The following is a 55,348-nucleotide window of genomic DNA, read 5'->3' on the forward strand; positions in this document are numbered from 1 at the left end:
AAAATATGCAAAAAGTGTATAAATATACTTGAATTAATGATTAAAACGGTATATGTTAATTACAAGAAAATTCATAGGAGAGGTATCATGATTATAAATAGTTATTCTTTATTCACAACTACAATGATGTCTCGTATTATGATGCCCAATCGGGCATAATTATCTATATCTACATAAATTCAAAAAATATATTATAATCAAATTAAATAGAACGAATATAGGATAAGTATATCCAAAAAATAATAAGGAAAAGAAAATGAAAAAATCAATTGCAACATTATTAATTGTATTGGTAACAGCTTCAGCATTATTTGCTGGTGGGGCAAAAGAAGAAGCGTCTTCAAACAAGATTGTCGTAGGAGCAACTCCAGAACCTCATGCTGCAATGTTAACTTTAATTCAAGAAGATTTAGAATCTCAAGGTTATGAACTTGAGATTATTGAATTCACTGATTATGTAACACCAAACGAAGCATTAGAAAGTGGCGAAATTGATGCAAACTTCTTTCAACATTTACCATACTTAGAAACATTTAATACTGAACATAATACACATTTAGTATCAGCTGGTGGAATTCATGTAGAGCCAATTGCATTATATTCTTCAAAAGTTGATTCTTTAGAAGATTTACAAAATGGTGCAACTATTGCAATTCCAAATGATCCAACTAATGAAGGAAGAGCTTTATTATTATTAGAAAGTGCTGGTTTAATTAAGTTAAATGAAAATGCTGGTTTAGAAGCAACTCCTTTTGATATTGCAGAAAATTCTAAAAACTATAAGTTTAAAGAGATAGAAGCTGCAACATTACCTAGAATTATTGGAGATGTTGATGCTGCAGTAATTAATGGTAACTATGCAATACCTGCTGGATTAATTGCAACAAAAGATGGTTTATTAATTGAAGGTGCTCAGTCTCCATATGTTAATGTAATTGCAATTAAAGAAGGGTCTGAGTCTGCAAAAATTGATGCCTTAGTAGCTGCTTTAAAGAGTGATAAAGTCGCAGCTTGGGTAGCAGAGAAATATCCAAATGGTGAAGTAGTACTTGTAAAGTAAAGTTTAAAAGGAATGCAAATTTATTTGCATTCCTTTTTATTTATTAAAGTTAATGTTATCCTATATATAATGAACATAAATGTAATTATTTTAATAATAAATCTTATTTTGATTTTATTAGTCATTGTTTTACTTTTTAAAAGTAAAAATTCTAAAGCATCAACAGATGAATCAACTTTAAATGTACTTTTAAATCAAAATAATGAAACTAGAAAAGAACTCTTACAAATACTAGAAAATCAAAGAAAAGGTTTATTTGACCAAATACAAAGTTTTGATCAAAGGCTTATTTCTTCTTTAAATAATGTAGAAAAAAGAAATGATAAGCTAACACAAGACGTTAATAATCAATTAGAAAAGATACAAAAAGATAATGAGTTAAGGTTAGAATCAATTAGAGAGACTGTTGATAAAAAGTTAACAAATACTCTTAATGAAAGATTGGGAGAATCATTTAAGGTTGTAAGTTCTCAATTAGAAGTAGTTCATAGTTCTTTAGGAGAAATGAAAAAACTAGCTAATGATGTTGGTGATTTATCTAGAATATTAATGAATGTAAAAGTTAGAGGAACTTGGGGTGAATATCAACTTGAAAATATTTTAGAACAGATTTTGATTCCATCTCAATGGGAAAAAAATGTAGCGACGAAGAAGTTATCAAATAATCGAGTTGAATTTGCAATAATTTTACCTGGAAAAGGGGAAAATAAAATATATTTACCTATTGATGCTAAATTCCCTAAAGAAGACTATGAAAGGCTTCAAGAGTATCAAATAAATGGAGATAAGGAAAAAATATCTTTAGCAAAGAAAGCTATAAAAAATAGAATCATTAGTGAAGCTAAAGACATAAATAATAAATATATTGATCCTCCTAATACTACAGATTTTGCGATTCTTTTTATTCCTATTGAAGGCTTATTTGCAGAAATTTTAAGTATAAATGGGTTAATTGATAATATTCAAAAAGATTATAAAGTAGTAGTTAGTGGTCCAACTACATTTGCTGCACTAGTTAACAGCTTACAGATGGGTTTTAAGACTTTAGTTATTGAGAAAAGAAGTGAAGAAGTATGGAATATTTTATCAAGTGTAAAAACTGAGTTTAAAAGATTTTCTTTACAAATAGAAAAAGTTCAGCAAAAATTAAATCAAGCTAGTTCATCAATAGATCAATTAGGAACGAGAACACGTGTTATGAATAAAAAGTTAAGTTTAGCAGAAGATTTAGATGAAAGTGATCAAGAAGAAGATAATAATATATAAATAATTGAATAAAAAATAAATACTATATTTAATGAGGTAAATATATGAGTGAAAAAGTAAATTTAAAAGGACGTAGTTTCTTATCATTATTAGATTATTCTAAAGATGAAATTTTGTATTTAATTGAATTATCAAAGCAATTAAAAAACAAAAAAAAGAATAAAGAATATGATAAAGCATTATCAGGTAAATTATTAGATAATAAAAATCTTGTACTAATTTTTGACAAGACTTCAACAAGAACACGCTGTTCATTTGAAGTTGCAGCTAATGATGAAGGTTGTGGTGTTACTTTTTTAACAAATAGTCAGATGGGTAAAAAAGAATCTATTGAGGATACTGCAAATGTTCTAGGACGTATGTACGATGGAATTCAATATAGAGGATATAGTATGGATTTAGTAAAAGATATTGCTAAATTCAGTGGCGTTCCTGTTTTTAATGGACTAACTGATGATGATCATCCAACACAAGTTTTAGCAGATTTTTTAACAGTACAAGAACATAGTGGCAAAGCTTTAGAGGACATTAAGTTTACATATGTTGGAGATGGGAGAAATAATGTTGCAAATGCATTAATGATAGGTGCTGCAAAAGTTGGGATGACTTTCTGTGTTGCAACTCCAAAAGAATTAATTCCAGATGCAAAATTGATGGAAAAAATTCAAGCTGCTGCTAAAATAAGTGGAGCTAAAATTTCAGTTATTCAGGATCCAAAAGAAGCAGTTAAAGATGCTGATGTTATATATACAGATATTTGGGTTTCAATGGGTGAAGAAGATATGATGGAAGATAGAATAAAATTATTAAAAGCTTATCAAGTAGATATGGACTTAGTAAAAGCATCTAATAACGAGAATGTGTTATTTGAACACTGCCTTCCTTCTTTCCATGATTTAGAAACTTCTGTTGGTAAAATGGTTTTTGAAAAATATGGCCTAAAAGAAATGGAAGTAACTGATGAAGTATTTAGGTCAAAACATTCTGTTGTTTTTGATGAAGCTGAAAATAGAATGCATACTATTAAGGCTGTAATTGTAGCAACAATGAGTGAAAAACTATAAATTATTAAAGTCCTAAGCTAATATTAATAGCTTGGGATTCTTTTTTATATTAAAATGTTATTTATCTAATAATTATTTTTTTAAATTATATGCATTTTTCTTTATTTTTGAAGTTTTTTTTAATAAACAATGTTGAGTTGTATAATATTATGATGCATAATAATACATAAAGTAATAAAAATGTCAAAATAAAAAAATAAAGGAAATATAGAAATGCCAAAGAAAATTGATCATGAATCTAGAAAAATAAAAATATTGCAAACTGCTTTAGTTGTTTTTGCTAAGGAAGGATACAAAGATTCAAATTTATCATTGATTGCTCAAGAATGTGGTATTTCTAGACCTACTATTTATCAATATTTTAAAGATAAAGATGAAATTTACTATTATGCAGTTAAGTTAGTTACAAATGCTATGTTTGAAAAATATGGAAAATTTGCTTGGGATTCTGATGAAAATGTTTTAGATAGAATAATTGCTATTTGTTCAGATATAATTGATTCTGGTGTTGAGCACATTGGAGAATTAACTTCTCTAGTAGATGTAATGTTTGTAATGCGTAAAGAAGGTACTGATTTTAATCAAGTAATATTAAGAAGGACTGCGAAGTTAAATATTTTATTTAAACGGTTATTAAGGTTAGGAATTGATAATGGTGATATAAAAGAGGGAACTTCTATTGAATTAGTAACAGAACATCTTTCATTATTATTAGAGTCTTTTTGTATTGAGTTAGCTTTTTTAGAATTAAAAGATGCAAATAAAAATAAAGAGTTAATTTCTACTTATCTAAATTTTTTAAGAAATCCAAATAAATAAGATTCCGAAAATCAAAGTTGTCGTTTTATAAATTTATTATTATTTTTTTATTTACTAGGGGCGAGTAAAAAGGAAAAAGAAATGAATATTGAAACAATGACAATTAAAATGCGAGAAGCACTTCAGTCTGCATATTCAATAGCTAATGAAAACGGTAATCCTCAAATAACTACAGAGCATATTATATTAGCATTATTAAATGCAGAAGAAGGCTTGTTATCTCCTCTCTTTGAAAAAATTGGAGTACCACCAAGATCTGTTATCGATATAGTTACTAATCGAATTAATAATTTGCCAAAAGCATATGGTGGAAATACTAGTCAGAATTTATCTCAAGAAGCATCTAATATATTAATGGATGCAGAAAAAGAAAGTCATAAATTTAAAGATGAGTATGTTAGTACAGAACATTTTCTTTTAGCTTTATTAAATTCTAATTCACCATTAAAAGATGATTTTACTAAATTAGGCTTAAACAGAAATAATGTTATGGAAGCTTTAAAAGATATTAGAGGTAGTCAAAGAATAACTTCTAATGATCCAGAATCCCGATATAAAAGTTTAGAAAAATATTGTAAAGATATAACAAAATTAGCAAGAAATGGTAAACTTGATCCTGTAATTGGAAGAGATGAAGAAATAAGAAGAATCATGCAAGTTCTTTCAAGAAGGACTAAAAATAATCCTGTACTTATTGGAGAGCCTGGAGTAGGTAAAACTGCTATTGTAGAAGGATTAGCTAATAGAATAGTTTCAAATGACGTTCCAGATTCATTAAGAAATAAAAGAATACTTGCATTAGATATGGGTGCTTTATTAGCAGGTGCGAAGTATCGTGGTGAGTTTGAAGAAAGGTTTAAGGCTATTATTACAGATATTACTAACAGTGATGGTAGCATTATATTGTTTATTGACGAACTTCATACAATAGTTGGTGCAGGCGCTGCTGAGGGATCTACTGATGCTTCTAATATGATAAAACCCGCCTTAGCTAGAGGTGAATTACATACAATTGGAGCAACTACATTAGATGAATATAGGAAATATATTGAAAGTGATAAAGCTCTTGAGAGACGTTTTCAACCTGTTTTTACTAAAGAACCTAGTGTAGAAGATACAATTGCAATTCTTAGAGGGTTAAAAGAAAAATATGAAGTCCATCATGGTGTTCGAATAAAAGATGAGGCTTTAGTTGCTGCTGCCGTATTAAGCAATAGATATATTACAAATAGATTTTTACCAGATAAAGCAATTGATTTAGTAGATGAGGCTGCTAGCCAATTGAAAATTGAAATAGAAAGTCAACCTGAAGAGTTAGATAAACTTCAACACAAAGCTTTACAGTTAAATATTGAGAAACAAGCTTTATCCAAAGAAAAAGATACCTTAAGCAAAGATCGACTAAAAAAAATTGAACAAGAGTTAGCTGACATACAATCTAAAATAGATGCTATGAGTGCTCAATGGTTAAATGAAAAAAAATCTATAGATGAATTAAGGGCTAAAAAGGTAAAAGTAGAAGAATTAAAAACTAAAGAACAATCTGCTGAAAGAGATGGAGATTTAGCAACTGCTGCACAAATAAAACATGGAGAACTTCCAAATTTATTAATGGAAATAGATTTATTATCTAAGAAAATTGAGGATTTAAAGAAAAATGGAAAAACACTATTAAGAGAAGAAGTTTCTGAAGAAGATTTAGAAAGAATAGTAAGTAATTGGACTGGTATACCTATAAATAAAATGGAACAAAGCGAAATGGAGAAATATATCAATCTTGAAGATACTATATCTAAAGAAGTTGTTGGTCAAAAGAATGCAATTAATGCAATTAGTGATGCTATTAGAAGGAATAAAACAGGAATCTCTGATGAACATAAACCATTAGGAAGTTTCTTATTTGCAGGGCCTACAGGGGTAGGGAAAACTCTTCTTGCAAAAGTTTTAGCAAGACTATTATTTGATAGTGAAAAAGCTCTTGAGAGAATTGATATGAGCGAATATATGGAGAAGCATTCAGTTAGTAGATTAATTGGTGCCCCTCCTGGATATGTTGGTTATGATCAAGGTGGACAATTAACAGAAGTTGTAAGAAGGCGTCCTTATTCAGTTATTCTATTTGATGAAATTGAGAAAGCTCATCCTGAGGTTTTTAATGTCTTATTACAAGTACTTGATGATGGCAGACTAACTGATGGTCAAGGTAGAGTCGTTGATTTTACAAATACTATAATTATTATGACAAGTAATTTGGGATCTCAATTTCTTTTAAGTGACATAAATGAAGATGAATCTATCCTAAAAGTTAATCAAGCAATTCAAAGTGCATTTAAACCAGAATTTATAAATAGAATTGATGAAATAGTAGTCTTTAATAAACTTGGAGAAGCACAAGTTAAAAAAATAGTTTCTTTACAATTAGAAGAATTAAAAAATAGATTAGAAACTAAACAGCTACATTTAAGTTGGGATGATACATTGTTAGATAAACTATTTGAAGAAGGATATAATCCTAATTTTGGAGCAAGACCGATAAAAAGAGCTATTCAGAGAATAGTTGAAAATCCTTTGGCTAAAGAATTGTTAAAAGGGAAATTTAAAGAAGGTTCTTACATACATTTAACTTATTCTAATGATGTACTAGAAATAAGTCTTTCATAAGTTTCTTTAGTATCAATATCTTGAATATAAGCAATATTATTAGAATTGAAGGCTATAGTATCTTTCTTTTTTAAGAAAGATCTTAGGCCTTCATTTTTATTTTTAAAATCTAAAGCTATAATTTCTTTGCTAATGTTGTTATTTATTAATACCGGATGTCCAAAGGTTCCATTTACAAAAGGTCTTAATGCATCATGATTATTTAAATGTGGAATAAGATTTAAAAAGTCATCTTTTTTTAAAAAAGGTATATCTCCAACACTGATAAAATATGGAGAATCGTTTTTTAATTCTAGTGTTTTTTTAACTCCAACAATCAAAGATGATAGTTGTCCATAATTGTAATTTTCATTATGAGCTACATAAATATTAGTTTTATATTTCTTTTTTAATTTTATAATTTCTTTTTCTATTTCATCCTTAAAACAACCTGTAACAACAATAACATCTAGTTTAGCTTCAAAAGATGCCTTTATTTGATGTTCAATTAAACTTTTATTATTATATTTTAATAAAAGTTTATTATATCCCATTCTCGATGATAGACCTGCTGCTAAAATAATATTAAACACTTTAATTCCTCTTGAAACTGTGATTATTATACTATAGTTTAATAATTATGATTGCAACAATAATTAACTGTATAACTGTCTTAATTGGGTCTATAATTGGCTTATTTATAAGAAATCATATAAATAAAGAATTTAAGCATATAGTAGAAACATCTGCGGGATTAGTAACTTTATTAATTGGTTTTTCAATGGGGCTTGGTACTGATTCTTATGTAGTACTGCTTTTCTCTATAATAATTGGGGGAATGATTGGTTTTTATTTACATATCCATGAAGGAATATATAATTTAGGAACTAAAATAGAAAAAATGACAGTGAAAAAGGGTGAAGGGGATTCTTTTGCTAGAGGCTTTTTAAATGCTTCTGTTTTATTTTGTGCTGGCGCAATGACTATTTTAGGTTCAATTCAAGCCGGAACAACCCATGACTATGAATTACTATTAGTAAAAAGCTTTTTAGATGGTAGTATGAGTATTATTTTTTCAGCAACATATGGAATTGGTGTTATGTTTAGCATCATTGTTATTTTTATAGTACAAGGTTTTTTTACTTTATTAGGGTCTGCAATTGCTCCCATATTAGGTGATGCTGGTATAACAGAGTTAGCAGCAGCCGGAGGGGTTATGATTATAATGATTGGATTTAATTTGTTAGAAATTAAAAAAATTAAAACCGCAAATTTTTTACCAAGCTTAATTTTAGCTCCAATTTTAATAAAGTTTATCCCACCAATAATTGATTGGTTTATTAATATTCTTAATTAATTATTCATCGATAATATCTAATTCTTCCTTTTCAATTACTTCTATTTTTAAACGTTTTTTACGTTTTTTTACGCATTCGTTTAGGATATACTCAATTTGGCCGTTAACAGATCTAAAATCTTGTTCAGCCCATTGTGCTATATCGTCATATAACGATGAAGATAATCTAAGTGGTATTTGTTTTCTTTGGGGTTTCTTTTTTTCATTCATAATATTTATTAGTTTACTCCATCACTTAGGATGGAGTAATTTCTCTTAATCTAATATAAAGTTCCTGAATTTACAATTGGTTGAGCATCCTTATTTCCACAAAGTACAACTAATAAGTTGCTAACCATTGCAGCTTTTCTTTCTTCATCAAGTTCTAGGACTTCATTTTCTTTTAATTGTTCGATAGCCATTTGTACCATAGATACAGCCCCATCAACAATCATTTTTCTAGCATCAATAATTGCAGCAGCTTGTTGTCTTTGAAGCATAGCGGCTGCAATCTCTTGAGAATAAGCTAAATGAGTAATTTTAGCTTCAATGATTTCAAGCCCGGCAACATTAACCTTGTCTTGTATTTCGTTTTTTAAGCTCTCAGATATTTCTTGTGAATCTCCTCTTAATGATAATTTAGTTTCATCTTCAGGTGAATCATAAGGATACTTTCTTACAATGGTTCTTAAAGCACTATCACTTTGAATTGATAAAAATTCAAAATAATTTTCAACAGAGAAAGCAGCTTTTGCACAGTCAACAACTTTCCAAATTACTACAATTCCAATTTCTATTGGATTCCCCATTGAATCATTAATTTTTTGTTTTTGATTATTTAAAGTTAATGTTTTTAAAGACATTTTTTTAATTGGACTATCATAACTGACAGAATTCCCTTTAGAATCTTTTCTTTCGGCTTTTTTTAATCCTACAGTTGCACTTGTGTAAAAAGGATTTACATAGAAAAATCCTGGTCCTTTTAATGTTCCAACATATTTACCAAAATAGGTAAGAACTCTAGCAGAATTTGGTTTTAATACTTTTAAACCAGTAAATAAAAATATAATAAATGGTTCTAATAATGAGCAAAAAATAAGTGGAATAATAGATCCTAAGCCAATTGAACTAAATGTGATAATTATAATAAAAATTTGTAATAAAATAAGTAAAAATAGACCTAATCCGCCTTTCATTGATTTTGCCTTTTTGTCTTTTATATTTTCCATAATATCCTCCATATGATATCAATTTGATATCATATAAGTATTATGGATATTTTATTTACAAAAGTCAATGATAAATATTTAAATGTTATATTATTAATAAGGTTTGATAAAAATTAAAGAAAAAATTAATTATTAAAATTTAGTATAAAAAATAAAAAACCAAATGTAAAATATTACATTTGGTTTTATAATAATTTGTTTGTATAAAACAATTTAAATAAATTTAAAATAGTTTATAAATAATGAAATATAATTTACTTATTTTTATAATTATATCTCAAAATTAATCAAAATAGAATTTAGAATTTTTTAGCATTATCAACAGCTGTTTCTTTTTGAGCTGCTTTTTTAACTGGGCAAGGTTTAACATTCCAGATATCTTTTGCATATTCATTAATAGTTCTATCAGAAGAAAATTTAGCTGAAGCTGCAATATTTAAGATAGCTTTTTGATTCCATTCTTTTCGATTGTTTTTATATAAAGTTCTAGCCTTTGTGTGAGCGACATTATACATATCTAAATCAGCAAATAGGAAATATCTATCACCTTCTTCTAATAAAGATTTAGTTAATTGATCAAAAATATGAGGTTCTCCAATATTGAAATAACCACTTGTGACTAAATCAACAATATTTTTAATAGAATCATTATTTAAAATAAAATCATAAGGATTGTATGTAGGAGCTAAAGCCGCAATCTCTTTTTCTGTATTACCAAAAATAAACATATTTTCTTTGCCAACTTCTTCTGCCATTTCTACATTTGCACCATCTAAAGTACCTATAGTTAATGCACCATTAGCCATAAATTTCATATTACCTGTTCCTGAAGCCTCAGTACCAGCTGTTGAAATTTGTTCACTTAGGTTCGTTGCAGGAATAATTTTTTCAGCAAGAGAGACTCTGTAGTTAGGCATAAAGAATACTTTTAATACATCATTTACAGCAGGGTCATTATTAATTGTTTTTGATAAATTATTAATGAACTTAATAATTAATTTAGCGTTTACATAACCAGGAGCTGATTTACCACCAAATAAGAAAGTGATAGGTTCCATATCTTCTTTCTTTATTTCTCTATTTTTCAACTTAGTATAGATAAGTAAAATGTTCATTGCATTTAAAAGCTGTCTTTTATATTCATGAATTCTTTTTACTTGAGTATCAAACATAGTATTTGGATCAATTATGATATTAGAATCATTTTTTAAGAAATTTGCAGCACTTATTTTACAGTTCTTTTTGATTTTTGCAAAATCATCAAGGAATGCGCTATCAGTTGCAAGAGGAGCTAAATTTTTTATTTTAGAAAAATCTAAAATCCATTCATCTCCAATTGCCTCAGTAATCAATGAAGCTAATTCAGGGTTTGAATCTAATAACCATCTTCTTTGAGTAATACCATTAGTTTTATTATTAAAGCGATCTGGGAAAATTAAATTAAATTCAGGGAACATATTAGTTTTTAATAATTTGCTATGCAATTCTGCTACACCATTAGTACTATGTGAACCAATGATAGATAAATTAGCCATTCTAACCATTTTAGGAGTAGATTCTTCAATAATGCTAACTTTACTAAGCATTTGTGGTTTTAAAGGGAAGAATGAAGCAGCTTGTTGTAAAAATCTATGATTTATTTCAAAAATGATTTGAACATGTCTTGGTAATAGTTTTTCTAGCATAGGTAATGACCATTTTTCTAAAGCTTCAGGCATTAGAGTGTGGTTAGTATAACCAAAAGTATCAACACAAATTTCCCAAGCTTCATCCCAGCTAAGATTTTCTCTATCAAGTAACAATCTCATTAATTCTGGAACTGCTAAAGATGGGTGTGTGTCATTTAATTGGATAGCTGCAAGCTTAGAGAAGTCAGACCATTTATGGCTTTCTTTTTGTTTGAATCTTCTAATGATATCTTGTAATGAACAAGATACAAAGAAGTATTGTTGTTTTAATCTTAATTCTTTTCCCATATAACCTGTATCATTTGGATATAATACTTGAGAAATATTTTCTGCTGTTATTTTTGCTCTAACTGCTTCAGTGTAGTCGCCTTCATTAAATTCTTGGAAATTGAAGTCTTCTGCAGCTTTTGCGCTCCATAATCTTAAAGTGTTAATAGTTTTGCAACCATAACCTACAATAGGCATATCATAAGCCATTCCAGTTACAACTTCACCACCGTTCCAATTAAATACATCTTTTCCGTTGCTGTTTATTACATCAACTTTTCCACCAAATCTAACAGGGAATTTTAAATCATTTCTAGGTATTTCCCAAGGGTTTCCGTTTTTTAACCAACTGTCTGGAACTTCTTCTTGCCATCCGTCTTTTATTAATTGTTTAAAGATTCCGTAGTTATATCTAATACCATAACCAAATGCTGGAATTTCTAAAGTAGCTAGTGAATCTAAAAAACAAGCAGCTAATCTACCTAAACCACCATTTCCAAGCCCTGCATCAGGTTCTTGAGATTGTAGTTCTTCATAGCTTTTTCCAAGTTCAGCTAATGCTTTTTTTACTTCTTTTTCAATGCCAAGATTAACTATATTGTTGGTCATCGCTCTACCCATTAAGAATTCAAGGGAAAGATAATATACTCTTTTTGCATCTTTCTTTCTTTGGGTTTCTCTACTTTGGTGTAATTGATGAACAATTCTATCCATAATAGATAAGGCAAGGGCATAATAATGACCTTCTTTAGTGTTGTGAAAAATATCAGCATCTAATGTATATTTTAAGTGTTCAGCATAATCTTGAACAATATCATTAGAAGTTTTTCCAAAACGTGTCTTCTGTGTGTTTGTCATTTCTGTCTCCTTTAAAGGAATTTGTTATATGAATAAAATATAATAAAGATTTTATTGTTACAAGATACCTATTATATATGATTTGAGAATATAATTTAAAATAATAAAAAAAATAATAAAAAAAACAGAATTAAAACTTAAAGTCGGTTGACAAAAAGAATTGTGTTTGGTATGTTGACTTTCGCATGTATTGAGTTTTTATATGCAAAGGTAATTTATTTGCCCTTATAGCTCAGGGGTAGAGCACCACCTTGGTAAGGTGGGGGTCAGCAGTTCAAATCTGCTTGAGGGCTATAAGATAATGATTAGATATATTATGACAAGATATATATATAACTTGCTAAGGAGTTAGGATATGGCATCAAAGAAAAAGGGACCTGTTGAAAAGATTGCATTAAAGTGTACTTCTTGTAACCAAAAGAATTATACAACAGAAAAAAATCGTCGTAATACACCAGGAAAATTAGAACTTAATAAATATTGCCCATTTGAACGCAAACATACATTGCACAAAGAAGCAAAAATAAAATAGTCTAGTTCCTAAAGTTAATCGAGAAGCGAACAGGTCAGTAGCTCCAATGGCTAGAGCACTGGTCTCCAAAACCGGGTGTTGTAGGTTCGAATCCTACCTGACCTGTTGGCTTCTCGTATTGATTATTATGGGAAATCACGATAAAATCTCAGTAAAATCCTTTTGCTGGGATTTAAGCATTATTATATGGTGTGTTAAATTTCAAGTAAAATGGTGTTCTAGATGCGCCAAAATTAAGATTTTTCAAATATTAATATGTATTTATTAATATATTCTAGGGAGATAATATGAGTAAAATTAGAAAATTTTTTAAAGAATCTCGTCAAGAACTTTCAAAAGTAGTTTGGCCAACAAGAGAACAAGTTTTAATTTCAACTAGAGTTGTTTTAGTATCTGTTATTATTTTTGCAGCTGTTTTAGGTCTTGTTGATTACCTATTACTTCAAGGTTTATATTTAATTTTCTAAAGGACGGATTATGGCTAAAGGTTGGTATGTTGTTAATACTTACACTGGGTATGAACAAAAAATTGAAAGAACAATTAACAGATTAAGGGAAAATAACCCTGGTTTTGCTGAAGTTTGTTCTGAAGTAAAAGTACCTTTTGAAACTGTTATTGAAATTAAAAATGACAAAGAAAAAGAAGTAAAGAAAAAAATACTACCAGGTTATATTTTAGTAGAATTAGATCTTCCTGAAAACTCTTGGGCTAAATGGTGTGCTGAAATAAAAAGAATTCAAGGTGTAACAGGTTTTTTAACCTCTTCTGAAAGAGCTAAACCAAAACCTTTACATGCAGAAGAAGTAAAAAGAATATTTAGAAAAACCGGAGAATTACCTGCAGATAAGGTATTTAAACCTCGTCAAAACTTCTCAGTAGGTGAAACTGTTAGAATTATTGATGGCCCATTTGATACATTCTCTGGTGAAATTGAAAAAGTTAATTTAGAAAAAAATAAAATTGTTGTAAGTGTTGGAATCTTTGGTAGATCTACACCTGTTGAATTAACTTTTGAACAAGTTGAAAAATTTGTAAAATAATATTTTACAATTTTTTTAATATAATTAAACTATTGCAGTTTATAAAATTATTGATTTTTTATAAAATTAATTGTTTTGTTTACACTCCTCTTCAATTTTTATAATTGAAAAGGTGGGAGCCTGATCGTATGACAGGCGTTATAACCAGCGTAGGAGCTCGAATTATCGGTCAGCTCAGACCAAGCTCAGCTACGTAAGGAGAAAAACTATGGCAAAGAAAAAGGTTACAGCTGTAATTAAATTACAGTGTCCTGCTCAAAAGGCGACCCCTGCACCACCAATTGGTCCAGCTTTGGGTCCTCATGGCGTAAGTGCCCCACAATTTGTTCAGCAGTTTAACGATAAGACTAAGTCTTATGAACCTGGACTAATTCTTCCTGTTATCATTACTGTTTATTCTGATAGGAGTTTTACTTTTATTTTAAAGACTCCACCTGCAGCAGTACTTATTAAAAAGGCTTTAGGCCTTGCTAAAGGTAGTGGCGTTCCTCATACTGATAAAGTTGGAACAATCACTGATGCTCAGTTAACAGAAATCGCAAATGTTAAGATGCCAGATTTAAATGCAAATGACATCGAAGCAGCGAAAAAAATCGTCGCAGGTACTTGTAGAAGTATGGGCGTAGAATTGGAGAACTAATATGAAGCACGGAAAGAAATATCTTGAAGCAGCTAAAAAAGTAGATAATGAAAATCTATATACTTTTGATGAAGCTTCTAAATTAGTTAAGGAAATTGCATTCGCAAAATTTGATGAAACAGTTGAACTATCAGTTAAATTATCATTAAAGAAAAGCCAAACAGTACGTGATACATGTGTTTTACCTCATCAATTCGGTGAACAAAAACGTGTTTTAGTATTCTGTAAAGGTGATAAAGTTGACGAAGCTAAAGCAGCAGGCGCAACTTATGTTGGTGATATGGACTTAATTGATAAAATTCGTGGCGGATGGTTAGACTTTGATGTTGCAGTTGCAACTCCTGATATGATGAAAGATGTAGGTCGTTTAGGTCCTATCTTAGGTAGAAGAGGTTTAATGCCAAACCCTAAGACTCAAACAGTTACATTTGATATCAAAGGAGCTTTAGCTGAATTACAAAAAGGTCGTGTAGAATTCCGTTCTGATAAGACTGGTGTGGTTCACATGGCTGTTGGTCATGTAAGCATGGATCCTGAGAAAGTTTGTGAAAATGCTCAAACTGCTCTTAAGGAAATTGTTCGTAAGAAGCCTGCTGATGCAAAAGGCGATTTCGTTCTTTCATTAGCTTTGTCCTCCACAATGGGCCCTGGTGTTCATGTGTCGGTCAAAGACTTCATGGCAAACTAGGAGGTACTTGCAATGGATTATAAAACACGCATAACTCCAGCTAAAGAAAATGCTGTTAAAGAATTAAAAGATGAGTTTGAACAATATAGTGGTTTCATTTTTACTGACTATAGAGGAATGACTGTAGAACAAATTACAAATTTACGTAAAGAATTATTAAATAATGATGGCGCATATCGTGTTGTAAAAAACAGATTTGCAAAATTAGCTATGAAAGACTTAGGTCTTGAAATTGATGATAGCGTATTTGTAGGTCCTACTGCTATTGCTTTATCTAAAGATGATACTGCAAATGAAGTAGCTAAGGCTGTTTTCAAAGCAAAAAATGATGGTGCTCCAATGGTTGTAAAATGTGCAAAAATTGATGGCAAATTATTTGATTCTGCTGAAATCGAAGCATTTAGTAAACTACCTGGTAGACTTGAATTATTAGCTTCATTAATGGGCACAATGAAAGCTCCAGTACAAAAACTTGCTGCAACATTGCTTGCATATGTAGAAAAAAACAGTGACGGCGCTGCCGAAACTGCAGAATAATAAATAAACAACATTAGTCTTCACGTTTTTGTAACCTGCTATTGTTGTGAAGAAAAATATCATATTAAGGAGAAGATAATATGGCTACTAAAGAAGAAATTTTAGAATCAATCGCAAACATGAGTGTTCTTGAAGTATCAGAACTAATCTCAATGATGGAAGAAAAGTTTGGTGTAACAGCAGCTGCTGCTGTTGCTGCTGGTCCTGCTGCTGCAGCTGGTCCTGCTGTTGAAGAACCAACTGAATTTAACGTAGTATTAAAAGCTGCTGACGCTAAGAAGAAAATTGCTTGTATTAAAGCTGTTCGTGCTATTACAGGTCTTGGTCTTAAAGAAGCTAAAACTATGGTTGAAGAAGGTAACCAAACTGTTAAAGAAGCAGTTAGCAAAGAAGATGCAGAAGCTCTTAAGACTCAACTTGAAGAAGCTGGTGCAACTGTTGAACTTGTTCCTGCTGAATAAGAAATATCGTCAGGCCCGGCTTGCCGGGTCAGGCTTTGTTTTTTTTAGCCAAAATTTTAAATAAAGGCATTGCCACCAAATCTTGGTGGCTAAACGTGTCTTTTCATTCCCCTTAGGGGGAGATAGGTGTTATACACCGCCTAAGTTTATCTTAGATCTTTGACGTGGAGGGTAGATAATGGGTGCCGCCGGCAAATCCATAAAACGCACATACATTGGTTCTGAATTCTATGAAGTTTGTGAACTACCAAATTTAATTGGTGTACAATTAGATTCATATGAACGTTTTTTACACTATAATCAAAGTTTAAAGAACTCAGTGATGACTGATAATTCTGATTCTGGTTTAGAAGAAGTTTTCCAAAGTATTTTCCCAATTGAAAGTCCAAATGGTGAAATGCGTTTGGTTTACAACGATTATGTTATTGATTTTCAAAATCAAAAATTAACTGAATCTCAATGTAAGAAGAAAGGTCGCACATATAGTGTTCCAGTAAAAGCAACAATTAGTTTAGAATTACCTGATGGAGAAATCAGAGAAAAAGAAATTTTCTTTGGTGATATTCCTGTAATGACTGACCGTGGTACCTTTATAATCAATGGTGCAGAACGTGTTGTTGTTTCTCAAATTCACAGATCTCCAGGTGTTATTTTCTCTTATGAAAAAACCGATAAAGAAATTTACTCTTCAAGAATTATCCCATACCGTGGTGCATGGTTAGAATTTGAAATTGATGACAAAAAGAAATTGATTTATGCAAAAATAGATAGAAAAAAAAGAATTTTAGCAACATTATTCTTAAGAGCTATTGGTGTAAATACTCGTGAATCAATTATTGAAAGATTCTACAATATAAATGAAGTTGAATTAAAAGATGATCCTGAAGTTTTTGACTATCTAGATTCTAGATATCTTGCTAAGGATATTTGGGTTGATACTGTTGATGAAAATGGAAAAGATAGTAAAAAACTTTTCTTAACAGCAGGTTCTATGTTAAACCCTCATGAAATTGAAGAATTAATAAAAGTTTATAATATTACACAATTATCTATTGTTGATTTAGAAACTGAAGGTGTTTTACAAAACCCAATGATTCTAAACTGTTTAGAAAATGAACAAAACTCTAAATTTGCATTAGACGAAAATGGTGAACCAACTAAGGAAGCTGTTCTTTCAACTATTTACAATGTTTTACAACCAGGTGAAATGATTGCTGTAGAAAGAGCTGAAAAAGATCTTCCTAATATGTTTATGTCTTCTAGACGCTATGATTTAGGAGCTGTTGGTCGTTACAAATTTAACAAGAAATTTGGTACAGATGCAGCTGAAGATGAAGAAGAAGATACAAGTAATACAGTATTAACATCACAAGATATAATTAATACAATGGATTATTTAATCAAAGTATATTCTAACCAAGATGAAAAAAAATATCATATTGATGATATTGATAACCTTGGTAATAGACGTATTAGATGTGTTGGTGAGTTATTACAAAATTCTCTTAAAGCTGCATTCTCAAGAATGGAGAGAATTGCAAAAGATAGAATGAACCTTGAAAATGATAGTGTTAGACCACAAGATTTAGTTTCAATCAAGCCAATTGTTGCTGCAATTAAAGAATTCTTTGGTTCTTCACAGTTATCACAATTCATGGACCAAGTTAACCCTCTTGCAGAGTTAACCCATAAAAGAAGATTAACAGCTTTAGGTCCTGGTGGTTTATCAAGAGACCGTGCAGGTTTCCAAGTTCGTGACGTACACTACACTCACTATGGTAGAATGTGTCCTATTGAAACTCCTGAAGGTCCAAACATTGGTCTTATTCTTTCTCTTGCAAACTATACAAGAATAAATAAATATGGTTTCTTAGAAACTCCATATAGAAAAGTTATAGATGGTGTTGCATCAAAAGATTATAAATATTTAGATGCAAATGATGAAGAAAAGTTCTTCATTGCTCAGGCTTCAGCTAAAATTGATGCTGAAGGTAATTTCTTAGAAGAAGAAATTCCAGTAAGAAAGAGTGGTGATTATGCAACAAGAACTGCTGAAGAAATTAAGTATATGGACGTAAGTCCTAAACAGGTTATTTCTGTTGCTTCTTCATTAATTCCATTCTTAGAACATGACGATGCAAACAGAGCTTTAATGGGTTCAAACATGCAACGTCAAGCTGTTCCTCTATTATTCCCAGAAACACCTCGTGTTGGTACTGGTATGGAAGGAAAAGCTGCATATGATTCTGGTGTATTAATTAAATCTACTAGAGCTGGTGTTATTGATTATGTTTCTTCAACAAAAATCATTATTAAACCGGACGAAGTTGAAATTGATGGAATTGTAGATGTATATGAAGTACAAAAGTTCTCTAGAACTAACCAAGATACCTGTATGAACCAAAAACCTTTAGTAAGTGTTGGTCAACATGTAGAAAAAGGTGAAGTACTAGCTGATGGTCCTGCAACTGATAGAGGACAATTAGCATTAGGTAGAAATATATTAGTAGGTTTCGTTCCTTGGAATGGTTATAACTATGAAGATGCTGTTTTAATCAGTGAAAAAGTAGTTAGAGAAGATATTTTTACTTCAATACATATTAAAGAATATACAATTGATGTCCGTGAAACTAAATTAGGACCTGAAAAATTAACAGGTGATATTCCTAATACTAGTGAAAAGATGTTAGAACAATTAGATGAAGATGGTATTGTTAGAATTGGTACATATGTAACTCCAGGAGCTATTTTAGTAGGTAAAGTTACTCCTAAGAGTGAAGGTGATACAACTCCTGAATTTAAATTATTAAATTCAATCTTTGGTGAAAAAGCTAAAGAAGTTCGTGACTCTTCCTTGAAAGTTCCTCATGGAACTTCTGGTACTGTTATTGATGTACAACGCTTAACAAAAGCAAATAATGATGAATTACCACCTGGTGTAGAAGAATCAGTTAAAGTTCTTGTTGCAACTAAGAGAAAGTTAAGACAAGGGGATAAGATGGCTGGTCGTCACGGAAACAAGGGTGTTGTTTCAAGAATCTTGCCAGAAGAAGATATGCCATTTATGGCTGATGGTACAACATTAGATGTTTGTCTTAATCCTTTAGGTGTTCCATCTCGTATGAACATTGGGCAGTTAATGGAAACTCAACTTGGTTGGGCTGCTGTAGCTTTAGATGAATGGTTCTCAACACCAGTATTCCAAAGTGCAACAATGGATCAAATCGAACAAAAAATGATTGATGCTGGATTACCTCAAAATAGTAAACAAGTTTTATTTGATGGTAGAACAGGGGTTGAATTTGTAAACCCAGTATTCTGTGGATATATTTATTATCTTAAGTTACACCACTTAGTAGATGATAAGATGCATGCTCGTGCAACAGGACCTTATTCATTAGTAACTCAACAACCACTTGGAGGTAAAGCTCAATTTGGTGGACAAAGATTGGGAGAAATGGAAGTTTGGGCTCTTGAAGCTTATGGTGCTGCAAATACACTGCAAGAATTATTAACAATCAAGAGTGATGATATGACAGGTCGTGTTAAGATTTATGAAAGTATCGTAAAAGGAGAGCCTTCAACTGCTGCTGGTATGCCTGAAGCCTTTAATGTACTTGTTCAAGAAATTCGTGGCCTAGCATTAGATATGTCGGTCTACGACAATAATGGTAGACAAGTTCCTCTAACCGAAAGGGATGAAGAGCTAATCGCTAAGAAAGAGAAACTACCTCTAAACTAATCAGGAGTATAACGGAATGAAAGAAATTCAAGATTTCGATAGTGTTAGAATTAAATTAGCTTCACCTGACCAAATTAAAGCTTGGTCTTATGGTGAGGTTAAGAAGCCAGAAACTATCAATTACCGTACTTTGCGTCCTGAGAGGGATGGTCTGTTTTGTGAAAAAATATTCGGTACTACAAAAGAATGGGAATGCTACTGTGGTAAATTCAAATCTATACGTTATAAAGGTGTAGTTTGTGACCGTTGTGGTGTTGAAGTTACAAATGTAAAGGTTCGTCGTGAAAGAATGGGCCATATTACATTAGCTTCTCCTGTATCTCATATTTGGTACTATAGATCAGTTCCTTCTCGTATGAGTTTGTTACTTGATGTTTCAAGAGCAAATTTACAAAGTGTATTATATTATGAAAAATATATTGTAATATCTCCTGGTGAAACAGATTTAAATGAAAAACAAATCTTAAGTGAAGATGAATATTATGATGCTTTAGAACAATATGGTGAAGTTTTCCGTGCTGGTATGGGAGCTGAAGCTATTCGCGAAATTTTAACTAATTTAGATTTAGATAAATTAAGTTATGAACTTCGTGAAGAAATGCGTGCTAAAGAAGGTAAAATTGATAAGCATTTATATAAGAGAATTGAAGTATGTGAAAGTTTCAGAAATTCAGAAAATAAACCTGAATGGATGATTCTAACAGTTATTCCTGTTATTCCACCTGATTTAAGACCAATGGTTCAATTAGATGGTGGTCGTTTTGCAACTTCTGACCTTAATGATTTATATAGACGTTTAATTAACAGAAATAACCGTTTATCAAGATTAATTCAATTACATGCTCCTGATATTATTATCAGAAACGAAAAGAGAATGTTACAAGAAGCTGTTGATGCTTTATTTGACAACACAAAAAGAAAACGTGTTGTTAGAGGCGCAAATAACAGACCTCTTAAATCTCTATCAGATATGTTAAAAGGTAAACAAGGTAGATTTAGACAAAACCTACTTGGTAAACGTGTAGACTATTCTGGTCGTTCTGTTATTGTTGTTGGACCTGAATTAAGAATTCATCAATGTGGACTTCCTTCAAAAATGGCTCTTGAATTATACAAACCATTTATTATGAAAAAATTAGTTCAAAAAGGTGTTGTTTATAATATTAAAAAAGCTAAAAACTTAGTTGAACAAGAAACAGATGAAGTATGGTCAATCTTAGATGATGTTGTAAGAGAACATCCTGTAATGCTAAACCGTGCGCCAACTCTTCACAGATTAGGTATTCAAGCTTTTGAACCTGTATTAGTAGATGGCAAAGCTATTAAACTTCACCCATTAGTATGTCATGCATTTAATGCTGACTTTGATGGTGACCAAATGGCTGTTCACGTACCATTAACACAAGCTGCTCAATTAGAGTGTTGGACACTTATGTTAAGTGCAACAAACTTACTTGACCCAGCTAATGGTAAACCTATTGTATTCCCATCACAAGATATGGTTTTAGGTGTTAACTACTTAACAAGAGAAATGAATGGTGCAAAAGGTGCAGGCCATTTTTATGATAGCTTAAGCGAAATCGAATTAGCTATTGATAGTGGTGTATTATCATACAATGCATTAATTAACTATAAATTACCTAATGGTGAAAAGATTGAAACTACTGCAGGTAGAGTAATATTCAATTCAGTATTACCAAAAGGTATTGAATTCCAAAACTATTGTTTAGGTGATAAAGAGCTTAAAAAATTAATTGGTAATACTATATCAGAAAAGAAAAACTCAGTTGCTGTTCAATTGCTTGATGCTGTAAAAGACATTGGTTTTAAATATGCTACAGTATTTGGTGCAACTATTGGTTTATCAGACATGATTATTCCTGATGCAAAAGCTGATATTATGAAAGCTGCAACAGAAAAACATGCTGAAATAAAGAAGCAATATAGTGTATTAGCAAGTATCTCTTCAGAAGAAAGATATAACCGTGTAATTGAGGTTTGGACTGATGCTAATGAAAAATTAGCTGATGAATTAATGAGTGACTTAAAGATTAGCCAAAATGGATTTAACCCATTATTCTTAATGGCTGACTCTGGTGCTCGTGGTAGTAAGACTCAGATTAGACAGTTAGGTGGTATGCGTGGATTGATGGCTAAACCAACTGGTGATGTTATTGAATTCCCAATTAAATCTAACTTTAAAGAAGGGCTTTCAATCATTGAATTCTTCATTTCTACTAACGGTGCTCGTAAAGGGTTATCTGATACAGCGCTTAAAACTGCTGAAGCGGGTTACTTAACTCGTCGTCTTGTTGATATTTCTCAAGATGTTGTTGTAAATGAAGAAGATTGTCATACAATTAATGGTATTTGGATTGAAGCATTAAAAGACGGTGATGATCTAGTTGAAGCATTAAGCTCACGTATTGTTGGTCGTTGTCCAGTTGAAGCTGTTCATCATCCATTTACAGGTGAAATTATTGCTCCTGCAAATGAAGAAATTGATGAAGAAGTAGCTCTTGCTATTGAAGAAGCTGGTATTGAAAAGATCTTTATTAGAACAGTATTAACTTGTGAAGCAAAACATGGTGTTTGTAGAAAATGTTATGGAAGGAACTTAGCAACAAATAGATCTGTAGAAATTGGTGAAGCAGTTGGTACAATTGCTGCTCAATCTATTGGTCAACCTGGTACTCAATTAACTATGAGAACTTTCCACGTTGGTGGTACTGCATCAACTTCATCTGAAGATAATACTATAACATTTAAAAATTCTATCATTGTTACAAAAATTGAAGGACATTATGTAAATAGAGAAACAGATGGAATGAGAGTATTCTCAAGAAAAGGTTTCTTACATTATGAAGTAGTTGTTTCAGAAATTGAAGATGGTTCATATTCAAAACTATTAATCAGTGAAGGTGATGCTATTGCTAAAGGTACTCCTTTATATGTACCTAATGATGGTAGTGAAGAAGTAGTAATTAGTGATGTAAATGGTATTGTTAAAACTATAAATGATAGATTATTAATTGTTGGTAAAGCTCAAAAGGCTGTAATTAAAACAGGTTCTGAACTAGAAAACTATGTAAAAGAAAATGGTTTTATCCCTGCAGAAAAAACAATTGCTACATTTGACCCATTTAGTGAACCATTTATCAGTGAGTATAAAGGTTATATTAATTTTGTTGATATCACAGCTGGTTCAACAATGGTTGAAGAAAAGAATTTAGAAACTGGTAATACTCAAAGAAGAATTACTGAACATAAATTGGAACATTTACAACCAAGAATTACTATTACATCTGCTAAAAATGGTGCTGGTGAAACTTTGGCTAATTATCAATTACCTGGTGGAACATATTTAACTTGTGAAAACAATCAAGAAATAAGTGTTGGTGAAGTTATTGCTAAACTTATTAAAGGTGGTACTAAAACTGCTGATATTACTGGTGGTCTACCACGTGTTGGTGAGTTATTCGAAGCAAGAAAACCTAAAAATGCTGCTGTATTAGCACAAGTTTCAGGTGTTGTTGAAGTTGGGAATGTAACAAAAGGTAAAATTGTTGTTAGAGTTAGAGATGCCTATGATAAGAGTTACAAACATGTTATTCCTATGAATAAGCACATGTTAGTAAGGGATGGAGATAGCGTTGAAGCTGGTGAACCATTATGTGATGGTGCAATCGATCCACACGATATCTTAAATATTCAAGGTGAAAATGCTCTTCAATCATTCTTAGTTGATGAAGTTCAAGCTGTTTACAGAATGCAAGGTGTAGATATTAATGATAAACACTTAGGCGTAATTGTAAGACAGATGTTAAGAAAAGTTGAAGTTGTTTCAGCTGGTGATACAGACTTAGTTCAAGGACAACAAGTTGATAAACATCGTTTCCATAGTGAAAATAGACGTGTTGTTAATGAAGGTGGTCAACCATCTGTTGCAAAACCATTATTATTAGGTATTACACGTGCTGCATTATCTATTGAATCTTTCTTATCTGCTGCTTCTTTCCAAGAAACTACTAAGGTCTTGACAGAAAGCGCAATTGCTGGTAAAACAGACGAGTTAAGAGGCTTGAAAGAAAATGTAGTTATTGGGCATTTGATTCCTGCCGGTACAGGTATGAAGAGATATAGAAATGTTAAGCTTGACGATGAGAACTTGTTAGACAATTCTCATGAAGCTGAAAAACAACAAGTAGCTCAAAGACGTGAAAATATGGCTGCAGAAATGGGGCTAGAATAAAAAAGTAATTATTAAAAAGTGGTTGATGTAATCGCTGTTGATAAACAATAAATTGAGGATGTTATGCCTGTCGGCATGATATCCTTAAGTATGGTTTATTACTTAAAACAGAATTATATTCATGCTGGCTGCTTTTTATTGGAAATATTTTTCTATAGAAGAAGAGTATAGATCCCCAAGATGTGAGAATTGAGTGGGTCGCGAATAAAATAAGGGAGTGTATCTAGAAGATGCCTACTATTAATCAGCTAATTAGAAAAGGGAGAAAAAGTCAAATAAATAAAACTAAATCTCCTGCACTTGAAAGTTGCCCTCAAAAGCGTGGTGTTTGTACAAGAGTTATGACAGTAACTCCTAAAAAACCAAACTCAGCTTTAAGAAAGGTAGCTCGTGTTCGTTTATCAAATGGAATTGAAGTAACAGCTTACATTCCAGGTATTGGTCACAACCTACAAGAACACTCAGTAGTTTTACTACGTGGTGGTAGAGTAAAGGACCTTCCTGGTGTACGTTATCATATCGTTCGTGGTGCTAAAGATACTCTTGGTGTTACAGATCGTAAGAGAAGTCGCTCTAAGTACGGCGCTAAAAAGCCAAAGGCTTAAGGGGAGAAAGATATGTCAAGAAGAAAAGCTGCTACAAAACGTGAAATTCTACCTGATGCAAAATACGGTAGCGTAATTGTTGAAAAATTCATTCGTCACTTAATGATTGATGGAAAAAAATCAGTTAGCACAAAAATCGTTTATACTGCATTAGAAACTGTAGAACAAAAATCAAATGAAAAAGCATTAGAAGTTTTCTTAAAAGCTATTGAAAATGTAAAACCTGTAGTTGAAGTTAAATCTCGCCGTGTTGGTGGATCAACTTACCAAGTACCTGTTGAAATCAATGCTGTAAGAAGTGAAGCTTTAGCAATGAGATGGCTTATCTCTGCAGCAAGAGGTAGAAATGGTCGCTCAATGGGTGAAAAATTATCTAGTGAACTACTAGATGCTTATGCTAATACTGGTTCTGCTTTCAAAAAGAAAGAAGATACACATAGAATGGCAGAAGCAAACAAAGCTTTTACACATTTCAGATGGTAATTCCGTTTTTAAAAGATACAACAAGCAACTTTACGTTGCTTGTTTTTTGTTTGCTTAAAAAGCATTCGTTTTTTAAGTTTTCTTTAAATTAATAATTCTTTATTAATTATATATTTAAATAAATAGTAAATAGAATAAATATATATAAAATGGTGTTGACATTAATTATCGTTTTTTATATATTGACAGAGGTTCACTTTTGTGGAGACTTGTGTCCCCAATTGTGATAGCGAGCCAAGCATATTATCTCTTTTATGGTAATTGTTGGTTCCAGACTGAGTTTTTTTTCAAACTTTAGCTATGTCGTTTTTATAATTTATTATAATCATCGACCTCTGGAAACCTTCTTTTTCTGTAAAGATTTATATATTGTTTTGTCTCATAAGAAAAAACTATAAAGGCTTATCCTTTATAGATGAATATTATATTTTTGTGACCGGATTATACGGCACAAGGAGGAAAGAGATGGCTAAAGAGAAGTTTGAGAGAACTAAGCCTCACGTAAATGTTGGTACTATTGGTCACGTTGACCACGGTAAGACTACTCTAACCGCAGCAATTACAATGCACTGTGCTAGAAAGTTTGGTGACAAAGCTCTAGCTTATGATGCAATCGACAACGCTCCAGAAGAGCAAGCTCGTGGTATTACTATTAACACTCGTCACGTTGAATATCAATCTGATAACAGACACTATGCACACGTTGACTGTCCTGGTCACGCTGACTACATCAAAAACATGATTACTGGTGCAGCACAAATGGACGGAGCTATTATCGTAGTAGCAGCAACAGACGGTGCTATGGCTCAAACAAAAGAACATATCTTACTTGCTCGTCAAGTTGGTGTTCCTTCAATTATCGTTTTTGTTAACAAAACTGACCAAGTTGATGATCCAGACTTAATCGAATTAGTTGAAGAAGAAATGAGAGACTTATTAACTGAAAATGGTTTCGATGGTGAAAATTGTCCTATCATTTGTGGTTCAGCTTTTGAAGCATTAAACAATCCTGATGATCCTGAAAAAACAAAATGTATTGATGATTTATTAGCAGCAATGGACGAATATGTTCCTCTACCAGATAGAGCTGTTGACAAACCTTTCTTAATGCCTATTGAAGATATTTTCTCAATTTCAGGTCGTGGTACTGTTGTAACAGGTCGTGTTGAAAGTGGAGTTATCCATGTTAACGATCCTGTATCTATTGTTGGTATTAAAGAAACAAAAGATTCAGTATGTACTGGTGTTGAAATGTTCAATAAATTATTAGACGAAGGTCAAGCTGGTGATAACATTGGTGCTTTATTACGTGGTGTTGATAAAAAAGAAGTTGTTCGTGGACAAGTTCTTGCAGCTCCAAAAACAATTACACCTCACAAAAAATTTGTTGGTGCAGTTTACGTATTAAATAAAGACGAAGGTGGTCGTCACAAACCATTCTTCAGTGGTTACCGCCCACAATTCTATTTCAGAACAACTGATATTACAGGTTCTGTAGAATTACCAGCAGATAAGCAAATGGTATTACCTGGTGACAATACAACTTTCACAGTTGAATTAATTCACCCAGTAGCTATGGACAAAGGTCTACGCTTCGCAATTCGTGAAGGTGGTAGAACTGTTGCTTCTGGACAAGTTACAGATATCATCGAATAATTCTTATCAGCGAATGTCTTGTCAGTAGAAATAGTTACTGACAAGGCCCGTTTTTTGGAGGAATAATGGCTAAAGAAAGAATTCGAGTCAGATTGAGAGGTTTTGATGTTGAGCTAGTAGAACAAAGCTCAAAAGCAATCGTTCAGACAGTAGTTAAGGCCGGCGCAAAAGTTTCAGGTCCGGTACCTCTCCCAACTCGTATCAACAAGTACACTGTCCTGAAATCGCCCCATGTCAATAAAAAGTCCCGCGAGCAGTTCGAAATGAGAACACACAAGCGTCTAATTGACATTTTAGATCCCACATCTAAGGTTATGGATGCATTAATGAAACTTGAGCTTCCTGCAGGCGTAGATGTAGAGATTAAGCAGTAAAGAGGTGAGGTAAGAAATGTTAGGGCTTATCGGCAAAAAAGTTGGAATGACACAGGTGTTTGATGCTGAAGGCAGACTTACTCCTGTGACAGTAATAAAGTTTGAGGGCAATGTTGTCATCGATCAAAGAACTGAAGAAAAAAATGGCTATGTAGCTACAGTATTAGGTTCAGTTGACAAGAAAAAAAGCACCATTACTAAACCTTACGCAGGACAATTCAAAGATACATGTGCTCCAAAGCAAAATGTAATTGAGTTCCGCGAATATGACAAGGAAGTAAATATTGGAGACGAATTAGGCGTTGATATTTTCAATGACACTACATTCGTTGATGTAACTGGTACCTCAAAAGGTAAAGGATTCGCTGGTGGTATAAAACGCCATGGATTCTCTGGTGGACGTGCAACTCACGGTTCAAAGTTCCACAGAGATATTGGTGGTACTGCTATGTCTGCAGATCCTTCACGTACATTCAAAGGTCATCATATGGCTGGACGTATGGGTGGAGAACAGACAACAGTTCAGAATCTCAAAGTGATTCGTGTAGATGAAAACATGCAGGTACTAATGGTAAAAGGTGCAATTCCTGGTCCCGCTCAAAGCGTTGTCATCGTTAAAAAAGCGATTAAAAAGTAGGTGCGAGATAGATTATGGAATATAAAGTCTTTTCTACAAGCGGCAGTGAAGTTAAAACTATCGAATTAAATGACAGAGTCTTTAATTGCGAAGTTAGTGACGGAAGTATTTATTATGCCGTAAATAATGAGCTTGCTAATCGCCGTGTTGGTACAGCAAGTACAAAGACCCGTGCTGAGGTCAATTACAGCAATACTAAGCCTTTCAAGCAGAAGGGAACTGGTAATGCACGTTTTGGTGATAAAAAGTCTCCAGTTCATGTAGGTGGTGGTACTATTTTTGGACCTAAACCACGTGATTACAGTTATCAACTACCAAAGAAGATGAAGCGTTTAGCTATGAGAAGTCTTCTTTCTAAAGGTGTTCAAGATGAACGTTTAGTAGTAGTTGAGGACTTTACAAGTGAAAACGGCAAAACCAAAGACCTCGCTGCCATATTGAAGAATTTCAAGTGTGACGAAAAAAGAACAACAATTATTTTAAAGGATGATGACAAAATGTTGCGTAGAGCAGCAAGAAATATTCCTTATTTACATGTTCTTTCATTCAATAAACTCTCAGCTAAAGAACTTCTTTATGCTAGAAAGATTCTTGTATTAGAAACAGCCGCTTCAAACTTGAATAGCTTCTACGGCGAAAGATAAGGGGATCAGTAAAATGAGAGCAGATGAAGTAATCATTGCACCTATTTTGAGTGAGAAGTCTAACTTCGCTCGTGAAGGTGAATGTAAAAAGTATACATTTAAAGTAGATACTCGTGCTAACAAGTTCGATGTAATGTCTGCTGTAGCTGAACTTTTTAAAGTATCAGTTGAAAAATGTAATGTAATGATTGTGAAAGGCAAGCCTAAATTCACAAGAGGTAAAGGTGGAGCTATCAAAGGTAACACTGGTAACTGGAAGAAGGCTGTCGTGACTTTGGCTAAGGGTGAAAGCATCCAAGCCATCGAAGGCGTATAAGGAGAATTTGGAATATGGCTCTTAAATCTTATAAGCCCAATACTCCCGCTCTTCGTCAAAAGACTTCTTTAGTATTTGACGAATTGACCACAAATAAACCAGAAAAATCACTTACAACTAGTTTAAACAAAAAAGCTGGTCGTGATAGCAATGGTCGTATTAGTGTACGCCGTAGAGGTGGTGGGCATAAACGCGCTTATCGTGTTATCGATTTCAAGCGTAATAAAATTGGTATTCCTGGTGTAGTTAAAACCATCGAATATGACCCAAATAGAACAGCAAATATTGCTTTAGTTTACTATGCAGACGGTGAAAAACGTTACATGTTAGCTCCAAAAACTTTAAAAGTTGGTGCTAAAGTAATGAGTGGTCCAGAAGCTCCATTAACTATTGGTAATGCTCTTCCTTTGAAGAAGATACCATTAGGTGTTCAAGTATTCAATATTGAATTAACTCTTGGACGTGGTGGACAATTAGTACGTAGTGCTGGTTTAGGTGCATCAATTGTAGCTAAAACTGGTGATTATGTAACTGTTAAATTACCTTCAGGTGAAATGCGTTTAATATTCGGTGAATGTTATGCAACAATTGGTCAATTAGGTAATGAAGATCACATGAACGTTAACTTAGGTAAAGCAGGTAAATCACGTCATCTTGGCAGACGTCCAAAAGTTCGTGGTGTTGTTATGAACCCTGTTGATCACCCACATGGTGGTGGTGAAGGTAAAACAAACGGTGGTCGTCATCCAGTTACTCCTTGGGGTAAACCAACTAAGGGTGGCAAAACTCGTTCTAAGAAAAAACCTTCAAGTAAGTTCATCGTTAAGAAGCGTAAGTAGGAGTTTAAAGTGGCAAGATCAATCAAAAAAGGCCCTTTTGTTGAAAAGAAGCTTTTAAAAAGAGTTACAGAAGCTAGTAAGGCTAGTAGTAATGCGATGATCAAGACGTATTCCCGCGCTTCAACGATCATCCCTGAAATGATTGGGTTCACAATTTCCGTTTATAATGGAAAAACATGGATTCCAGTTTATGTAACAGAAAATTTAGTTGGTCACAAACTCGGTGAGTTTGCACCTACTAGATTATTCCGTGGCCATGCTGCCTCTGATAAAAAGAAGGGTAGGTAAGATATGAAAAATTATACAGGCTATAGAGCAGTTGCTAAATATCTTATGATTTCTCCAACTAAAGTTCGCCCAGTTGCAAACTTAATTAGGAGAAAACCTTATTCAGAAGCTGTTGCAATTTTAGAGGCTATGCCTCAAAAAGGTGCAAGACTTCTTCTTAAGGTTCTACAGAGTGCAGGTGCTAATGCAATGAATGTTAATTCTAAATTAGATGAAGATTCATTGTACGTTACACAACTAATGGTAGACGAAGGTCCACGTATGAAACGTGTATGGCCAAGATCCCATGGTAGACGTGATATTCTACTCAAGAGAATGTCTCACATCACAGTCGTTGTAGACGAAAAAGCAAACTTGGGGGAATAAATGGGACAAAAAGTTAATCCAATAGGTCTCCGTTTAGGAGTAAATAAAACTTGGAAGTCTAAATGGTATGTAGATTCAAAAGAATATGCAGATACATTACATGAAGATTTATTACTTCGTAAAACTTTAGTAGACTGTCCAGAAGTGCAAGGTGCAGATATTGCTGATGTTGAAATTATTCGTAAACCACAACGTGTTACTATTGTAATTACAACAAGTCGCCCTGGTATCATCATTGGTTCAAAAGGATCTAATGTTGAAAAACTAGGTGCACGTTTACAAAAACTTTCAGCTAAAAAGGTTCAAATTAAGATTAAAGAAATCAAAAAACCTGAAGGTAATGCACAAATTATTGCACAAACAGTTGCAAGACAACTAGAATCACGTGGTTCATTTAGAAGAGCTATGAAAATGGCTGTTTCTAAAGCAATGCAAAGTGGTGTACAAGGTGTAAAGATTAAATGTTCTGGTCGTCTTGGTGGTGCAGAAATTGCTAGAACTGAATGGATGAAAGATGGACGTGTTCCTCTACATACATTACGTTCTGATATTGATTATGGTGTAGCAACAGCTCGTACAACTTTTGGTGCTATCGGTATCAAAGTATGGGTTTTCAATGGTGAAATCTACGATCATGCTAAAAAGAATGACGCAGGTGGTTTAGTTAAGAAACCTGCTAAAGGAGTTAATTAATGCTTAGTCCTAAAAGAATCATTCACAGAAAAAAGCAAAGAGGTAACCGTGACGGTGTTGCTCATCGTGGTAATACTGTTGCATTTGGTGAATATGGTTTAATGGCTTTAGAGCCAAAATGGATCACTAACCGCCAAATTGAAGCTGCTCGTATTGCAATGACTCGTCATATTAAGCGTGGTGGTAAAGTATGGATCAGAATTTTTCCTGATATGCCATATACTAAGAAACCAGCTGAAACAAGACAAGGTAATGGTAAAGGTAACCCAGAAGGTTGGGTAGCCGTTGTTAAGACAGGAACTATGATGTTTGAAATGGCAGGTGTTGATGAAGCTTTAGCTCGTGAAGCATTAGCTTTAGCAGCACAAAAGTTACCAATCAAAACAAAGATTGTAGTTAGAAGAGAGGTAGAATAGTCATGAAAAATTCATTTAATGATCTTACATTAGAAGAAATGATTGCAAAACGTGATGAACTACGTAAGCAATATCTAGACATTCGTATGGATAGAGTTCTAGGTCATGTGGAAAACCCTCTTGCAATTAGAAATGTTAAGAGACAAATTGCTCGCCTTAACACTCTTATTCACGAGTATGCTTTAGGCATTCGTACGTCCGCTAATTAAGAGAGGCTAGAGGTAAATGGAAGTAAGTAAAAAAACTTTTACAGGAAAGGTTGTTAGTGATAAAATGGATAAAACTATTGTTGTAGCCATTAACACAAAAAGCCTACATCCTTTATATAAAAAGTATGTGACCAAGACTAAAAAGGTTAAGGCCCATGACGAAAGAAATGATGCTCATGTAGGTGACACTGTACGTGTTGTTGAATGTCGTCATTATAGCAAAGACAAGTGCTGGCGCTTAACTCAAGTCGTCGAGCGTGCTCGTTAAGCAAGGAGAAACGTCATGGTACAAATGCAAAGTTATTTAAATGTTGCTGATAATAGTGGTGCAAAACGTGTTCAAGTTATCAAAGTTTTAGGTGGTAGCCATAGATACGTTGCTAGTGTTGGTGATATTGTTGTAGTTGCAGTAAAGAATGCTCTTCCAAACGGTGCTATAAAAAAAGGTGCTGTTTTGAAAGCTGTTATTGTACGCACAAAGAAGGAATACCGAAGACCTGACGGTACCTATATCAGGTTCGATGATAACGCATGTGTTATCATTGATGCCAACAATAACCCTCGCGGTAAAAGAATCTTTGGACCTGTAGCTCGTGAGTTACGTAATGGTTATATGAAGATTGTTTCACTAGCACCGGAAGTGTTGTAGGAGAATAGCGATGAAGCTCAAAAAAAACGACACCGTTAAAATTCTTGCTGGTAAAGACAAAGGCTATGTCGGCAAGATAGTTAAGGTGGACCCTAATACTGATAGGGTTGTCGTCCAAGGCGCTAATATGGTTAAAAAAACTGTTAAAAAGCGTAGTCCACAGGATAAGGGCGGTATTATTGATATTGAAGCTCCGATTCATGTATCTAATGTTGCATTAGTTGTTAATGGACAAGTTAGTAAAATCGGATATAAGTTCGACGATGACGGAAAGAAAGTTCGTTATGCGAAGAAAACCGGGGAAGTGCTATAATGGAAGAAAAATTCATACCATCTTTCAAGACAAAATATCTTGAAGATGTTGCACCTGCTCTATTTAAAGAGTTTGGTTATCAATCTGTAATGCAAGTTCCTGCCTTAGAAAAGATCACATTAAGTGTTGGAGTTGGTGAAGCTCTTGTTAATAAAAAGCTATTAGATGCTGCTGTTAAAGAGTTAGAACAAATTGCTGGTCAACATGTTGTTAAGACAAAAGCAAGAAAATCTATTGCTAACTTTAAGGTTCGTGCAGGTCAAGAAATTGGCGCAATGGTTACTCTTCGTGGTGATAATATGTGGTATTTCTTAGAACGTTTAATTGGCGTTGCTTTACCACGTGTTAAAGACTTTAAAGGTGTAAAACCACATGCTTTCGATGGTCATGGTAATTATTCTTTAGGTATTACTGAACAAATTATCTTTCCAGAAATTGACTTCGATAAAATCGAACGCATCAGCGGTCTGAATATCGCAATCGTTACGACGGCCAAGACCGATGAAGAAGGTCGTGCTTTACTTGCTAAGTTAGGCATGCCATTCGCTAAGTAAGAGGGAATATAAAATGGCTAAAAAATCAATGATTGTAAAAGCTCAAAAAGAGCCAAAATTCAGTACAAGACAAGTGAACAGATGTAGAATCTGTGGAAGACCACGTGGTTATATGCGTAAGTTTGATATGTGTAGAGTTTGCTTTCGTAAATTGGCAAGTGAAGGTCAGATTCCTGGCGTAACTAAGTCAAGTTGGTAGGAGATAAATATGGCTGTAAGTGATCCAATTGCAGATATGCTGACTAAAGTAAGAAATGCTAGTCAAGCTAAACACGAAAAAGTAGATATTTCCGCATCTAAATTAAAGCTTCAAATTATCAAAATTTTGAAAAATGAAGGTTATGTAAAAAACTTTAAAAAGATTACAAAAGATGGAATGTCTTATATTCGTGTATTTTTAAGATATGATGAAAAACAGAGTCCTGTACTTCATGACATACAACGTGTTTCAACACCTGGTCGTCGTGTATATAGTGGCTATCGTAACATGCCTCGTGTATTTAACGGTTATGGTGTAGTAGTAGTTTCTACTTCAACTGGCGTTATTACAGGTAAAAAGGCCTCTGAGATGAAGGTTGGCGGTGAGCTAATCTGTACAATCTGGTAAGGTGGTGAGAAATGTCGCGTATTGGTAAAATGCCCGTTGCACTACCTGCAGGGGTTAAGGTTAATGTTAATGACGGAATTTTAAGTGTTGAAGGACCAAAAGGTAAATTAACACAAAAAGTCCGTGAAGAAGTTACATTTGATGTTCAAAAAGAACAAGTTGTTGTAACTCGCAAAGACGAATCCAAAGCAAGTCGTAGCTATCATGGTTTATATCGTCAATTATTAAATAATATGATTGAAGGTGTAACAAAAGGCTTCTCAAAGACTTTAATAGTTAATGGTGTTGGTTATCGTGCAGAAGTTAAGGGTAAATTATTAGTTCTTAACTTAGGTTACTCAAACATTATTGAATTTGTTATTCCTGAAGGTATAACAATTGCTGTTGAAGGACAAAACAAAGTTATCGTTTCAGCAATTGATAAACAATTAGTTGGTCAAACTGCTGCGGAGATTCGTTCTCTACGTAAACCAGAACCTTATAAAGGTAAAGGTGTTAAATATGAGGATGAAGTCATTCGTCGCAAGGTCGGTAAGTCCGGCAAATAATCGGTAGGTAAGAGATGAATAGAGTAATTGATAAACAAAGAAAGCTTAAAAGACGTAAGCTTCATATCAGAAAAAGCATCTCCGGTACTGCCAGCAGACCGAGGATGACTGTTTTTCGTAGTAATCACCACATGTATGTTCAAGTAATTGATGATGTAGCAGGTAAAACACTTGTTTCAGCAAATACAGTAGAAACTGAATTAAAAGGTTTAAAAAACTGTATCGCAGACGCTTCAAAGCTTGGCGAGGTGATTGGGAAGAGGATGATCGAGAAGAATATCACAACTTGTGTATTCGACAGAAATGGCTACCTCTATCATGGTATTATTAAGAGTATCGCTGATGGCGCTAGAAGTGCCGGCGTTAAGTTCTAGGAGGTTACCGTGGAAAGATCAAGAAAAAGAGAAGATAAAAACGACGCATACGTTGAAAAACTAATTAAGCTTAATCGTGTTTCCAAAGTTGTTAAAGGTGGTAGAAGATATTCTTTCTCTGCTTTAGTAGTAGTTGGAGACCAAAAAGGTAAAGTTGGTTATGGTTTTGGTAAAGCAAATGATGTAACTGATGCTATTCGTAAGGCTGTAGATCGTGCTAAAGCAGATATGATCACAGTACCACTTAAGAATGGTACAATTCCTCATGAATGTATTGGTAATTTCAAAAGTGCTAGTGTTTTAATTAAACCAGCAGTTCCTGGTACTGGTGTTATCGCTGGTGGTGCTGTTAGAGCTTTATGTGATGCTGTAGGTATTACTGATATCTTAGGTAAATCATTAGGTTCAAAAAATACTGTAAATACAGTTAAAGCTGCTTTTGATGCATTTGAGAATTTATTTGATGCTCGCCAAGTCGCAAGTAATAGAGGTAAAACTCTTAAGAACATGTGGGGTTAATGATGGCTAAAAAAGTAAAACAACTAAAAGTTACTTTAACTCGTAGTGTTGCAGGTACATTACCAAAGCAACGCAGAACTGTTAAAGCAATTGGTTTAAAAAGAATTAATAGCAGTGTAGTTATCGATGCAACTCCAGATATGCTTGGCATGGTAAACGTCATTGCTCACCTTGTAAAAGTTGAGGAGATGTAAGATGGCAAATGTAGGTCAAATTAAAGCACCTTATGGTGCAAATACAAAGAAAACTATTGTTGGACGTGGAGCTTCATCAAAAGGTCGTGCCTGTGGTAGAGGTCATGATGGACAAAACTCTCGTTCCGGTGGTGGTGTACGTGTTGGTTTTGAAGGCGGTCAAATGCCTTTATACAGACGTGTTGCACGTAGAGGTTTTTCTAACTATCCTTTCAAAAAAGAATACCAAGTAGTTTCTTTAACTGCTATAAGTGAAAAATTTGAGGATGGTGCAGTAGTTAATTTAGATTCACTAAAGAAAGCAAATCTAGTAAAAGGTCATAGCACTCAAGCTAAGGTTTTATCTAATGGTGAAATCACTAAAAAAGTAACTATTGAAGGTTTAAAGGTTTCAGCAAGTGCAGTTGAAAAAATTACTGCAGCTGGTGGCGAAATAAAATAACAAAAAGGTTGATCTAAATGGCAAACTCCCTAGTTGAAATGATGAGAATCCAGGAGTTAAGAAGAAAAACTCTAATCACTTTCCTCCTACTGTTTATCAGTAGGTTGGGAGCGGTTATTCCTATTCCAGGAATTGACGTCCAGGTTCTACAACAATATTTCCTTTCTCAAAGTAATTCTAATAATTTTGGTTTTACTGAATATTTGAATTTCTTTTCCGGCGGGGCATTTTCAAATTTCTCGTTATTCATGTTAGGTGTAATGCCTTACATTAGTACTCAAATTATTTTACAATTATTAATGATTATTGTACCTAGTTTAAGAAAACTTGCTCAAGATCCTCACGGGTCTAAGAAGATTCAACAATATACTAGATATGGAACAATAGTTGTTTGTTTAATTCAATCATATGTTATAACAATTTATGCTAATTCGATTCCTGGTGTAATGACTTTGAATCGTCTAACATTTACCTTAGTTGCAATGTTATCTGTTACTGCAGGTAGTATGTTCTTAGTATGGCTTGGTAATAAAATAACACAATTTGGAGTTGGAAATGGTATAAGCTTATTAATCTTTGCTGGTATCGTTGCAAGAATTCCATCAGCATTAGTAACTCTATTTGAAGGAGTTCAAGATGGAACATTTAATCCAATTGCATTACTTGTAGTATTAGCAATGTTCATAATTGTTATTGCCATGGTTGTATATGAACAACAAGGTGAAAGAAAGATTCCGGTAAACTATGCAAAGCGTGTAGTTGGCAGAAGAATGTATGGTGCACAAAGTACTTATATTCCTGTTAAATTAAACCCAAGTGGTGTTATTCCGGTTATCTTTGCTTCAGCATTATTATCTTTCCCACTTCAAATTGCATCCAGTTTAGGTGCTGAGGTGAGATGGTTAGCAAATTTTGCAAATTGGCTAAGTCCACAGGGTATCCCCTACATCATCATATATACTCTGTTGATTATCGGTTTTGCATATTTTTATACACAAGTTACAATGAATCCTGTAGAAATGGCTAAACAGATTCGTGAAAATGGTGGTTCTGTTCCTGGAGTAAGAAGTGAGAAACTTGAGGAATATTTAACAAAGGTTATTAATCGAGTTATTCTACCAGGTTCAATTTTCTTAGCTTTCATCGCATTGATTCCAACATTAATACAGATGTTCTTTAACTTCCCTTCTAATGTTGCTATGTTATTCGGTGGTACATCATTAATCATTATGGTTGGTGTTGACCTTGATACAATGAGACAAGTTGAAGGTGTTATGAAAATGCATCATCAAACTGGTATTTTTAGCCAATCTAAGGCAAGAAAAAAATAGGAGCTTAACATGAAAGTCAGAGCAAGCGTCAAACCAATATGTGACAAATGCAAAGTTATCAGAAGAAATGGTGTTGTTCGCATTATTTGTGAAAACCCAAAACATAAGCAAAGACAGAAGTAAGGTTCGGCGAAAGCCACCTCTCTAAGAATTAATAATTAGGAGGCCAAATAATGGCAAGAATTGCAGGTGTTGACTTGCCGAACAAAGCTGTTAAGATTGCTTTAACGTATATCTTTGGCGTCGGCAAAAAATCAGCGATTGATATTTGTGAAAAAACAAAAATTGATCCTGACGTTAGAATTAATACACTATCAAATGATGAATTGACAGTATTACGTCATGAAATTGAAGAAAATTATAAGGTTGAAGGTCGTCTTCGTACAGAAACTGCCTTGAATATCAAGAGACTTATGGACATCGGTTGCTATCGCGGTTTACGTCACAGAAAAGGCTTACCTGTTAGAGGTCAAAAGACTAAGACAAATGCTAGAACTCGTAAAGGTAAGAAGAAAACCGTTGCTGGTAAGAAGAAATAAGGAGCAGATGATACATGGCTAACGCAAAATCAAAAGCAAAACGTAAAGTTAAAAAGACAGTCTACGATGGCAATGTTTACATCCAAGCTACTTTCAATAACACAATCGTAACCATGACAGATTTAGAAGGGAATGCAATTTCTTGGGCATCTGCTGGTGGATTAGGATTCCGTGGAGCAAAAAAATCAACTCCATATGCAGCTCAAGTAACATGTGAAACAGCTGCTAAGAAGGCTATGGATTATGGTCTTCGTGAAGTTAACGTTTTTGTAAAAGGACCTGGTGTAGGACGTGAAAGTGCAATTAGAGCACTAGGCGTATTAGGATTAAAAGTTCGTTCAATTCGTGACGTAACTCCAATTCCTCATAACGGTTGTCGTCCTCGTAAGACACGTAGAGTTTAATTATTAGGAAGCATTTCCAAGTTAATTCTTGGGATGCTGTTTTCAATGGTAAGGTTTAAATACCTTACCTACGCCAAAGCAGATATAAGATCTGCATATCCAAACTTTAAGGAGTAACCATGGCACGCAAGAACCTTTTGAAGGGTTTTAAAAAACCCAAGGGAACTAATTTTGAGCATAGTGCAGTTGAATCAAATTATGGAAAATTTGTTGCATATCCTTTCGAACGTGGATTCGGTACAACTATAGGGAATACGCTTAGAAGAGTTCTTTTATCTTCAATTCAGGGTTATGCAGTTACTGCTGTTAAGTTCACAAGCTTTAATGAAGAGGGTGTACCTCATTTAATTTCTAGTGAATATGACCAATTACCTGGTGTTCGTGAAGACATCGCTGATGTTATTTCAGCTTTAAAGAAATTACAAATTAGTATGCCTGAAGATTGTGAAGGTGTTAATCTTCTAATCGAGTGTAAGGGACCCGGCGTTATAACTGGTCAAAACTTTGAACGTGACCAAGTGGAAATTACAAATAAAGATTTAGTACTTTTCACCATGATGGATGATGCGAATATTGAAATGGAAGTTCAAATTGACTTAGGAAGAGGATACGTACCTGCTGAAGTTAATGAGAAATATATAGAAGAGATTGGAGTTATTGCTTTAGATGCTTTCTTCTCTCCTGTAACTCGTGTAAAATATTCAATTGAACCAACTCGTGTAGGTTATAGAAACGACTATGATAAGTTGATTTTAGAAGTTTATACAGATGGTACCATTGCGCCGGTTAATGCTTTAGCTGAAGCTGCAAAGATTGCAAAAGATCATTTCTCTGTATTTATTAATTTTGATGAAGCACTAGTTAATAGTGAAGAAGAGGTTGATGAAGAAGAAGAAAAGATTAGAAAAATCTTAAATACTTCTGTTGAAGAATTAGAATTAACTGTTCGTTCTAGCAACTGTTTGAAAAATGCTAATATTAGAACTATTGGTGATTTAACAAAGAAAACTGAAGATGAAATTGCAAAAACTAGGAACTTTGGTAAAAAGTCTCTAACTGAGATTAAAGATAAACTTAAAGAGTGGAATCTTAGTCTTGGTATGACTGATTACAGTGTATTAAAAAACACTATCAATGTACCTGGCAACAAGGAAGAAGATAATGAGACATAGATTTGGTTTCAATACGCTAAGCAGAACAACTGCTGAACGTGATGCTATGTTACGTAACATGGCAACCTCACTTCTCCGTTATGAGAGAATTGAGACAACAAAAGCTAAGGCTCTTGAAGTACGCAGAAAGGTAGAAAAAATGATCACTAGAGCAAAAGAAGATAGTGTTCATAATCGCCGTATTGTTGCGAAAGATATTAAGGACCCAGCAGTTCTTAATAAACTCTTCACAGAGATCGCTCCTCTAAATGCTGATCGTAAAGGTGGATATACTCGCATCTTGAAGACTGGCTACCGTTTAGGCGATGCCGCTGAAATGGTAATTTTAGAACTTGTTGAAAAAACAGGTGATAAAGAGGAAAAATAAACTGTAGTACGTTTATGTACTCAGTGTATTTAGAATAAAGGAGAAAAAGCCTTTAACCTCTAAATACAAAAATCCAAATTATATTTGGAAAATATAATGAAAAGAGAAATCTATTTGTTGTATAATGTCAATTATTGGCTTAGCCGTTACCGTTTTAGGTAGCGGTTTTTTGTTTCTTAAAACTTGACAATTTAACATTAGTTGAATAATATTGAAAATGATTGCAACTAAGGAGAAAATATTATGAAAAATTTAATTTATCTCCTTCTTGTTGTTCTTGGTGCTGTATTAGGATTTATCCTAAGATGGCTGTATTCGAAATTTAAACTGACTTCTGTTGAACAAAAAGTAAGACGTTTAGAATCAGAAGCAGAGAAAGAAGCTGAAGCAAAAAGTAAGGAACTTATCCTTGAAACTCGTGATCAATTGTTGAAAGAACAACAGCAAAGTGAAAGAGAAGCAAGGGAAAGAAGAAGCGAATTGCAACGTTCGGAAAGACGTATTCTTCAAAAAGAAGAAAATGCTGAACGAAAATTAGCGGAATTAGATACCATTAAGAATCAACTCGAAGATAGAAAAAAGGTTATTCAAAAAACAGAAGAAGATTTACAAAAACGAGAAAGCTCCGTAATGATGGAGTTAGAAAAGATAGCTAGCATGTCCCAAGATGAAGCAAAAGATATAATTATTGAGTCAATGCAAAAAGAAGCTAAGCGAGATGCTCAGAATTTAATCAATAAAATTGAGCAAGAAGCTCAGCTTAAATCTGATAAGCTAGCTCGTGATATCGTATTAACATCTATTCAAAGAATGGCAACGGAAGTAAGTGGAGATGTTTCAATTGCATCAGTAAGCTTACCTAGTGATGAAATGAAAGGAAGGATTATAGGACGAGAAGGTAGAAATATACGTACTTTAGAAACTCTTACAGGTGTTGATATCATAATTGATGATACTCCTGAAGCTGTTGTAATTTCTTGTTTTGATCCTGTTAGAAAAGAAATTGCTAGAGTAGCATTAGAAAGATTAGTACAAGATGGAAGAATTCACCCATCAAGAATTGAAGAAGTTGTTAACAAAGTTGCAAAAGAAGTTAACAGAACAATAGCTGATGAAGGTGAAAAACTAGTTTTCGATATGGGAATACATAATATGAGTCAAGAAATGATTAGGGCTCTTGGAAGACTATATTTTAGAACTAGTTATGGTCAAAATGTACTAAGTCATTCTCGTGAAGTTGCTGTATTATCAGGTATGATAGCTAGCGAAGTGGGCGCTAATGCAGAGACTGCTAAGAGAGCCGGATTATTACATGATATTGGTAAAGGTATTGAAACTGAAAGTGATGCAAATCATGCAGAGTTAGGTGCTGAACATGCTAAGAGATTAGGCGAAGATGGTATAATTGTTAATGCTATATTAGCACACCATAATGATGTTGAGCCAAAATCACCTGAAGCAATAATCGTTCAAATTGCTGATGCTATTAGTGCTGCAAGACCAGGGGCTAGAAGAGAAACATTAGATAATTATATTAAGAGATTAGAAAGTTTAGAAAAAATAGCAGAAAGTTTTGATGGTGTAGAAAAAGCTTTTGCTGTACAAGCTGGAAGAGAACTTAGGATATTAGTTAATAATACTAGTGTAAGTGATGAAGATGCTCGGGATATGGCAAAAGAAATAGCTTCAAGAATTGAAGCTGAATTGAGATATCCTGGTAGGATTAAAGTCACTATAATTAGAGAAATGCGTGTAATTGAATATGCAAGATAAAAAATAGAGGCTTTAATTAGCCTCTTTTTTAATAAGTAGGATAAATTTGTGGGAAATAAGATAACTGTTTTAATGCTAGGAGATGTATGTGGTCAACCTGGTATGAGAGCTTTATTTATTGGATTGGGTCAATTGATTAAAGATCATAGAGCTGATTTTGTTGTTATTAATGGTGAAAATGCTGCGAATGGTTTTGGGCTGAATGAAAGTGAAAAAAACCAAATCTTTTCTTTAGGTGCAAATGTAATCACTAGTGGAAATCATATTTGGCAACAAGAAGAAATATACAATTCTTTAAAAAACGATAATAGATTATTAAGGCCTTTAAATTATCCAGCAGGTACTATAGGACATGGTTCAACTATAATTGAAAATAATGGTACAAAGTTTGGTGTAATAAATTTACAAGGAAGATTAAGTTTGCCTCAAACAGATTGCCCATTTAAAGCAGCTGAAGATGAAATAAAAAAAATGAAAGGTAAGTGTGATTTAATACTAATAGATATGCATGCTGAAAATCATGAAGAAAAGAAAGCTTTAGCCATGTATTTAGATGGAAAAGTTAGCGCGGTTGTAGGAACTCATACTCATGTTCAGACTGCTGATGAAATGATATTAGAAAAAGGAACAGCCTTTATCACTGATTTAGGTTTATGTGGTCCAAGTGATAGTGTTATTGGTTCTGATCCTGAAATTTCAATTAAAAAGCAATTAACACAGATGCCAATTAGAACTCAAATACATTCAACTGCTCCAGTAATTAATGGTGTAGAAATTAAGATTGATAAAGCTAGTGCTAAAGCTATTTCAATTAAAAGAATAAGTAAACAATTGTTGGTGTAAGTATGGCAAAAAAAATTCCAATACTACAAAAGTTAAAAGAAGAATATCCTGACTATAGTAAAGATGAACTAACTGCTTTTGTTATATGTAAAAATGTTTATATTAATAATGAATTAGTTACAAATACTAAAGTCAAAGTTGATAGTGTTTCTAATGTAGAATTAAATTTTGGTAAATATGTATCCAGAGGTGGTTTAAAATTAGAAAAAGCTTTAGAGGTATTTGATTTTAATGTAAATGGTAAAGTTATACTTGATGCAGGTTCTTCAACAGGTGGATTTAGTGATTGTTTATTACAACATGGAGCTATTAAAGTTCATAGTGTTGATGTAGGATATAATCAATTAGCTTGGAAATTAAGAAATGATGAAAGAATAATTGTACATGAAAAGCAAAATATAATGCATCTTGAAAGTTTAGATCCAAAACCTAGTCTAGCTGTTTGTGACTTATCCTTTAGATCAATAAAAAATGCAGCCTCGCATGTTTTATCTCTTTGTGGTGATACCAAATTAATATGTTTAATAAAACCTCAATTTGAAATACCTAAATTCGAAAGAGATTTTTCAGGAGTTGTAGAAGATACTGAATTGTTAAAAAGAATATTAAATCATGTATTTGAGATATTAAGTGATGATGGAGTTTTTATTGAAGATATAATACTTAGTCCAATAAAAGGAAGAAAGGGAAATATTGAATTTCTCTCTTTATTGAATAAAGAACAAGGGTTATCTTTCGACAGTTTTGAAGATAAATTAAATTCTTTATTGTTAAGTTAATTATCTAGACATTAATAGTTTATGTATATATGCTTACATTCACTATGAGTATCACAAAGAAAAAGTTATTTTTATCATGGGTTCCTTTAGCCTTAATGTGGATTGTTATGGCGAGCGAACAACCTATGATAACTAGTTTTATATCAAGATTGCCAGATGCAACTAATCAATTAGCTGCCTTTGGTTATTCTTTTGCCCTAGCTCTTTTTATTGAAGGGCCAATTGTTCAAATGCTTTCTGCTGGAACTGCAATAACTAAAAGTATAAGTTCTTATAAAAAAATTTTAACAATTATGAATGTGTTAGCAATAATCACTTTAGTAGCGCATTTAATATTCTGTATTCCTTCTGTCTTTTATTTTGCTGCAGAAAAAATTTTTGATTTACCTACTGAATTAATAGATAGTGCATATTGGTGTTTTGTCTTAATGATTCCTTGGTCTCCAACTATTGGTTATAGAAGATTATGGCAAGGTGTTATGATAAAACACGGTAGAAGTAAATATGTTCCTATAGTTATGTATATAAGAATAGCTGTAGCTTTTGTTGTATTATTTGTTGGACTTAATTTTTTAAATATAAGAGGAGCTTTATTAGGTGGTATTACACTTACATTTGGTGTAATTTCAGGTATGATATCTGCCTATATATTTGTAAAACCTATATTAAAAGAGCTACCTGAAACTGATAGTGAGAATTTAAATCTAAAACAAATGGTTAATTTTTATATTCCTTTAGCTTTTACATCTTGGATTACTTTAGGTATTAGACCCTTATTAAATCTAGGTATAACAAGAGGTTTAAATCCAATAGAATCCTTAGCTATTTGGCCAGTTATATTAGCATATCTATTTTTATATACCTCTATAAGTCAGTCTTTACAAGAAATAATAATAGCTGAATATAAAAAAGAAAATTTAAAAACTATAAAATCATTTGTGAATATAGTTGCAATATGTATTACAGTTATTTATGTAATTGTATATTTAAGTAAACCTATATTAAATTTATGGTTTATAAATATATCTAATTTACCAACAGCTCTATTAAATTATTTGCCAATATCTTTAGGTTTAGTATTGATTTTACCGTTTACAGCTGCAAAAATAGCTTATTTTAGAGCATCTCTTGTATCAATTAGAAATACTACTTCAATTACAATAGGTGTGTTTATAAATGTAATATCACTTATGATTTCGATAATAGTTTTACCTTCTATTTTACATTTAGCAGGGGTTTATCTAGCTTCTATCTCATATGTAATTTCATTTCTTTGTGAAGCCTTATTTTTGTTCTTTAGAGTAAATTATTTAAAGAAAACTAAGAATATTTTTTAATTAGATTTTTGTTTTTATCATATAAATCACCTTCAATTAACAAGAAGAATTTAGCTTCTTTATTAATTGAAAGGGATTGTGCTCTAAGTTGTTCGTAGCAAAGAGCAAAATTATCACTATTTAAAATATCTTTAGTAACATTTAAATATAAAGCTTTATCTTCTAATGTAACTCCAATTAATTGAGTTTTTTCAGGAATTAATGTAACACAATATTTTTCTAAAGCATTAATTGGTGGAGTCATTAATTGATATTCAAAACTATCATGGAGTTTATCGTATCGTTTAGTAGCGGTATAATCAAAGCTTATAATTTTATTATCCATAGATACAAAAAATAAAGTATAATCTCGAAAATTAGCTTCGTCTTTATTTTGTTTTGCTTGAGCTCTTAATTCTAAAGCATTAGATTCTTCTATTGCATTTTTTACTTTTGGATAGAAAATAATTATTTCTATAATTGTTAAAATTATAAAGATAATTAAAATATAAAAAAGGTTATTACCTTTATTATTGTTGTTAAAAGTAAATCTTCTCATATCTTTATACTATAATAAATAATTATAATAATCGATACTTTACAAGCTAAAAAATAGAACGTAAAATAAGTCCATATGAGAATACTCAATGGAATAGCAGCTTCGGGGGGAATATCTAGTGGGAGAGCATTAGTTTTTACTCATAACACTCTTGAAGTAAGTAAAGAAAAAATTGAACCTGAATTGGTTAAGGAAGAATTATTAAAGTTTGAGAATGCTGTTGAAAAAAGCATTAATGAAACTCAAGCATTATTAAATTCAATTGTTGATGAGACAAAAAAAGAAATACTTGAAACACATGTTATCATGTTGCAAGATCCTGAATTTATATCGGAGATAAAAGATGCAATAGAGATTCATTATCAAAATGCTGCTTGGGCTGTTGAAAGTGTAAGCGCATCATTAATTGCGACTTTAGAAGCTAGTGAAATTGAAATGATTAGAGATAGAGCTATCGATATGAGTGATATTTCTAGATTAATAATAGAAAACCTTCTAAAGAGAAAAAGCCGAAAACTTGCTCACATTAATGAAGAAGTGATTTTAGTAGCAGATTCATTACTTCCATCTGAAATGTTAACCATAAAGAAGAAGTGGATTAAAGCTATTGCTGTAGATACGGGAGGAAGAACTTCTCATGTAGCAATTTTTGCAAGATCTTTTGGTATTCCAACTGTTTTAGGTTTAAACAGTGCAAGTTTAAAAGCAAGAAATGGAGATGAGGTTATTCTCGATGGTAATGAAGGTCAAATTGTAATTAGACCTGAATGGTATGTCAAAAACAACTTTGATAATATTAAAGAAAAATGGGATAATCACCAAAAAGAATTATTGACAGTATCTAAACTTCCAGTTATTTCTCCTGATAAAAAAACATACGAATTAAAAGCGAATATTGAAACTCCTGATGAAATAAAAAATAGTATTGAGAAAGGAGCTTCAGGTATAGGCCTATTTAGAAGTGAATTTTTATTCTTACAAAAGAATGGTTTATTAAAAGAAGAAGTTCAATTTGATACATATAAACAAGTTTTACACGAAATGGAAGGAAGGCCTGTAACTATTAGAACAATAGATATTGGTGGAGATAAAGCTGTATCAAGTTTAGGAATAGATGAAGAAAACCCTATATTAGGTTGGAGAGCAATAAGATTTTGCTTAGAGAGAAAAGATATCTTTAGAATTCAACTAAGAGCACTCTTAAGGTCTTCCATTTATGGCAAACTTCATATAATGTTTCCTATGATTAGTGGACTAGATGAATTAGATCAAACTTTATTAATATTAAATCAAGTAAAGGAAGAACTTAGGGTAAATAAAATACCTTTTGATGAAGATATAAAGATTGGAACAATGATAGAGGTTCCTTCTGCTGCCCTTATATCTGAAGAATTAGCAAAACGAGTTGATTTCTTTTCAATAGGAACAAACGATTTGATTCAATATACTATAGCAGTTGATAGAGGAAATGAAAAAATAGCTCATCTTTATCAACCATTTCATCCAGGCGTATTGAGAATTATTAAATTAGTAATAGATAATGCTCATAAAGCTAATATTCCAATAGGAATGTGTGGTGAGATGGCTAGTAATCCTTATGCTACGATATTGTTAGCAGGATTAGGATTAGATGAATTTAGTATGAGTCCTTCATCTTTATTAGAAGTTCGAAAAATTTTGAGAACTATAGATTATAAAGATGCAAAGGAAATGGCTAACGAAGTGCTAAAAATGAATTCCTCAAATCAAATAGTAAACTATATTAAGAAATGGATGAGCGAAAGATTTGAGCATTTACCAAAATCACATACCTTATAATAAAAAATAAGGTAAATAATTTTGATAGGAGAGTAGTTTAATACTACAAGAAGATATGGATAATCAAAAAATACCAGTAGTATCAATAATAGGTAGACCGAATGTAGGTAAATCTACTTTATTTAATAGATTGATAGGAAAAAGAAGAGCGATAACAGATCCAACACCTGGAGTAACAAGGGATCCTATTCCTGAAAGATGTTTAATAGGAAATAACTATATTACTTTAGTAGATAGTGGCGGGGTAAAACAAGAAATTGAAGGACTTGATGATTTAGTTTCTCAAAAGAGTTTATCTTTATTAGATAAGAGTGATGTTGTTATTTTAATGATGGATTGTATGAATGTTACAGCAGAAGATGAAATATTAATTGAACAACTAAGACCATATAATGAAAAAATATTATTAGTAGTAAATAAAATTGATGATACTAATAGAGAAGATATGATTTGGGAATATTATTCTTACGGTTTTCAAAGAGTTGTAGGAATTAGTGCTGCACATGGCCATGGCATTGAAGAATTAGAAGATACGTTATTAGGACTACTTGATTTAGAAGAAAGATTTGAACCACAAGAGGATATTGAATCAGTCAAAATTGCTGTATTAGGTAAACCAAATACAGGGAAAAGTACTTTAACTAACTTATTAGTTGGTGATGATGTTTCAATAGTTTCAGATATTGCAGGAACAACTCGTGATGTTGTTCGTGGGGCTTTTGCATATAAAGGTACTGATTTTACAATACTTGATACAGCTGGTATTAGACGTAAAAGTAAAGTAGCAGAAGATGTTGAATATTATTCAGTTAATAGAGCTATAAAAACAATAGATGAAGCAGATGTTATCTTATTAATGATAGATAGTGTTGAAGGCCTTTCAGATCAAGATAAGAAGATTGCTAATTTAATTGTACGAAAAGGTAAAGGTATTATTTTAGTATTAAATAAAATTGACCAATTAACCGGTATAGAGAATGAATTAACTGCTATAAAAGATAGAATCAGATTCTTATTCCCTATATTAAATTTTGCTCCAATAACAGCAATTAGTGCTTTAAATGGTATTAAAATTTCTTCAATGTTAGATACTGTATGGGGAGTTTGGAAACAATTAAATAAGAGAGTTGATACATCAACTATAAATAATGCTCTAAAAAATTGGACTGAAAGCTACACCCCTCCTAGAGGCAGTGAAGGTCATTTTAAAGTTTATTATGGAACACAAGTTAGCGCAACGCCAGTTAGATTCTTATTTTTTGTAAATAGAATTAAGAACTTCCCTGAGATATATGTAAAATATTTAAAGAACTGTATTAGAAGAGACTTAGGATTTTCACAAATTCCTCTTGAAGTAGATTTAAGAGAGAGAAGACGGAATCCGTCCTTAAATAAAAAAGGTGATAAACCTATTCTCTCAAAAGTTAATAAGCCTATTGAAAAAGAAAATGTTTCCAAAAAGAAACCAACTTCAGGTAAGGCATATGCTAAGAAGAAAAATAAAAAACCAGGAAATAAAGCATCCTTAGGTAAAGCAATTGATAAAGCTAAGAAAGCTGAAAAAAACAAAAAAGGTAGAAAAAGGTAATGTCAATTGTTGAGCAAGATAATATCAAGGCAATTTGCCTTGATATTGATGGAACCTTATATCCTAAATTTCAAATGAATTTGAGATTGATATTAACAGCTTTTCCTAATATAAAATTAGGATTAAGCTTTAATAAAGTTCGCAAATTATATAGATCAACTCAAGAGTTAGAGAAACCTATAACTCAAGATAGAGAAGGCTTTTTAGATAAACAAGCTAAAATATATCTTGGTAAAACTAATCCAACAGATAAAGAACTTGATAAAGTAAAAAATGCTATAAATAAACAGTTTTATTTAGCATGGGAAAAGTCTTTTATGAGTATAAAAGCTTATGATAATATGTTATTAACTTTACAAAAAGCAAAAGATAAAGGATTAAAAATAGCATTATTAAGTGATTTTCCTATTGCTGAGAAAGTTCAAACTTTAGGCTTAGAAAATATTGTAGATTTTGCTATTTCAAGTGAAGAAACAGGATATTTAAAACCTTCTCTTAATACCTTTCTTCAATTATCAAATGGAATAAATATAGATCCAAAGAATTGTATATATTTTGGAGATAGTTATAATAAAGATATAATCGGTGCTAATAATGCAGGTATGAAAACTTTATATATTTCTAACAAGAAAGATAAAGCAAAGTTTAAAAAGGCTAATTATATTTGCAAAGATTGGTATGAAATAGAATCGTTATTGTTATAAAATCTAGGAGGCTTTTTTTGAATATTAATTTAATATTACCATTTTTACTTTTTTTATTTTCAATAATAATTAATTTGTTAATAATTAATTCTAAAATGAATAATTCTAAAAAAAATAAAGATATAAACAAAAATTTGTTAAGCCGAATCAGAAATGCAGAAAAAAACATTGATGAGAAAATAATTATCTCTGAAGAAAAGATTGTTGAACAACAAAACGAAGTTAGTAAAATGATTTTTCAAGTAGATAGAAAATTACAAAAATTGAAAACAAATGGGGAAGAAATTTCCAAGTTAACTAATGTTGTTGAAAGATATCGAAATATGTTAGGTGTATTAGATGTTAACACTAATGAGACTCATGATTGGGTAGTCAAAGTAAGAAAAGAAAGTGAAGACTTATCTAAGCTTCAAGATTTAATTAAAGAGCACCAAAAAGAGACATATAAAATAATAGATACTTATGATATAGCTGTTGAAAAACAAAATACTTACTATGGTGATTATGAAGCCAAGCTAGAAGAATTAAGAAATGGTTATATTAAAGAGATAGATAATTATATAAGTATTGTTGAAGATAAATTGAATTCTAAAATTCATATGCTAAATACAGCAACAACAAATTTAGAAAATATAATTCAAGAAAGTTCTAATATGCTTAATGATTTAGAAAAAAACCAAAAAGATTTTCAAATAGAGAATTCTGAAATTAAAAAAGAATTTATAAATACAATATCTAAATATAAAGAAAATGAAATAAATAAATATAAAGAAAAAATAATAGAGCTAAATAATAAAAATAAGGATTCTTTGTTGCTTGGAATTGAAAAAGTTGGGTTAAATAAAGTCGAAGAAATCGAACAGTCTATAAATCAAGTAATTGATTCAATAAATGATATGGCTAATAATTCAGAAAAAACAAAAATACTAAATATAAGCGAAGATATAGAGGATGCAGAAATAGTAAAAAACGATAAAAATGATGAAAAAAAGAAATATGAAATAGTTGGGGAAGAAGAAGAAATAGAACTTGAATAAATTTTTTTATAAAAGACACTTGACGATTATTTTCCCTAGTATTATTTTTATCACGTAATTAAAAATATTAAAGGAACTAAATTAACTAATGATAATAAATTAGTTAATTTTTTTAAGGTCCATTTAAAATATATAGGATAGCAAAAATGAGTAAAGAAACTACTAATGAAAAAGAAACAAAAGTAGAAGAAACCGAAGTAGAAGTAAATATTGAGAGAGATGATGTTGAAAAAGGTTCTAAAAAGGCTAAAAAAGCTAAGAAAAAAGAATTAACTCCTTTAGAAGAAAAAGAATTAGAAATTTGTAAACTTCAAAAGGAATTAGAAGAAGCAAAAGCAGCAGAACAAAAAGCTAAGGATGACTTATTAAGAAAAGTTGCAGAAGTTGAAAACTTTCGTAAAAGATTGATTAGAGATAAAGAAGATAGTATTCAATTTGCAAATAATCAATTAATTTGTGATTTATTACAATCTCTAGATGATTTTGATAGAGCTATTACAGCAAGTGAATCTGCAAGAGATTTTGATAAGATTCATGATGGAGTTGTTATGGTAAATGATAAACTTCATACTGTCCTAGAAAAAAATTGGGGTTTAAAAAAGTTAGAATGTGTTGGAGAAGAATTTGATCCTTCAAAACATGAAGCTTACATGATGGAACAAAGTGATGAATATGATAAAGAAGTCGTTCTATTAGAATTAGGTGCGGGGTATACATTACATGATAGAGTAATAAGACCTGCAAAAGTTAAAGTTGGTAAACCAAATTAATTGACGATTAATTAAAGTATTATTACTTTTATATTATAGAAAAAATATTAATCAAATAAAGAACAACCAGGAGATATATTATGGGTAGAATTATTGGAATAGATTTAGGAACAACTAACAGTTGTGTTTCCGTAATGGAAGGAAATGAACCAATGGTAATTGCCAACTCAGAAGGACAAAGAACAACTCCTTCAATTGTTGGTTACACAGCAAAAGGTGATCGTTTAGTAGGTCAACCAGCAAAAAACCAAATTGTAACTAACGCAGAGAATACTGTGTTCTCAATTAAACGTTTTATGGGACGTAAGCATAATGAGGTACCAAGTGAATTAAAGATGGTTCCTTATAAAGTAACAACTGGATCAAATAATGAAATTAAAGTAGATATCAGAGGTAAAGAATATTCACCACAAGAAATTTCTGCAGCTGTATTACAAAAAATGAAAAAAACTGCTGAAGATTATTTAGGTGAAACAGTAACTGAAGCTGTTGTAACAGTTCCTGCTTATTTTAACGACTCTCAAAGACAAGCAACTAAAGACGCAGGTAAAATTGCTGGTTTAGAAGTAAAAAGAATTGTTAACGAACCTACAGCTGCTGCTTTAGCTTATGGTTTTGGTAAAGATGCTTCAAGAGAAGAAAAAATCGCTGTATACGACTTAGGTGGTGGTACATTTGATATTTCTATCCTTGAATTAGGTGATGGCGTATTTGAAGTTAAATCTACAAATGGTGATACTCATTTAGGTGGTGATAACTTTGACCAAGTTATTATTGATTGGATGATTGAAGAATTTAAAAAAGAAACTGGAATTGATCTTTCAGGAGATAAAATGGCTCTTCAAAGATTAAAAGAAGCAGCTGAAAAAACAAAAATTGAATTATCTAATTCAACAAATTCTGATATCAATTTACCTTTTATTACAGCAGATCAAACAGGTCCAAAACACTTACAAATGTCATTAACTCGTGCTCGTTTTGAACAAATGGTTAAACCATTAGTAGATAGAACTAAAGAGCCTTGTATTAAAGCATTAAAAGATGCTGGATTATCTGCAAGTGATATTGATGAAGTTATCTTAGTTGGTGGATCATCACGTGTTCCTCTAGTACAAGAAACAGTAAAATCATTATTTAACAAAGAACCTCATAAAGGTGTTAACCCTGATGAAGTTGTAGCAATGGGTGCAGCTATTCAAGGTGGTATCTTAGGTGGTGATGTTAAAGATGTATTATTATTAGACGTTACTCCATTATCATTAGGTATTGAAACTTTAGGTGGTGTTTGTACTAAATTAATTGAAAGAAATACTACAATTCCTACAAAGAAAAGCCAAATTTTCTCAACTGCTGCTGATGGTCAAACTGCTGTATCAATTCATGTTTTGCAAGGTGAACGTGAAATGGCTGCACAAAATAGAACTTTAGGTAATTTTAATTTAGAAGGAATTCCTTCAGCTCCAAGAGGAGTACCACAAATTGAAGTAACATTTGATATTGATGCTAATGGTATTGTTCATGTATCTGCAAAAGATTTAGGTACAGGTAAAGAACAAAAAATTAGAATTGAAACATCTTCAGGTCTTTCTGATGATGAAATCAATAATATGGTTAAAGACGCTGAAGCACATGCAGAAGAAGATAAAAAAGAAAGAGCTAAGATTGATGCAAAGAATGAAGCTGATGGTTTAATCTATTCAACTGAAAAATCATTAAAAGATTATGGTGATAAAGTTGGTGCTGAAGATAAAGCTAAAATTGAAGCTGCTTTAGAAGATTTAAAGAAATCTGTTGCTGACGCTTCTTCAAGTGCTGAAGATATTAAAGCAAAAGTAGAAACTTTACAACAAGCAGCTTATAAATTAGCTGAAGAAGTATATAAAGATTCTGCAGCTGCTCAACAAGCTGCTGGTGCAGCAGGCGCAGGAGCAAATCCTAATCAAGCAAATGAAGATGTTAATAATAATGCTTCAGCTGCAAAAGATGACGGAGTTGAAGACGCAGACTTTGAAGTTGTAGACTAAACAATTTAAAAACAATAAACTAAAACGCATCATGTCATAGAGGCATGATGTGTTTTAGATTGAATAAGAGAAGGAAAGTGTCGTGGCAAAACGTGATTATTATGAAGTATTAGGTGTTTCTAAGACAGCTAATGCTGATGAAATAAAAAAAGCTTATAGAAAACTAGCTGTTGCAAACCATCCGGATAGAAATCCAGACGATAAAGCTGCAGAGGAACGTTTTAAAGAAGCTACTGAAGCTTATGAAGTATTAAGTGATGAAAAGAAACGCTCAACCTATGATCAGTTCGGATTTGCTGGAATTGATGGTATGGCTGGTGGTCATGATTATTCTAATGTTTACAATGATTTTAGTGATATTTTTGGTGGCGGCGGATTTAGCGACATTTTTGAATCATTTTTTGGTGGCGGTGGAACTTCATCAAGAAGAAGTTCTGGTCCAAGCGTTGGTGCGACATTAAGATATGATGTTACTTTAGATTTAGAAGAAGCTGCTTTTGGTAAAAAAATTGAAATATCATATGCTCATCATATAAGTTGTCCAGATTGTAATGGTAGCGGTAGTAAGACTGGTGGAACTAAAACTTGTCCTCATTGTAATGGTACAGGTAAAGTAAATAGGTCTAGTGGTTTCTTTGCTGTATCAACACCTTGTAGTAATTGTAATGGTACTGGTAGGGTTGTTGAAGATCCATGTAATCATTGTCATGGTTCAGGAGTTGTAAGAAAACAACAAAAAGTAAAAGTGTCTATTCCGCCTGGAGCTGATGATGGTACAAGAATATCTTTAAGAGGTATGGGTGATGCTGGAAGAAACGGTGGACCATCAGGTGATTTGTATGTTTATATAAATGTTAAACCTCATAAATATTTTGTAAGACATAATTATGATGTTTATATTCAAATACCAATATCAATGACTCAAGCTGCATTAGGTGCTGAAATAAAAGTTCCATTACTTGATGGTAAGAAAATTAAAGTTGTAATTCCATCTGGTGTTCAAAATGGAAAACTAATTAGAGTTAAAGATAAAGGTATTCCTAAAGATAGGAATATGAATAGAAGAGGTGATATGTATATTAAGTTAAGAGTTGATACTCCTAAAATTGGTATTACTTCACAAAAAGCTAAAAAGTTATTAAAAGAATTATCTAAAGTATTAGGTGAAGAGGAAACTCCAACTCCTATTCCTTTTGAATAGTCTTTATTTTGAATAAATAACAAGCTCTCAGTTTAGGGGATACCCTAATTATTGAGAGCTTTTTTTAGTTATGTAATTCTTTATGGGCTAGTATTTTTTCAAATTTAATGATAGTTTAAATTTACGTTTTATAGGTAGGAGATACACCATGGGTGAGAAGATATATGGCAAGCATGCAATAGAAGAAGGGATAAAAATGGCACCTTCAGGATCTACATTATATATATGTAGAGGAACAGGTAAAAAATTTGCTGATTTAGATAGAATGGCAAGATTTAGCAAAAAAGTTATTGTTAAAAAAATAGCAAAAGCTGAGATGGATAAAATGATGCCAGGTATTGATCATAGAGGTGCTATTCTTGATTTAGGTGGAGCTAGAAGATCTCAAGGAAGAATAAATACTAAAGATGTTAAAGAATATATTTCAGAATTGAACGATGGCGATGGAGGGCTTGTACTTGTTTTAGATGGTATAACTGACCCTCATAATTTAGGAGCAATTTTAAGATCTTGTGATCAATTTGGAGTTGATTTAGTATTAATTCCTGAGAGAAGAAGTGTTCAGGCAAATGAAACTGTAATTAAAATTTCTAGCGGCGCTGCTCAATATGTTCCTATTTCTCCTGTTGTTAATATTAATAGAGAATTAAAATTATTAAAAGATAATGGCTTTTGGATATATGCTGCTGATATGAATGGACAATCATCTTATAAAACAGAATTTGCAAAAAGAAGTGTTATTGTAATGGGGAATGAAGGTTCAGGTATTTCAAGATTAGTTAGAGAAAATTGTGATTATGTAACTTCTATTGAAATGCAAGGTCATATTGATTCATTAAATGTTAGTGTTGCAGCTGGTATTTTATTGTATGAATTTAGAAGATTAATGAAATAACATAAATATTTGATATATAAAAAATAAAAAGTCTCAATAGTAATTGAGGCTTTTTATTTTGTTGAAATTTATACAAAATTTATAAAAAGTGTCTAATTAAATAATTTGTCATTATTTAAACAAAATAAGAAGATTATAATATATTTGACATATGTAGTATTGAATAAATGAGATATACAAAAGAATAAGTTAAAAACTATTTAGTATTAAATAACTTTTTTTAAATTATTTTTATCTATACATAAAAATTGATAATTTGTGAATATATATACAACTTTTTGAATAAATAACTTGTATTTTATTAGTTAGTAATTTATCATTAAAGATAACTTAAAAAGAAGGAGAAATAAAAGATATGAAAAAAATATTAACTTTATTTTTA

The 55,348-nt window shown here is 32.0% G+C and carries 62 protein-coding genes and 2 tRNA genes; 59 read left to right on the top strand and 5 right to left on the bottom strand.

Translation table 11 applies throughout. The annotated features are described in order from the left end of the window. The first annotated feature begins 256 nt into the window (after window positions 1-256). The 5 genes from ACPKM0_RS01175 to clpB all read left to right on the top strand — a co-directional run bounded on the left by ACPKM0_RS01175 (window position 257) and on the right by clpB (window position 6,870). Window positions 257-1,060, top strand: a complete 804-nt coding sequence (locus tag ACPKM0_RS01175; RefSeq protein WP_472472966.1) for a MetQ/NlpA family ABC transporter substrate-binding protein — start codon at window positions 257-259, stop codon at window positions 1,058-1,060. 69 nt (window positions 1,061-1,129) lie between these two features. Continuing rightward, a complete protein-coding gene (locus tag ACPKM0_RS01180) occupies window positions 1,130-2,326 on the top strand; it encodes a DNA recombination protein RmuC (RefSeq protein WP_472472967.1) in 1,197 nt (398 codons plus the stop codon). 44 nt (window positions 2,327-2,370) lie between these two features. Continuing rightward, on the top strand, window positions 2,371-3,390 hold the full coding sequence (gene argF / locus ACPKM0_RS01185) for an ornithine carbamoyltransferase (protein ID WP_472472968.1): 1,020 nt from the start codon (window positions 2,371-2,373) through the stop codon (window positions 3,388-3,390). 213 nt (window positions 3,391-3,603) lie between these two features. Continuing rightward, window positions 3,604-4,209 (top strand): TetR/AcrR family transcriptional regulator, encoded by a 606-nt coding sequence (locus tag ACPKM0_RS01190; RefSeq protein ID WP_472472969.1) that lies wholly within the window; start codon window positions 3,604-3,606, stop codon window positions 4,207-4,209. An 81-nt stretch (window positions 4,210-4,290) separates the two neighbouring features. After that, window positions 4,291-6,870, top strand: coding sequence for an ATP-dependent chaperone ClpB (gene clpB / locus ACPKM0_RS01195; protein WP_472472970.1), 2,580 nt, complete (start codon window positions 4,291-4,293; stop codon window positions 6,868-6,870). Here clpB and ACPKM0_RS01200 read toward each other — a convergent pair. Then, on the bottom strand, window positions 6,834-7,442 hold the full coding sequence (locus ACPKM0_RS01200; protein WP_472472971.1) for a nucleotidyltransferase family protein: 609 nt from the start codon (window positions 7,440-7,442) through the stop codon (window positions 6,834-6,836). The genes clpB and ACPKM0_RS01200 overlap by 37 nt on opposite strands. Window positions 7,443-7,489: 47 nt before the next feature. Between ACPKM0_RS01200 and ACPKM0_RS01205 the strand changes: the two genes are divergently transcribed. Further along, complete coding sequence (locus ACPKM0_RS01205) at window positions 7,490-8,206, top strand: DUF554 domain-containing protein (protein WP_472472972.1); 717 nt, start codon at window positions 7,490-7,492, stop codon at window positions 8,204-8,206. On the opposite strand, the gene ACPKM0_RS01210 is transcribed toward ACPKM0_RS01205, so the two are convergent. From ACPKM0_RS01210 to ACPKM0_RS01220, 3 genes are all read right to left on the bottom strand, one after another. After that, complete coding sequence (locus tag ACPKM0_RS01210; RefSeq protein ID WP_472472973.1) at window positions 8,207-8,416, bottom strand: type II toxin-antitoxin system antitoxin; 210 nt, start codon at window positions 8,414-8,416, stop codon at window positions 8,207-8,209. A 50-nt stretch (window positions 8,417-8,466) separates the two neighbouring features. Continuing rightward, window positions 8,467-9,405 (bottom strand): SPFH domain-containing protein, encoded by a 939-nt coding sequence (locus ACPKM0_RS01215; protein ID WP_472473022.1) that lies wholly within the window; start codon window positions 9,403-9,405, stop codon window positions 8,467-8,469. A 308-nt stretch (window positions 9,406-9,713) separates the two neighbouring features. Continuing rightward, complete coding sequence (locus ACPKM0_RS01220; protein WP_472472974.1) at window positions 9,714-12,227, bottom strand: glycogen/starch/alpha-glucan phosphorylase; 2,514 nt, start codon at window positions 12,225-12,227, stop codon at window positions 9,714-9,716. A 221-nt stretch (window positions 12,228-12,448) separates the two neighbouring features. Here ACPKM0_RS01220 and ACPKM0_RS01225 point away from each other — a divergent pair. From ACPKM0_RS01225 to ACPKM0_RS01445, 45 genes are all read left to right on the top strand, one after another. Further along, window positions 12,449-12,520: transfer RNA gene (locus tag ACPKM0_RS01225), tRNA-Thr, on the top strand. A gap of 62 nt (window positions 12,521-12,582) precedes the next feature. Continuing rightward, on the top strand, window positions 12,583-12,759 hold the full coding sequence (rpmG, locus tag ACPKM0_RS01230; RefSeq protein ID WP_472472975.1) for a 50S ribosomal protein L33: 177 nt from the start codon (window positions 12,583-12,585) through the stop codon (window positions 12,757-12,759). Window positions 12,760-12,790: 31 nt separating this feature from the next. Next, window positions 12,791-12,864: transfer RNA gene (locus ACPKM0_RS01235), tRNA-Trp, on the top strand. A 182-nt stretch (window positions 12,865-13,046) separates the two neighbouring features. Further along, window positions 13,047-13,226, top strand: coding sequence for a preprotein translocase subunit SecE (gene secE, locus ACPKM0_RS01240; protein ID WP_472472976.1), 180 nt, complete (start codon window positions 13,047-13,049; stop codon window positions 13,224-13,226). Window positions 13,227-13,236: 10 nt separating this feature from the next. Continuing rightward, complete coding sequence (gene nusG / locus ACPKM0_RS01245; protein ID WP_472472977.1) at window positions 13,237-13,800, top strand: transcription termination/antitermination protein NusG; 564 nt, start codon at window positions 13,237-13,239, stop codon at window positions 13,798-13,800. Window positions 13,801-14,008: 208 nt separating this feature from the next. Continuing rightward, entirely contained in the window at window positions 14,009-14,440 is a 432-nt protein-coding gene (gene rplK, locus ACPKM0_RS01250) for a 50S ribosomal protein L11 (protein WP_472472978.1), read from the top strand. Window position 14,441: 1 nt separating this feature from the next. After that, the gene (gene rplA / locus ACPKM0_RS01255; RefSeq protein ID WP_472472979.1) at window positions 14,442-15,128 is read left to right on the top strand and encodes a 50S ribosomal protein L1; all 687 of its coding nucleotides are present in this window, start codon (window positions 14,442-14,444) and stop codon (window positions 15,126-15,128) included. A 12-nt stretch (window positions 15,129-15,140) separates the two neighbouring features. Then, window positions 15,141-15,665 (top strand): 50S ribosomal protein L10, encoded by a 525-nt coding sequence (gene rplJ, locus ACPKM0_RS01260; protein ID WP_472472980.1) that lies wholly within the window; start codon window positions 15,141-15,143, stop codon window positions 15,663-15,665. Between the two features lie 80 nt (window positions 15,666-15,745). Beyond that, a complete protein-coding gene (gene rplL / locus ACPKM0_RS01265; protein WP_472472981.1) occupies window positions 15,746-16,126 on the top strand; it encodes a 50S ribosomal protein L7/L12 in 381 nt (126 codons plus the stop codon). A gap of 178 nt (window positions 16,127-16,304) precedes the next feature. Next, the gene (rpoB, locus tag ACPKM0_RS01270; RefSeq protein ID WP_472472982.1) at window positions 16,305-19,868 is read left to right on the top strand and encodes a DNA-directed RNA polymerase subunit beta; all 3,564 of its coding nucleotides are present in this window, start codon (window positions 16,305-16,307) and stop codon (window positions 19,866-19,868) included. A gap of 16 nt (window positions 19,869-19,884) precedes the next feature. Continuing rightward, window positions 19,885-24,120, top strand: a complete 4,236-nt coding sequence (gene rpoC, locus ACPKM0_RS01275) for a DNA-directed RNA polymerase subunit beta' (protein WP_472472983.1) — start codon at window positions 19,885-19,887, stop codon at window positions 24,118-24,120. Window positions 24,121-24,350: 230 nt separating this feature from the next. After that, a complete protein-coding gene (gene rpsL / locus ACPKM0_RS01280) occupies window positions 24,351-24,725 on the top strand; it encodes a 30S ribosomal protein S12 (RefSeq protein WP_472466185.1) in 375 nt (124 codons plus the stop codon). A 12-nt stretch (window positions 24,726-24,737) separates the two neighbouring features. Beyond that, window positions 24,738-25,208 carry a 30S ribosomal protein S7 gene (gene rpsG / locus ACPKM0_RS01285; protein WP_472472984.1) on the top strand — a complete coding sequence of 157 codons (471 nt, stop codon included), beginning with the start codon at window positions 24,738-24,740 and terminating at the stop codon, window positions 25,206-25,208. Window positions 25,209-25,673: 465 nt separating this feature from the next. Beyond that, window positions 25,674-26,864, top strand: a complete 1,191-nt coding sequence (tuf, locus tag ACPKM0_RS01290; protein ID WP_472472985.1) for an elongation factor Tu — start codon at window positions 25,674-25,676, stop codon at window positions 26,862-26,864. Between the two features lie 65 nt (window positions 26,865-26,929). After that, window positions 26,930-27,238, top strand: a complete 309-nt coding sequence (gene rpsJ / locus ACPKM0_RS01295) for a 30S ribosomal protein S10 (RefSeq protein WP_464624951.1) — start codon at window positions 26,930-26,932, stop codon at window positions 27,236-27,238. A 16-nt stretch (window positions 27,239-27,254) separates the two neighbouring features. After that, the gene (rplC, locus tag ACPKM0_RS01300; RefSeq protein WP_472472986.1) at window positions 27,255-27,875 is read left to right on the top strand and encodes a 50S ribosomal protein L3; all 621 of its coding nucleotides are present in this window, start codon (window positions 27,255-27,257) and stop codon (window positions 27,873-27,875) included. A 14-nt stretch (window positions 27,876-27,889) separates the two neighbouring features. Continuing rightward, window positions 27,890-28,519, top strand: coding sequence for a 50S ribosomal protein L4 (gene rplD, locus ACPKM0_RS01305; RefSeq protein WP_472472987.1), 630 nt, complete (start codon window positions 27,890-27,892; stop codon window positions 28,517-28,519). Window positions 28,520-28,532: 13 nt separating this feature from the next. After that, window positions 28,533-28,835, top strand: a complete 303-nt coding sequence (gene rplW, locus ACPKM0_RS01310) for a 50S ribosomal protein L23 (protein WP_472472988.1) — start codon at window positions 28,533-28,535, stop codon at window positions 28,833-28,835. Window positions 28,836-28,849: 14 nt separating this feature from the next. Further along, window positions 28,850-29,674, top strand: a complete 825-nt coding sequence (rplB, locus tag ACPKM0_RS01315) for a 50S ribosomal protein L2 (RefSeq protein ID WP_472472989.1) — start codon at window positions 28,850-28,852, stop codon at window positions 29,672-29,674. A 9-nt stretch (window positions 29,675-29,683) separates the two neighbouring features. Next, entirely contained in the window at window positions 29,684-29,962 is a 279-nt protein-coding gene (gene rpsS, locus ACPKM0_RS01320; RefSeq protein ID WP_472472990.1) for a 30S ribosomal protein S19, read from the top strand. A 3-nt stretch (window positions 29,963-29,965) separates the two neighbouring features. Continuing rightward, complete coding sequence (gene rplV / locus ACPKM0_RS01325; protein ID WP_472472991.1) at window positions 29,966-30,328, top strand: 50S ribosomal protein L22; 363 nt, start codon at window positions 29,966-29,968, stop codon at window positions 30,326-30,328. Then, on the top strand, window positions 30,329-31,021 hold the full coding sequence (gene rpsC / locus ACPKM0_RS01330) for a 30S ribosomal protein S3 (protein WP_472472992.1): 693 nt from the start codon (window positions 30,329-30,331) through the stop codon (window positions 31,019-31,021). It abuts the gene before it with no gap. Further along, window positions 31,021-31,437, top strand: coding sequence for a 50S ribosomal protein L16 (rplP, locus tag ACPKM0_RS01335; protein ID WP_472472993.1), 417 nt, complete (start codon window positions 31,021-31,023; stop codon window positions 31,435-31,437). The genes rpsC and rplP overlap by 1 nt, the downstream gene beginning before the upstream one ends. 2 nt (window positions 31,438-31,439) lie before the next feature. Continuing rightward, a complete protein-coding gene (gene rpmC / locus ACPKM0_RS01340) occupies window positions 31,440-31,646 on the top strand; it encodes a 50S ribosomal protein L29 (protein ID WP_472472994.1) in 207 nt (68 codons plus the stop codon). 16 nt (window positions 31,647-31,662) lie between these two features. Further along, the gene (rpsQ, locus tag ACPKM0_RS01345) at window positions 31,663-31,914 is read left to right on the top strand and encodes a 30S ribosomal protein S17 (protein WP_472472995.1); all 252 of its coding nucleotides are present in this window, start codon (window positions 31,663-31,665) and stop codon (window positions 31,912-31,914) included. A 15-nt stretch (window positions 31,915-31,929) separates the two neighbouring features. After that, the gene (gene rplN, locus ACPKM0_RS01350; protein WP_472472996.1) at window positions 31,930-32,295 is read left to right on the top strand and encodes a 50S ribosomal protein L14; all 366 of its coding nucleotides are present in this window, start codon (window positions 31,930-31,932) and stop codon (window positions 32,293-32,295) included. Window positions 32,296-32,305: 10 nt separating this feature from the next. Next, window positions 32,306-32,608: a 50S ribosomal protein L24 gene (gene rplX, locus ACPKM0_RS01355; protein ID WP_472472997.1), complete on the top strand. Its 303-nt coding sequence runs from the start codon at window positions 32,306-32,308 to the stop codon at window positions 32,606-32,608. Continuing rightward, on the top strand, window positions 32,608-33,162 hold the full coding sequence (gene rplE / locus ACPKM0_RS01360; protein WP_472472998.1) for a 50S ribosomal protein L5: 555 nt from the start codon (window positions 32,608-32,610) through the stop codon (window positions 33,160-33,162). The genes rplX and rplE overlap by 1 nt, the downstream gene beginning before the upstream one ends. Window positions 33,163-33,175: 13 nt before the next feature. Next, window positions 33,176-33,361, top strand: a complete 186-nt coding sequence (locus ACPKM0_RS01365) for a type Z 30S ribosomal protein S14 (RefSeq protein WP_472466170.1) — start codon at window positions 33,176-33,178, stop codon at window positions 33,359-33,361. Window positions 33,362-33,370: 9 nt separating this feature from the next. Further along, the gene (rpsH, locus tag ACPKM0_RS01370; RefSeq protein ID WP_472472999.1) at window positions 33,371-33,769 is read left to right on the top strand and encodes a 30S ribosomal protein S8; all 399 of its coding nucleotides are present in this window, start codon (window positions 33,371-33,373) and stop codon (window positions 33,767-33,769) included. An 11-nt stretch (window positions 33,770-33,780) separates the two neighbouring features. Beyond that, window positions 33,781-34,317 (top strand): 50S ribosomal protein L6, encoded by a 537-nt coding sequence (gene rplF / locus ACPKM0_RS01375; RefSeq protein ID WP_472473000.1) that lies wholly within the window; start codon window positions 33,781-33,783, stop codon window positions 34,315-34,317. A gap of 14 nt (window positions 34,318-34,331) precedes the next feature. Further along, a complete protein-coding gene (gene rplR, locus ACPKM0_RS01380; RefSeq protein WP_472473001.1) occupies window positions 34,332-34,691 on the top strand; it encodes a 50S ribosomal protein L18 in 360 nt (119 codons plus the stop codon). A gap of 9 nt (window positions 34,692-34,700) precedes the next feature. After that, on the top strand, window positions 34,701-35,210 hold the full coding sequence (gene rpsE / locus ACPKM0_RS01385; RefSeq protein ID WP_472473002.1) for a 30S ribosomal protein S5: 510 nt from the start codon (window positions 34,701-34,703) through the stop codon (window positions 35,208-35,210). Beyond that, window positions 35,210-35,404: a 50S ribosomal protein L30 gene (gene rpmD, locus ACPKM0_RS01390; protein ID WP_472473023.1), complete on the top strand. Its 195-nt coding sequence runs from the start codon at window positions 35,210-35,212 to the stop codon at window positions 35,402-35,404. The genes rpsE and rpmD overlap by 1 nt, the downstream gene beginning before the upstream one ends. A gap of 1 nt (window position 35,405) precedes the next feature. Then, a complete protein-coding gene (rplO, locus tag ACPKM0_RS01395; RefSeq protein WP_472473003.1) occupies window positions 35,406-35,846 on the top strand; it encodes a 50S ribosomal protein L15 in 441 nt (146 codons plus the stop codon). A gap of 17 nt (window positions 35,847-35,863) precedes the next feature. Continuing rightward, window positions 35,864-37,177 carry a preprotein translocase subunit SecY gene (gene secY / locus ACPKM0_RS01400; RefSeq protein WP_472473004.1) on the top strand — a complete coding sequence of 438 codons (1,314 nt, stop codon included), beginning with the start codon at window positions 35,864-35,866 and terminating at the stop codon, window positions 37,175-37,177. Window positions 37,178-37,186: 9 nt separating this feature from the next. Continuing rightward, window positions 37,187-37,300: a 50S ribosomal protein L36 gene (gene rpmJ, locus ACPKM0_RS01405; RefSeq protein WP_464624916.1), complete on the top strand. Its 114-nt coding sequence runs from the start codon at window positions 37,187-37,189 to the stop codon at window positions 37,298-37,300. Window positions 37,301-37,350: 50 nt separating this feature from the next. After that, window positions 37,351-37,716 (top strand): 30S ribosomal protein S13, encoded by a 366-nt coding sequence (gene rpsM, locus ACPKM0_RS01410; RefSeq protein ID WP_472473005.1) that lies wholly within the window; start codon window positions 37,351-37,353, stop codon window positions 37,714-37,716. 14 nt (window positions 37,717-37,730) lie between these two features. After that, a complete protein-coding gene (gene rpsK / locus ACPKM0_RS01415; protein ID WP_472473006.1) occupies window positions 37,731-38,120 on the top strand; it encodes a 30S ribosomal protein S11 in 390 nt (129 codons plus the stop codon). A 119-nt stretch (window positions 38,121-38,239) separates the two neighbouring features. Beyond that, the gene (locus ACPKM0_RS01420) at window positions 38,240-39,292 is read left to right on the top strand and encodes a DNA-directed RNA polymerase subunit alpha (protein WP_472473007.1); all 1,053 of its coding nucleotides are present in this window, start codon (window positions 38,240-38,242) and stop codon (window positions 39,290-39,292) included. Continuing rightward, window positions 39,282-39,659 (top strand): 50S ribosomal protein L17, encoded by a 378-nt coding sequence (gene rplQ / locus ACPKM0_RS01425; protein WP_472473008.1) that lies wholly within the window; start codon window positions 39,282-39,284, stop codon window positions 39,657-39,659. The genes ACPKM0_RS01420 and rplQ overlap by 11 nt, the downstream gene beginning before the upstream one ends. Before the next feature lie 243 nt (window positions 39,660-39,902). Further along, window positions 39,903-41,432 carry a ribonuclease Y gene (gene rny / locus ACPKM0_RS01430; RefSeq protein WP_472473009.1) on the top strand — a complete coding sequence of 510 codons (1,530 nt, stop codon included), beginning with the start codon at window positions 39,903-39,905 and terminating at the stop codon, window positions 41,430-41,432. 48 nt (window positions 41,433-41,480) lie between these two features. Continuing rightward, the gene (locus ACPKM0_RS01435) at window positions 41,481-42,275 is read left to right on the top strand and encodes a TIGR00282 family metallophosphoesterase (protein WP_472473010.1); all 795 of its coding nucleotides are present in this window, start codon (window positions 41,481-41,483) and stop codon (window positions 42,273-42,275) included. Window positions 42,276-42,277: 2 nt separating this feature from the next. Beyond that, the gene (locus tag ACPKM0_RS01440; RefSeq protein WP_472473011.1) at window positions 42,278-43,054 is read left to right on the top strand and encodes a TlyA family RNA methyltransferase; all 777 of its coding nucleotides are present in this window, start codon (window positions 42,278-42,280) and stop codon (window positions 43,052-43,054) included. Between the two features lie 44 nt (window positions 43,055-43,098). Next, a complete protein-coding gene (locus ACPKM0_RS01445) occupies window positions 43,099-44,391 on the top strand; it encodes a hypothetical protein (RefSeq protein WP_472473012.1) in 1,293 nt (430 codons plus the stop codon). Here ACPKM0_RS01445 and ACPKM0_RS01450 read toward each other — a convergent pair. Continuing rightward, the gene (locus ACPKM0_RS01450; RefSeq protein ID WP_472473013.1) at window positions 44,375-44,929 is read right to left on the bottom strand and encodes a hypothetical protein; all 555 of its coding nucleotides are present in this window, start codon (window positions 44,927-44,929) and stop codon (window positions 44,375-44,377) included. The two genes, ACPKM0_RS01445 and ACPKM0_RS01450, sit on opposite strands and share 17 nt — an antisense overlap. A 75-nt stretch (window positions 44,930-45,004) precedes the next feature. On the opposite strand from ACPKM0_RS01450, the gene ptsP reads away from it, so the two are divergent. The 8 genes from ptsP to rlmB all read left to right on the top strand — a co-directional run bounded on the left by ptsP (window position 45,005) and on the right by rlmB (window position 54,966). Continuing rightward, window positions 45,005-46,747, top strand: coding sequence for a phosphoenolpyruvate--protein phosphotransferase (gene ptsP / locus ACPKM0_RS01455; protein WP_472473014.1), 1,743 nt, complete (start codon window positions 45,005-45,007; stop codon window positions 46,745-46,747). Window positions 46,748-46,802: 55 nt separating this feature from the next. Beyond that, on the top strand, window positions 46,803-48,335 hold the full coding sequence (gene der / locus ACPKM0_RS01460; protein ID WP_472473015.1) for a ribosome biogenesis GTPase Der: 1,533 nt from the start codon (window positions 46,803-46,805) through the stop codon (window positions 48,333-48,335). Further along, complete coding sequence (locus ACPKM0_RS01465) at window positions 48,335-49,039, top strand: HAD family hydrolase (RefSeq protein ID WP_472473016.1); 705 nt, start codon at window positions 48,335-48,337, stop codon at window positions 49,037-49,039. Before der ends, ACPKM0_RS01465 begins: the two co-directional genes overlap by 1 nt. Before the next feature lie 17 nt (window positions 49,040-49,056). After that, a complete protein-coding gene (locus tag ACPKM0_RS01470) occupies window positions 49,057-50,076 on the top strand; it encodes a hypothetical protein (RefSeq protein ID WP_472473017.1) in 1,020 nt (339 codons plus the stop codon). Between the two features lie 146 nt (window positions 50,077-50,222). Beyond that, window positions 50,223-50,846 (top strand): nucleotide exchange factor GrpE, encoded by a 624-nt coding sequence (locus tag ACPKM0_RS01475; protein ID WP_472473018.1) that lies wholly within the window; start codon window positions 50,223-50,225, stop codon window positions 50,844-50,846. An 80-nt stretch (window positions 50,847-50,926) separates the two neighbouring features. Then, the gene (gene dnaK / locus ACPKM0_RS01480; RefSeq protein WP_472473019.1) at window positions 50,927-52,870 is read left to right on the top strand and encodes a molecular chaperone DnaK; all 1,944 of its coding nucleotides are present in this window, start codon (window positions 50,927-50,929) and stop codon (window positions 52,868-52,870) included. 82 nt (window positions 52,871-52,952) lie between these two features. Beyond that, window positions 52,953-54,071: a molecular chaperone DnaJ gene (gene dnaJ / locus ACPKM0_RS01485; protein WP_472473020.1), complete on the top strand. Its 1,119-nt coding sequence runs from the start codon at window positions 52,953-52,955 to the stop codon at window positions 54,069-54,071. Window positions 54,072-54,219: 148 nt separating this feature from the next. Then, window positions 54,220-54,966 (top strand): 23S rRNA (guanosine(2251)-2'-O)-methyltransferase RlmB, encoded by a 747-nt coding sequence (gene rlmB / locus ACPKM0_RS01490; RefSeq protein ID WP_472473021.1) that lies wholly within the window; start codon window positions 54,220-54,222, stop codon window positions 54,964-54,966. Window positions 54,967-55,348 lie beyond the last annotated feature (382 nt).

Source organism: Pleomorphochaeta sp. (genome assembly GCF_050031695.1).
In the GTDB taxonomy this organism is placed as follows: domain Bacteria; phylum Spirochaetota; class Spirochaetia; order Sphaerochaetales; family Sphaerochaetaceae; genus Pleomorphochaeta.

Bases quoted from the DNA above. Each gene is read 5' to 3' on its own strand.
- rpsJ (WP_464624951.1), top strand. From the start codon at position 26,930: ATGGCTAAAGAAAGAATTCGAGTCAGATTGAGAGGTTTTGATGTTGAG.
- rpsK (WP_472473006.1), top strand. From the start codon at position 37,731: ATGGCTAACGCAAAATCAAAAGCAAAACGTAAAGTTAAAAAGACAGTC.
- der (WP_472473015.1), top strand. From the start codon at position 46,803: ATGGATAATCAAAAAATACCAGTAGTATCAATAATAGGTAGACCGAAT.
- rpmJ (WP_464624916.1), top strand. From the start codon at position 37,187: ATGAAAGTCAGAGCAAGCGTCAAACCAATATGTGACAAATGCAAAGTT.
- ACPKM0_RS01445 (WP_472473012.1), top strand. From the start codon at position 43,099: ATGAGTATCACAAAGAAAAAGTTATTTTTATCATGGGTTCCTTTAGCC.
- rplP (WP_472472993.1), top strand. From the start codon at position 31,021: ATGCTTAGTCCTAAAAGAATCATTCACAGAAAAAAGCAAAGAGGTAAC.
- rplD (WP_472472987.1), top strand. From the start codon at position 27,890: ATGGAATATAAAGTCTTTTCTACAAGCGGCAGTGAAGTTAAAACTATC.
- rpsC (WP_472472992.1), top strand. From the start codon at position 30,329: ATGGGACAAAAAGTTAATCCAATAGGTCTCCGTTTAGGAGTAAATAAA.
- secY (WP_472473004.1), top strand. From the start codon at position 35,864: ATGGCAAACTCCCTAGTTGAAATGATGAGAATCCAGGAGTTAAGAAGA.
- ACPKM0_RS01365 (WP_472466170.1), top strand. From the start codon at position 33,176: ATGGCTAAAAAATCAATGATTGTAAAAGCTCAAAAAGAGCCAAAATTC.
- rplB (WP_472472989.1), top strand. From the start codon at position 28,850: ATGGCTCTTAAATCTTATAAGCCCAATACTCCCGCTCTTCGTCAAAAG.
- ACPKM0_RS01175 (WP_472472966.1), top strand. From the start codon at position 257: ATGAAAAAATCAATTGCAACATTATTAATTGTATTGGTAACAGCTTCA.
- rpoB (WP_472472982.1), top strand. From the start codon at position 16,305: ATGGGTGCCGCCGGCAAATCCATAAAACGCACATACATTGGTTCTGAA.
- rpsL (WP_472466185.1), top strand. From the start codon at position 24,351: ATGCCTACTATTAATCAGCTAATTAGAAAAGGGAGAAAAAGTCAAATA.
- tuf (WP_472472985.1), top strand. From the start codon at position 25,674: ATGGCTAAAGAGAAGTTTGAGAGAACTAAGCCTCACGTAAATGTTGGT.
- rplC (WP_472472986.1), top strand. From the start codon at position 27,255: ATGTTAGGGCTTATCGGCAAAAAAGTTGGAATGACACAGGTGTTTGAT.
- ACPKM0_RS01205 (WP_472472972.1), top strand. From the start codon at position 7,490: ATGATTGCAACAATAATTAACTGTATAACTGTCTTAATTGGGTCTATA.
- rplN (WP_472472996.1), top strand. From the start codon at position 31,930: ATGGTACAAATGCAAAGTTATTTAAATGTTGCTGATAATAGTGGTGCA.
- rpoC (WP_472472983.1), top strand. From the start codon at position 19,885: ATGAAAGAAATTCAAGATTTCGATAGTGTTAGAATTAAATTAGCTTCA.
- ACPKM0_RS01220 (WP_472472974.1), bottom strand. From the start codon at position 12,227: ATGACAAACACACAGAAGACACGTTTTGGAAAAACTTCTAATGATATT.
- rpsQ (WP_472472995.1), top strand. From the start codon at position 31,663: ATGGAAGTAAGTAAAAAAACTTTTACAGGAAAGGTTGTTAGTGATAAA.
- ACPKM0_RS01420 (WP_472473007.1), top strand. From the start codon at position 38,240: ATGGCACGCAAGAACCTTTTGAAGGGTTTTAAAAAACCCAAGGGAACT.
- rny (WP_472473009.1), top strand. From the start codon at position 39,903: ATGAAAAATTTAATTTATCTCCTTCTTGTTGTTCTTGGTGCTGTATTA.
- ACPKM0_RS01180 (WP_472472967.1), top strand. From the start codon at position 1,130: ATGAACATAAATGTAATTATTTTAATAATAAATCTTATTTTGATTTTA.
- ACPKM0_RS01450 (WP_472473013.1), bottom strand. From the start codon at position 44,929: ATGAGAAGATTTACTTTTAACAACAATAATAAAGGTAATAACCTTTTT.
- ptsP (WP_472473014.1), top strand. From the start codon at position 45,005: ATGAGAATACTCAATGGAATAGCAGCTTCGGGGGGAATATCTAGTGGG.
- ACPKM0_RS01440 (WP_472473011.1), top strand. From the start codon at position 42,278: ATGGCAAAAAAAATTCCAATACTACAAAAGTTAAAAGAAGAATATCCT.
- ACPKM0_RS01465 (WP_472473016.1), top strand. From the start codon at position 48,335: ATGTCAATTGTTGAGCAAGATAATATCAAGGCAATTTGCCTTGATATT.
- rplW (WP_472472988.1), top strand. From the start codon at position 28,533: ATGAGAGCAGATGAAGTAATCATTGCACCTATTTTGAGTGAGAAGTCT.
- rpmG (WP_472472975.1), top strand. From the start codon at position 12,583: ATGGCATCAAAGAAAAAGGGACCTGTTGAAAAGATTGCATTAAAGTGT.
- ACPKM0_RS01475 (WP_472473018.1), top strand. From the start codon at position 50,223: ATGAGTAAAGAAACTACTAATGAAAAAGAAACAAAAGTAGAAGAAACC.
- rplX (WP_472472997.1), top strand. From the start codon at position 32,306: ATGAAGCTCAAAAAAAACGACACCGTTAAAATTCTTGCTGGTAAAGAC.
- rpsH (WP_472472999.1), top strand. From the start codon at position 33,371: ATGGCTGTAAGTGATCCAATTGCAGATATGCTGACTAAAGTAAGAAAT.
- rplE (WP_472472998.1), top strand. From the start codon at position 32,608: ATGGAAGAAAAATTCATACCATCTTTCAAGACAAAATATCTTGAAGAT.
- rplK (WP_472472978.1), top strand. From the start codon at position 14,009: ATGGCAAAGAAAAAGGTTACAGCTGTAATTAAATTACAGTGTCCTGCT.
- dnaK (WP_472473019.1), top strand. From the start codon at position 50,927: ATGGGTAGAATTATTGGAATAGATTTAGGAACAACTAACAGTTGTGTT.
- rplQ (WP_472473008.1), top strand. From the start codon at position 39,282: ATGAGACATAGATTTGGTTTCAATACGCTAAGCAGAACAACTGCTGAA.
- rplJ (WP_472472980.1), top strand. From the start codon at position 15,141: ATGGATTATAAAACACGCATAACTCCAGCTAAAGAAAATGCTGTTAAA.
- rpsM (WP_472473005.1), top strand. From the start codon at position 37,351: ATGGCAAGAATTGCAGGTGTTGACTTGCCGAACAAAGCTGTTAAGATT.
- rplF (WP_472473000.1), top strand. From the start codon at position 33,781: ATGTCGCGTATTGGTAAAATGCCCGTTGCACTACCTGCAGGGGTTAAG.
- rplV (WP_472472991.1), top strand. From the start codon at position 29,966: ATGAAAAATTATACAGGCTATAGAGCAGTTGCTAAATATCTTATGATT.
- secE (WP_472472976.1), top strand. From the start codon at position 13,047: ATGAGTAAAATTAGAAAATTTTTTAAAGAATCTCGTCAAGAACTTTCA.
- rplO (WP_472473003.1), top strand. From the start codon at position 35,406: ATGGCAAATGTAGGTCAAATTAAAGCACCTTATGGTGCAAATACAAAG.
- ACPKM0_RS01190 (WP_472472969.1), top strand. From the start codon at position 3,604: ATGCCAAAGAAAATTGATCATGAATCTAGAAAAATAAAAATATTGCAA.
- rplL (WP_472472981.1), top strand. From the start codon at position 15,746: ATGGCTACTAAAGAAGAAATTTTAGAATCAATCGCAAACATGAGTGTT.
- nusG (WP_472472977.1), top strand. From the start codon at position 13,237: ATGGCTAAAGGTTGGTATGTTGTTAATACTTACACTGGGTATGAACAA.
- ACPKM0_RS01210 (WP_472472973.1), bottom strand. From the start codon at position 8,416: ATGAATGAAAAAAAGAAACCCCAAAGAAAACAAATACCACTTAGATTA.
- rplA (WP_472472979.1), top strand. From the start codon at position 14,442: ATGAAGCACGGAAAGAAATATCTTGAAGCAGCTAAAAAAGTAGATAAT.
- rplR (WP_472473001.1), top strand. From the start codon at position 34,332: ATGAATAGAGTAATTGATAAACAAAGAAAGCTTAAAAGACGTAAGCTT.
- clpB (WP_472472970.1), top strand. From the start codon at position 4,291: ATGAATATTGAAACAATGACAATTAAAATGCGAGAAGCACTTCAGTCT.
- argF (WP_472472968.1), top strand. From the start codon at position 2,371: ATGAGTGAAAAAGTAAATTTAAAAGGACGTAGTTTCTTATCATTATTA.
- rpsG (WP_472472984.1), top strand. From the start codon at position 24,738: ATGTCAAGAAGAAAAGCTGCTACAAAACGTGAAATTCTACCTGATGCA.
- rpmD (WP_472473023.1), top strand. From the start codon at position 35,210: ATGATGGCTAAAAAAGTAAAACAACTAAAAGTTACTTTAACTCGTAGT.
- rpmC (WP_472472994.1), top strand. From the start codon at position 31,440: ATGAAAAATTCATTTAATGATCTTACATTAGAAGAAATGATTGCAAAA.
- rlmB (WP_472473021.1), top strand. From the start codon at position 54,220: ATGGGTGAGAAGATATATGGCAAGCATGCAATAGAAGAAGGGATAAAA.